This window comes from Plantactinospora soyae (genome assembly GCF_014874095.1).
GTDB classification, from domain to species: Bacteria; Actinomycetota; Actinomycetes; order Mycobacteriales; family Micromonosporaceae; genus Plantactinospora; species Plantactinospora soyae.
Genome location: NZ_JADBEB010000001.1, coordinates 7974261 through 8031931 on the forward strand (window position 1 = coordinate 7974261; position 57671 = coordinate 8031931).

General features: G+C 71.4%; 53 protein-coding genes (2 of these 53 cut by a window edge). 20 read left to right on the plus strand and 33 right to left on the minus strand.

Features of this window, described 5'->3' with window-relative positions:
- A protein-coding gene (locus H4W31_RS35015; RefSeq protein ID WP_225945842.1) for a histone deacetylase crosses the window boundary here: on the plus strand, nucleotides 1-439 show its 3' portion. 344 nt of this gene lie to the left of the window's left edge; the window shows 439 of its 783 coding nt (coding positions 345-783); its start codon lies beyond the left edge, outside the window; the stop codon is at nucleotides 437-439.
- A 19-nt stretch (nucleotides 440-458) separates the two neighbouring features.
- On the opposite strand, the gene H4W31_RS35020 is transcribed toward H4W31_RS35015, so the two are convergent.
- Nucleotides 459-1829 carry a permease prefix domain 1-containing protein gene (locus H4W31_RS35020; protein ID WP_192770518.1) on the minus strand — a complete coding sequence of 457 codons (1371 nt, stop codon included), beginning with the start codon at nucleotides 1827-1829 and terminating at the stop codon, nucleotides 459-461.
- Nucleotides 1826-2197 carry a PadR family transcriptional regulator gene (locus H4W31_RS35025; protein ID WP_192770519.1) on the minus strand — a complete coding sequence of 124 codons (372 nt, stop codon included), beginning with the start codon at nucleotides 2195-2197 and terminating at the stop codon, nucleotides 1826-1828. The genes H4W31_RS35020 and H4W31_RS35025 overlap by 4 nt, the downstream gene beginning before the upstream one ends.
- A gap of 188 nt (nucleotides 2198-2385) precedes the next feature.
- On the opposite strand from H4W31_RS35025, the gene H4W31_RS35030 reads away from it, so the two are divergent.
- Nucleotides 2386-2637 carry a hypothetical protein gene (locus H4W31_RS35030; RefSeq protein ID WP_192770520.1) on the plus strand — a complete coding sequence of 84 codons (252 nt, stop codon included), beginning with the start codon at nucleotides 2386-2388 and terminating at the stop codon, nucleotides 2635-2637.
- The gene (locus H4W31_RS35035; RefSeq protein WP_192770521.1) at nucleotides 2634-2951 is read left to right on the plus strand and encodes a type II toxin-antitoxin system PemK/MazF family toxin; all 318 of its coding nucleotides are present in this window, start codon (nucleotides 2634-2636) and stop codon (nucleotides 2949-2951) included. The genes H4W31_RS35030 and H4W31_RS35035 overlap by 4 nt, the downstream gene beginning before the upstream one ends.
- Nucleotides 2952-3192: 241 nt before the next feature.
- Here H4W31_RS35035 and H4W31_RS35040 read toward each other — a convergent pair whose 3' ends face one another.
- A complete protein-coding gene (locus H4W31_RS35040) occupies nucleotides 3193-4383 on the minus strand; it encodes a glycoside hydrolase family 3 N-terminal domain-containing protein (protein ID WP_318783582.1) in 1191 nt (396 codons plus the stop codon).
- Between the two features lie 216 nt (nucleotides 4384-4599).
- Between H4W31_RS35040 and H4W31_RS35045 the strand changes: the two genes are divergently transcribed.
- The 4 genes from H4W31_RS35045 (at nucleotide 4600) to H4W31_RS35060 (ending at nucleotide 8608) form a co-directional block, all read left to right on the plus strand.
- The gene (locus H4W31_RS35045; protein WP_225947513.1) at nucleotides 4600-5331 is read left to right on the plus strand and encodes an FkbM family methyltransferase; all 732 of its coding nucleotides are present in this window, start codon (nucleotides 4600-4602) and stop codon (nucleotides 5329-5331) included.
- Between the two features lie 183 nt (nucleotides 5332-5514).
- Complete coding sequence (locus H4W31_RS35050) at nucleotides 5515-6612, plus strand: pyridoxal phosphate-dependent aminotransferase (RefSeq protein ID WP_225945843.1); 1098 nt, start codon at nucleotides 5515-5517, stop codon at nucleotides 6610-6612.
- A 128-nt stretch (nucleotides 6613-6740) separates the two neighbouring features.
- On the plus strand, nucleotides 6741-7559 hold the full coding sequence (locus tag H4W31_RS35055; protein ID WP_192770524.1) for a tyrosine-protein phosphatase: 819 nt from the start codon (nucleotides 6741-6743) through the stop codon (nucleotides 7557-7559).
- A 122-nt stretch (nucleotides 7560-7681) separates the two neighbouring features.
- Entirely contained in the window at nucleotides 7682-8608 is a 927-nt protein-coding gene (locus tag H4W31_RS35060) for an acetyltransferase (protein ID WP_192770525.1), read from the plus strand.
- A gap of 45 nt (nucleotides 8609-8653) precedes the next feature.
- On the opposite strand, the gene H4W31_RS35065 is transcribed toward H4W31_RS35060, so the two are convergent.
- Nucleotides 8654-9829 carry a UDP-N-acetylglucosamine--N-acetylmuramyl-(pentapeptide) pyrophosphoryl-undecaprenol N-acetylglucosamine transferase gene (locus H4W31_RS35065; protein ID WP_192770526.1) on the minus strand — a complete coding sequence of 392 codons (1176 nt, stop codon included), beginning with the start codon at nucleotides 9827-9829 and terminating at the stop codon, nucleotides 8654-8656.
- A gap of 212 nt (nucleotides 9830-10041) precedes the next feature.
- On the opposite strand from H4W31_RS35065, the gene H4W31_RS35070 reads away from it, so the two are divergent.
- Entirely contained in the window at nucleotides 10042-11883 is a 1842-nt protein-coding gene (locus tag H4W31_RS35070) for an ABC transporter ATP-binding protein (protein ID WP_192770527.1), read from the plus strand.
- On the opposite strand, the gene H4W31_RS35075 is transcribed toward H4W31_RS35070, so the two are convergent.
- Entirely contained in the window at nucleotides 11808-14903 is a 3096-nt protein-coding gene (locus tag H4W31_RS35075; RefSeq protein WP_192770528.1) for an AfsR/SARP family transcriptional regulator, read from the minus strand. The two genes, H4W31_RS35070 and H4W31_RS35075, sit on opposite strands and share 76 nt — an antisense overlap.
- Nucleotides 14904-15065: 162 nt before the next feature.
- Here H4W31_RS35075 and H4W31_RS35080 point away from each other — a divergent pair, with 162 nt between their 5' ends.
- Together H4W31_RS35080 and H4W31_RS35085 are read left to right on the plus strand one after the other, a co-directional pair.
- Nucleotides 15066-15251 carry a hypothetical protein gene (locus H4W31_RS35080; protein WP_192770529.1) on the plus strand — a complete coding sequence of 62 codons (186 nt, stop codon included), beginning with the start codon at nucleotides 15066-15068 and terminating at the stop codon, nucleotides 15249-15251.
- A 78-nt stretch (nucleotides 15252-15329) separates the two neighbouring features.
- Nucleotides 15330-15911 carry a TlpA family protein disulfide reductase gene (locus tag H4W31_RS35085; RefSeq protein ID WP_192770530.1) on the plus strand — a complete coding sequence of 194 codons (582 nt, stop codon included), beginning with the start codon at nucleotides 15330-15332 and terminating at the stop codon, nucleotides 15909-15911.
- On the opposite strand, the gene H4W31_RS35090 is transcribed toward H4W31_RS35085, so the two are convergent.
- From H4W31_RS35090 to H4W31_RS35110, 5 genes are read right to left on the minus strand one after another with little or no spacing between them, the layout of a single operon-like run.
- Nucleotides 15864-16325 carry a S26 family signal peptidase gene (locus tag H4W31_RS35090; RefSeq protein WP_318783583.1) on the minus strand — a complete coding sequence of 154 codons (462 nt, stop codon included), beginning with the start codon at nucleotides 16323-16325 and terminating at the stop codon, nucleotides 15864-15866. The two genes, H4W31_RS35085 and H4W31_RS35090, sit on opposite strands and share 48 nt — an antisense overlap.
- Nucleotides 16326-16334: 9 nt before the next feature.
- Nucleotides 16335-17066, minus strand: a complete 732-nt coding sequence (locus tag H4W31_RS35095; protein WP_192770531.1) for an amidohydrolase family protein — start codon at nucleotides 17064-17066, stop codon at nucleotides 16335-16337.
- On the minus strand, nucleotides 17063-17830 hold the full coding sequence (locus H4W31_RS44560) for an amidohydrolase family protein (RefSeq protein ID WP_192770532.1): 768 nt from the start codon (nucleotides 17828-17830) through the stop codon (nucleotides 17063-17065). The genes H4W31_RS35095 and H4W31_RS44560 overlap by 4 nt, the downstream gene beginning before the upstream one ends.
- Nucleotides 17827-18723, minus strand: a complete 897-nt coding sequence (locus tag H4W31_RS35105; RefSeq protein ID WP_192770533.1) for a dihydrodipicolinate synthase family protein — start codon at nucleotides 18721-18723, stop codon at nucleotides 17827-17829. The genes H4W31_RS44560 and H4W31_RS35105 overlap by 4 nt, the downstream gene beginning before the upstream one ends.
- 31 nt (nucleotides 18724-18754) lie before the next feature.
- Nucleotides 18755-19933, minus strand: a complete 1179-nt coding sequence (locus tag H4W31_RS35110; RefSeq protein ID WP_192770534.1) for a DegT/DnrJ/EryC1/StrS family aminotransferase — start codon at nucleotides 19931-19933, stop codon at nucleotides 18755-18757.
- A gap of 81 nt (nucleotides 19934-20014) precedes the next feature.
- Between H4W31_RS35110 and H4W31_RS35115 the strand changes: the two genes are divergently transcribed.
- Nucleotides 20015-21241: a hypothetical protein gene (locus tag H4W31_RS35115; RefSeq protein ID WP_192770535.1), complete on the plus strand. Its 1227-nt coding sequence runs from the start codon at nucleotides 20015-20017 to the stop codon at nucleotides 21239-21241.
- A gap of 94 nt (nucleotides 21242-21335) precedes the next feature.
- On the opposite strand, the gene H4W31_RS35120 is transcribed toward H4W31_RS35115, so the two are convergent.
- From H4W31_RS35120 to H4W31_RS35140, 5 genes are all read right to left on the minus strand, one after another.
- Nucleotides 21336-22391, minus strand: coding sequence for a dihydrodipicolinate synthase family protein (locus H4W31_RS35120; RefSeq protein ID WP_318783584.1), 1056 nt, complete (start codon nucleotides 22389-22391; stop codon nucleotides 21336-21338).
- Between the two features lie 8 nt (nucleotides 22392-22399).
- Nucleotides 22400-23407, minus strand: a complete 1008-nt coding sequence (locus tag H4W31_RS35125; RefSeq protein ID WP_225945844.1) for an NAD-dependent epimerase/dehydratase family protein — start codon at nucleotides 23405-23407, stop codon at nucleotides 22400-22402.
- A gap of 125 nt (nucleotides 23408-23532) precedes the next feature.
- A complete protein-coding gene (locus tag H4W31_RS35130) occupies nucleotides 23533-24414 on the minus strand; it encodes a Gfo/Idh/MocA family protein (protein WP_192770537.1) in 882 nt (293 codons plus the stop codon).
- Between the two features lie 79 nt (nucleotides 24415-24493).
- A complete protein-coding gene (locus tag H4W31_RS35135; RefSeq protein WP_192770538.1) occupies nucleotides 24494-25162 on the minus strand; it encodes a response regulator in 669 nt (222 codons plus the stop codon).
- Nucleotides 25159-26481 carry a sensor histidine kinase gene (locus H4W31_RS35140; RefSeq protein WP_318783585.1) on the minus strand — a complete coding sequence of 441 codons (1323 nt, stop codon included), beginning with the start codon at nucleotides 26479-26481 and terminating at the stop codon, nucleotides 25159-25161. The genes H4W31_RS35135 and H4W31_RS35140 overlap by 4 nt, the downstream gene beginning before the upstream one ends.
- Before the next feature lie 218 nt (nucleotides 26482-26699).
- Between H4W31_RS35140 and H4W31_RS35145 the strand changes: the two genes are divergently transcribed.
- A complete protein-coding gene (locus tag H4W31_RS35145; RefSeq protein WP_192770540.1) occupies nucleotides 26700-27392 on the plus strand; it encodes an ABC transporter ATP-binding protein in 693 nt (230 codons plus the stop codon).
- Nucleotides 27389-29779 (plus strand): ABC transporter permease, encoded by a 2391-nt coding sequence (locus H4W31_RS35150; RefSeq protein WP_192770541.1) that lies wholly within the window; start codon nucleotides 27389-27391, stop codon nucleotides 29777-29779. Before H4W31_RS35145 ends, H4W31_RS35150 begins: the two co-directional genes overlap by 4 nt.
- 92 nt (nucleotides 29780-29871) lie before the next feature.
- Here H4W31_RS35150 and H4W31_RS35155 read toward each other — a convergent pair whose 3' ends face one another.
- From H4W31_RS35155 to H4W31_RS35185, 7 genes are all read right to left on the minus strand, one after another.
- The gene (locus H4W31_RS35155) at nucleotides 29872-30930 is read right to left on the minus strand and encodes a hydroxyacid dehydrogenase (RefSeq protein ID WP_192770542.1); all 1059 of its coding nucleotides are present in this window, start codon (nucleotides 30928-30930) and stop codon (nucleotides 29872-29874) included.
- On the minus strand, nucleotides 30927-31826 hold the full coding sequence (locus tag H4W31_RS35160) for a carbohydrate ABC transporter permease (protein WP_318783586.1): 900 nt from the start codon (nucleotides 31824-31826) through the stop codon (nucleotides 30927-30929). Before H4W31_RS35160 ends, H4W31_RS35155 begins: the two co-directional genes overlap by 4 nt.
- Nucleotides 31823-32728 (minus strand): carbohydrate ABC transporter permease, encoded by a 906-nt coding sequence (locus H4W31_RS35165; protein ID WP_192770543.1) that lies wholly within the window; start codon nucleotides 32726-32728, stop codon nucleotides 31823-31825. The genes H4W31_RS35160 and H4W31_RS35165 overlap by 4 nt, the downstream gene beginning before the upstream one ends.
- A 42-nt stretch (nucleotides 32729-32770) precedes the next feature.
- Nucleotides 32771-34012: an ABC transporter substrate-binding protein gene (locus H4W31_RS35170; RefSeq protein ID WP_192770544.1), complete on the minus strand. Its 1242-nt coding sequence runs from the start codon at nucleotides 34010-34012 to the stop codon at nucleotides 32771-32773.
- Nucleotides 34013-34213: 201 nt separating this feature from the next.
- Nucleotides 34214-36505, minus strand: coding sequence for a PQQ-like beta-propeller repeat protein (locus H4W31_RS35175; RefSeq protein WP_192770545.1), 2292 nt, complete (start codon nucleotides 36503-36505; stop codon nucleotides 34214-34216).
- 322 nt (nucleotides 36506-36827) lie between these two features.
- Nucleotides 36828-38861 carry a PQQ-binding-like beta-propeller repeat protein gene (locus H4W31_RS35180; protein ID WP_192770546.1) on the minus strand — a complete coding sequence of 678 codons (2034 nt, stop codon included), beginning with the start codon at nucleotides 38859-38861 and terminating at the stop codon, nucleotides 36828-36830.
- A 227-nt stretch (nucleotides 38862-39088) separates the two neighbouring features.
- Complete coding sequence (locus H4W31_RS35185) at nucleotides 39089-40558, minus strand: pyridoxal phosphate-dependent decarboxylase family protein (RefSeq protein WP_192770547.1); 1470 nt, start codon at nucleotides 40556-40558, stop codon at nucleotides 39089-39091.
- A gap of 101 nt (nucleotides 40559-40659) precedes the next feature.
- On the opposite strand from H4W31_RS35185, the gene H4W31_RS35190 reads away from it, so the two are divergent.
- The gene (locus H4W31_RS35190) at nucleotides 40660-41508 is read left to right on the plus strand and encodes an AraC family transcriptional regulator (protein ID WP_192770548.1); all 849 of its coding nucleotides are present in this window, start codon (nucleotides 40660-40662) and stop codon (nucleotides 41506-41508) included.
- A 103-nt stretch (nucleotides 41509-41611) separates the two neighbouring features.
- On the opposite strand, the gene H4W31_RS44565 is transcribed toward H4W31_RS35190, so the two are convergent.
- A complete protein-coding gene (locus H4W31_RS44565) occupies nucleotides 41612-42166 on the minus strand; it encodes an AAA family ATPase (RefSeq protein WP_192770549.1) in 555 nt (184 codons plus the stop codon).
- 119 nt (nucleotides 42167-42285) lie between these two features.
- Complete coding sequence (locus H4W31_RS44570) at nucleotides 42286-42420, minus strand: hypothetical protein (RefSeq protein ID WP_318783587.1); 135 nt, start codon at nucleotides 42418-42420, stop codon at nucleotides 42286-42288.
- A gap of 131 nt (nucleotides 42421-42551) precedes the next feature.
- Between H4W31_RS44570 and H4W31_RS35200 the strand changes: the two genes are divergently transcribed.
- Nucleotides 42552-42932: a PPOX class F420-dependent oxidoreductase gene (locus tag H4W31_RS35200; RefSeq protein WP_192770550.1), complete on the plus strand. Its 381-nt coding sequence runs from the start codon at nucleotides 42552-42554 to the stop codon at nucleotides 42930-42932.
- A gap of 84 nt (nucleotides 42933-43016) precedes the next feature.
- Nucleotides 43017-43514, plus strand: coding sequence for a DinB family protein (locus tag H4W31_RS35205; protein ID WP_192770551.1), 498 nt, complete (start codon nucleotides 43017-43019; stop codon nucleotides 43512-43514).
- 53 nt (nucleotides 43515-43567) lie between these two features.
- On the opposite strand, the gene H4W31_RS35210 is transcribed toward H4W31_RS35205, so the two are convergent.
- Complete coding sequence (locus H4W31_RS35210; RefSeq protein WP_192770552.1) at nucleotides 43568-44464, minus strand: NAD(P)-dependent oxidoreductase; 897 nt, start codon at nucleotides 44462-44464, stop codon at nucleotides 43568-43570.
- 82 nt (nucleotides 44465-44546) lie between these two features.
- On the opposite strand from H4W31_RS35210, the gene H4W31_RS35215 reads away from it, so the two are divergent.
- Nucleotides 44547-44954, plus strand: coding sequence for a MerR family transcriptional regulator (locus H4W31_RS35215; RefSeq protein WP_192770553.1), 408 nt, complete (start codon nucleotides 44547-44549; stop codon nucleotides 44952-44954).
- Between the two features lie 37 nt (nucleotides 44955-44991).
- Here the strand turns inward: H4W31_RS35215 and H4W31_RS35220 are convergent, their stop codons facing one another.
- Nucleotides 44992-45810, minus strand: coding sequence for a hypothetical protein (locus H4W31_RS35220; protein ID WP_192770554.1), 819 nt, complete (start codon nucleotides 45808-45810; stop codon nucleotides 44992-44994).
- A gap of 53 nt (nucleotides 45811-45863) precedes the next feature.
- Nucleotides 45864-47888: an elongation factor G gene (locus H4W31_RS35225; protein WP_225945846.1), complete on the minus strand. Its 2025-nt coding sequence runs from the start codon at nucleotides 47886-47888 to the stop codon at nucleotides 45864-45866.
- 231 nt (nucleotides 47889-48119) lie between these two features.
- Between H4W31_RS35225 and H4W31_RS35230 the strand changes: the two genes are divergently transcribed.
- On the plus strand, nucleotides 48120-48512 hold the full coding sequence (locus tag H4W31_RS35230; protein WP_192770555.1) for a hypothetical protein: 393 nt from the start codon (nucleotides 48120-48122) through the stop codon (nucleotides 48510-48512).
- 59 nt (nucleotides 48513-48571) lie between these two features.
- On the opposite strand, the gene H4W31_RS35235 is transcribed toward H4W31_RS35230, so the two are convergent.
- The 6 genes from H4W31_RS35235 to H4W31_RS35260 all read right to left on the minus strand — a co-directional run bounded on the left by H4W31_RS35235 (nucleotide 48572) and on the right by H4W31_RS35260 (nucleotide 55031).
- Nucleotides 48572-49090 (minus strand): AAA family ATPase, encoded by a 519-nt coding sequence (locus H4W31_RS35235; protein ID WP_192770556.1) that lies wholly within the window; start codon nucleotides 49088-49090, stop codon nucleotides 48572-48574.
- Between the two features lie 42 nt (nucleotides 49091-49132).
- The gene (locus tag H4W31_RS35240) at nucleotides 49133-50116 is read right to left on the minus strand and encodes an NAD-dependent epimerase/dehydratase family protein (RefSeq protein WP_192770557.1); all 984 of its coding nucleotides are present in this window, start codon (nucleotides 50114-50116) and stop codon (nucleotides 49133-49135) included.
- Complete coding sequence (locus H4W31_RS35245) at nucleotides 50113-52701, minus strand: alpha/beta fold hydrolase (RefSeq protein WP_318783588.1); 2589 nt, start codon at nucleotides 52699-52701, stop codon at nucleotides 50113-50115. The genes H4W31_RS35240 and H4W31_RS35245 overlap by 4 nt, the downstream gene beginning before the upstream one ends.
- The gene (locus tag H4W31_RS35250; protein WP_192770558.1) at nucleotides 52698-53720 is read right to left on the minus strand and encodes a 3-oxoacyl-ACP synthase III; all 1023 of its coding nucleotides are present in this window, start codon (nucleotides 53718-53720) and stop codon (nucleotides 52698-52700) included. Before H4W31_RS35250 ends, H4W31_RS35245 begins: the two co-directional genes overlap by 4 nt.
- Nucleotides 53721-53917: 197 nt before the next feature.
- Nucleotides 53918-54493, minus strand: coding sequence for a helix-turn-helix domain-containing protein (locus H4W31_RS35255; protein WP_318783589.1), 576 nt, complete (start codon nucleotides 54491-54493; stop codon nucleotides 53918-53920).
- Between the two features lie 106 nt (nucleotides 54494-54599).
- On the minus strand, nucleotides 54600-55031 hold the full coding sequence (locus tag H4W31_RS35260; protein ID WP_192770559.1) for an ester cyclase: 432 nt from the start codon (nucleotides 55029-55031) through the stop codon (nucleotides 54600-54602).
- A gap of 179 nt (nucleotides 55032-55210) precedes the next feature.
- On the opposite strand from H4W31_RS35260, the gene sigJ reads away from it, so the two are divergent.
- Together sigJ and H4W31_RS35270 are read left to right on the plus strand one after the other, a co-directional pair.
- Nucleotides 55211-56188: an RNA polymerase sigma factor SigJ gene (sigJ, locus tag H4W31_RS35265; RefSeq protein ID WP_192770560.1), complete on the plus strand. Its 978-nt coding sequence runs from the start codon at nucleotides 55211-55213 to the stop codon at nucleotides 56186-56188.
- Between the two features lie 20 nt (nucleotides 56189-56208).
- Nucleotides 56209-57671, plus strand: the 5' portion of a protein-coding gene (locus H4W31_RS35270) for an MMPL family transporter (protein WP_192770561.1). Its footprint extends 655 nt past the window's final position; only the first 1463 of its 2118 coding nucleotides appear in the window; it begins with the start codon at nucleotides 56209-56211; its stop codon lies off the right edge, out of view.

Here is a 57671-nt window from a genome sequence, read left to right on the forward strand (position 1 = left end):
GGAGATGTACCAGCCGCCTGGCCGGGACCTGGACCTGCTCGAGGAGGCGGTGGCACAGGGACGCGTGTGCCTCGGTCCGGGCCGGTACGAGACGCTGGTCTGCGCCGGCACCCGGGACGGCCATCCGCTGCTGACCTTCACCGCGCCGTGGCACGCGGCCGAGGTCGAATGGGCCCCACCGGCGCCGAGATACCTCGCGATGATCGCGAGCGGCCTGCACGAGGCCCACGGCTGGACCCCGGCGCGGATCACCGGCTATCTCGCGGGTCGGCCCGGGATCGCCGGCCGGTGGCCCTCGGCCGAGGTCGGCGAGGTGGTGCTCCGCGCACTGGACGCGCGGGTTCCCTCGGGCCCCGGGAAACGGGCCGGAAGTGGTCCCGGCGCCGTTTCCCGGTCCCCCGACCGGGCCGACACGGCGGGTGGCTGGCCGTCGGTGTGACGGTGCCCCGGCCAGTGGCTCAGGCGAAGTCGAACACGAGCGGGAAGACGAGGAGGACCGTCCAGGCCCAGGCGGCGTACACGATCATGTAACGGGTCTGCCAACGTTCCAGGCGGGCGAACGGCATGCGACCCCGCACGAAACCGAGGAACAGCCAGGCCGACCACGCCAGGTTGGTGAGCAGGATGATGTTCTCGCCCAACGCTGCGGTCTTGTTCGGGCTGAATCCCCACTCGGTGATCCGGCCGGTGATCGCCACCAGCACCAGGACGTCGATGACCAGGGCGCTGACGACGAGCGCGAGTTGCAGGCGGTCGAAGAGACCGGGCCGGGCCGTGAGGTCACGGGCGGAGATGGCGTACAGCAGCAGGCCCAGCACGATGACGAGCAGCAGGTCGAAGAGGATCAGCGCGTCGCGCTCGACGTCGATGCCGTTGGTGGTCACGATCATGGCGACCAGGAAGGCCAGCATGGCGGCCACGAAGAGCGGCGTGAAGACGCGGGTCAGCACCGGCGCCATGTTCTCGATCACGCTCTGCTTGGCCTCCACCAGCCACGCCGACACGATGACCCCGGCCACGGCGCCGCACGGCAGCAGCCACGATTCGATGAATCCCTCGATGTTGAGGCCGATGGCATGGAAGGTGCCCACGGTGAAGGCGGTGAGTACGCCGCCGCCCAGTCCGAGGAGGACGAAGTAGATCAACCACTCCCCGGTGAACCGGACGAAGTCCATCCGCCGCCGGTCTGAACGCCAGTCACCGCCCACGTAGGCGACGCCGACGACCAACCAGAGCGCGAGCGGCAGGTGGATCGCGGTGAGCACGATGGTCTGCGAGTCGTCGGCGATCGGGTACGCGTTCGCGGCGACCGCGCCGAGGACGAACAGCGACGCGAGCACCCCGATGACGGGCAGGCCGACCCGGCGTTGCCAGGCGAAGTAGGCGGCCAGCGCCGGCAGCGCGAAGAGGCTGAGATTCCGCGCATAGAAGCCGTCGTCGTCCGACATGTCGAGTCCGAACACGTTCGGCGCCTTGATGGCGAGCGCCGCGACGGCCGCGCAGAGCACCATCACCGGCAGTTCCCGACGGGAACGGGCGGCGGTGGGCGCGTCCGGCTCCCTGGGCAGTACGAGCTGCTTCCAGAGCCGCTCGGAATGCTCGCGGGCGAACTCCCGCGACAGATCGTCGAGGCTGCCCATCCGCTTGACCGCGATGAGGAAACCCTCGTCGGCCCGCAGGCCCGCCTCGGTCAGCTCGGTGATCCGGCTGCGGAGGTGGTCCTCCAGCTCCTCGGCATCGGTGTGGTGCAGCTCCCGGCGGCGGTGCATGTAGGCCCGCCACTCGGCGATCTGGCCCTCCAGGTCGTAGTCGTTGCCGGCGGCCGTCATCCCGCCTCCCAGGCCGGTGCCGTGATCGGCTTGATGGACTGGGTCGCGTTCCACACGCCCCGCAGGGCGTCGACGACCGCGGCCCACTGGCGGCGCTGCTCGGCCAGCTCGGCCCGGCCCTGGTCGGTGATCCGGTAGTACTTGCGCCGGCGTCCGCCGGGCGGCGTCTCCCAGGCCGAATCGACGTGCCCGAGCCGCTCCAGACGATGCAGGAGTGGGTAGAGCAGGCCGTCGGTCCACTCCAGCTGCCCGCCCGACAGCTCGTTGACCTGCTTGAGGATCGCGTAGCCGTAGCTCTCCCCCTCGGCCAGGATTCCCAGCACGAGCGGGGTCGCCGAGGCCGCGACGAGGTCTTTGGTGATGTGCATGTCTCCGCCTAACCCTAGAACTCCTATGCATAGTAGTTCTAGGTATTGCGACCGGGCAATCCCGGCCCACCGGGCACCGGATCCGTCCCGCCCGGCGGCGCTCGCCCGGCGGTCAGGTCGGCACCCGGGTAGGCGCCCGGCGGCGATCCGATACCACCGCAAATACCACCGGGCGTACCATCGGCGGTATGGCAGACAAGGTCACGCTGAGTCTGAACCCCGACACGCTCGCCCGGGCCCGCCAGGCGGCGAAGCACGACGGCCTGTCCCTGTCCGCCTGGATCGACCGCGCCGCACGACGGGAAGCCATCCGGGCGGCGGCCCGCCGACACGAGGAGTGGCTGGCGGCCAACCCGGACGTCCGGGACGAACTCGACAGATTCGACCGGTACGCCGACAACGTCGACGCCGGCTGGTCGGACCTGGCGGGAGCGGCGTGAACCGGGGCGAGATCTGGACCATCGGCGACCCCGCTCAGCAGGCCAAGTACCGGGTCATCGTGCTGTCCGGCGACGCGCACAACGACCGGCCGTCGGCAGCGCCGTACTGCGCCCCTATCGTCCGCCAGGCGAACCACACCGATCTGCCACCGTTCGTGATCCCGTTGGCCGAACCGGACCCGATGGCCGGGGTCGTCGTGGTGAACCGGGTACGGCGCATCCCGGCCGCGGTCGCCGTGGAGCGGGTCGGGATGGTGACCGGCGCGAGCATGTCCCGGCTCGGCGCCGCCCTGGCCGACCTGTTCGAACTCTGACCCACCACGGTAGGGCGCGGCGGTCGTTCACCCCGCCCGGGTGATGTCATCGGCACGGGCGGCGGCGACGATGGGAACGGACCCGAACTCATTCGGGCATCCCGACCCTGGAACCCGGTCCGGCTGCCCGGCCGACCACGGTCGGAAGGACGTGCCTTCGGCCGGGGCTCGGTGGATGTCGGCGGCGCCCGGTAGCAGGGGTTGGTACCTCCGCGGACGCGGACGGCGCGGGCCGGAACCGTCAGCGCTTCGGACGGAGGGCGTCGACGCGGGCGACCGACTGGTCGATCCGCGCCTCGGTCAGCCGCCCCTTCCGGACCAGGTTGACGACGTTGTCGACCGTCTCGTCGACGATCTTCGGGTCGTACACCTGCTGGTTCGCGAAGACGAGCACGTCGACACCGGCCTCCAGCGCCATCGCGACCGCCTCGTCGCGGCCGTATTTGCTCGATATCGCGACCGCCTGCATGTCGTCGCTCACGACGGCGCCCTTCCAGCCGAGCCTGCCCCGGAGCAGGTCCGTCACGATCGCCGGGGACAGCGACGCCGGCCGGCTCGGGTCGAGCTGCTTGTTGAGCAGGTGGGCGACCAGGATGGAGTCGGCGTTACCGCCCTCGATCATCCTCTGGAACGGTTCGAGTTCGCTGGTCTGCCAGGTCTTGCTGACGTCGACGACGGCGAAGTCCGTGTTGCCGGTCGCGGTGCCGAGGCCCGGGAAGTGCTTGAGGGCGGTCCTGACTCCGGCGGCGCGGTGGACCTGGACCTCCTCGGTCGCGTTCTTGATCACGACGTCCGGGTTGGCGGAGAAGCTACGCCCGAGCTTGCCGACCGCGGGGTTACCGGGGTTCAGGTTCAGGTCGACGACCGGCGCGTAGTTGAGATTGACGCCGATCGAAGTGAGGCTGTGGGCGATCTGCTGGGCCCAGGTCCGGGTCGTCGGCGTGGAGTTCGCGGCGCCGATCTCGGCCTGGGACCTCGTGGCGGGAAAGCCGTTGCCGGGGTTGAGCCGGCTGACCTGGCCGCCCTCCTGGTCGATCGAGACGAGAAGTCGCCCGGGTGCGGCCTGTCGCAGGCTCTTCACCAGTGCCGTGACCTGCGCCGGCGAGGTGATGTTGCGCGGCGCGTTCGTCTTCAGATCCCGGTCGAAGAGGATGATGCCGCCGAGTCCGTTCCGGACCGCCTTCATGATCCAGTCGTTGCCGGCAAGCTTCTCACCCCGAAAACCGACCACGAGCAGGCTGGCGATCTTGCGTCGTAGCGTGGCCTCCCCACCCGACCGGGACCGGGTCGGGGGCCGGGATGTCGGCGAGCCCGCCGTCTGTGGTGCGGGCGCCTTGGACGTGCCCGCCCCGCAACCGGGCAGGGCCGCCACCACCGCCGTCGCGCCGACGCCGGTCAGCAACAGCCGGCGGGGCAGCCGGGCGTCCTTCACCCGATCCACACTACGGCCGGGCAGCCAGGCGGAGGGAGCAAACCGGCGTCGGCGCAGCCGGGGCCTCGTCGACAAAATCAGCAGGCCGAGGAGACTGCGCGACCCGCCTGGGCGAATCGCGAAATGAACGCTAATCGGCACTGGTACGGTCGTTGCATGCTCTCTCGGGCCCGGGGCATTATTCGATCCCTCCTCATCTACCACTGCCAACCACACATGCATCGACGGGCACTGCGGCTTTACGGTCAATTCCTTGGACCGGGAGAACTCGGATTCGATATCGGCGCCCACGTCGGAAGTCGGGTACGGACCTGGCGGCGACTCGGTGCGCGGGTGGTCGCAGTCGAACCGCAGCCCGACTGTCTACGGATCCTGCGCTGGGCCTTCCGCCAGGACGGGGAGGTCGCGGTCGTGCCCGTCGCTCTCGGGGCGCAGGCCGGGCGGGCAAGAATGGCGTTGTCCACCGCGACTCCGACAGTGTCGACGATGTCGCCGGAGTGGATCGGGTCGGTCGCGACGGATCGTAGTTTCGCCAAGGTGAGGTGGGACCGCGCCCTGGACGTGAACGTCACGACCCTCGACAGCCTCATCGCGGTCCATGGTATGCCGTCATTCTGCAAGATTGACGTTGAGGGTTTCGAGGCCAACGTCCTGGAGGGCCTCAGCCGACCCCTACGCGCGTTGTCCTTCGAATACATTCCCTCGGCACACGAAAGGAGCCTCACCGCTCTCGCCATTGTGGACGAACTTGGTACGGGGGCCGGCGGGTACCGCTACAACTATTCACCGGTTGAAAGCATGCGTTTCGCCAGCGACCGTTGGCTCGACGCCACCGAACTCGTGCGGCTACTCGATTTCTTCCGCCCCTTCGGTCGCTCCGGCGACATCTACGCCCGACTGAGCAGATACCCCAGTGGATACCGCGGTCGAAGCGGCGGCGCGAGCTGAACCTCGACCGCCCGGCGGAAGCCCGGTCCCATCCGAACTGGTTGCACGCAGACCAGTTGTCAAGAATTGGGCCTGGTGGGCACCCCGAGGCCCCTAGACCATCGAGACATGGCCACTGCAACGAAATCCACTCTCGCACGAGGCCCGGAGAACAGGCGCCCCGCACGGTTCCCACCCGCACCCATGTCGGGCCTGGTGGACCGGGCGGTCGCCTACGACCTCGCGGAGAGCACCTGTCCGCCGTTGCGGCTGGGGGAACTCCTCTCCCCGCGGGTCCGCACCCGGCTCGACGAGCTGGAGATCGGTTACGGCACCACCGGGGGCGACGCCGAACTGCGCGCGCTCATCGCCGCCGGGGTCGGTGTCGATCCGGCGGAGGTCCTCGTCACCGCCGGTGGCAGCACGGCGATGTTTCTCCTGGCTCTCGTGCTCTGCCGGCCGGGAGATCACGCCGTCCTCGCGACGCCCTGCTTCCCGCCCGCCCGGACCGTCCTCGAGGCCCTCGACGTCGACATCACCCCGGTCGCCCTGACCTTCGACGCCGGTTACCGCCTCGATGTCGACGCCATCGCGGCAGCGCTCACCCCGACCACCCGGCTCGTGTCGCTGGCGTCGCCGCAGAACCCGTCGGGGATCCGCTTCACCGAGCAGGAGCTGCGGGTACTCGCCGAGCGGATCGACGTCGTCGCGCCGTACGCGGTCCTGCTGGTCGACGAGACCTACCGCGAGACCGGCTACGGCGACGCTCCGGTGCCCCGGTCGACGGCCCGGCTCGCGCCCCGCATCGTGACCTGCTCCTCCCTGTCGAAGTCACACGGTGCCCCAGGACTGCGGATCGGCTGGCTGACCACGACCGACCCGGCGCTGCACGAGGAGCTGCGCGTCGCGAAGTTCAACTCGCTGGTTACCTGCTCGGGCGTGGACGAGCTGCTGGCCGCCGAGGTGCTCCGGCAACAGGAGCGCATTCTCGGGGCACGCCGGGTAGCGCTGACGGCCGCGTTGGAGACGCTCGACCGGTGGGCGGTCACCCAGGCGGATGCGGTGGAGTTTCTCCGTCCGGACGGCGGAGCACTCTGCTGCCTGCGGCTGCGTGCCGACCGCTTCGACCCGGAGGCCGTACGTCGTTTCTACGCCGCCCTCGCGCAGCGGGACACCCGGGTCGCCCCGGGATCGTGGTTCGGCGAGTCCGACCAGGTGTTCCGGCTCGGCTTCGGCCACCTACCGGCTGCGGAATTCGAAACCGCCCTCGACCGGGTGGCGCAGGCCCTGTCCGCGTCCTGACTGCCCACGGCTCCTGCCTGCCACCCCCATGGCGCCGCAGTGGTCCCGCCGATCAGATCGCACCGCGCCGACGTACCGGCATCGGACGGGTGGCCGTGTCGTCGTGGGGTTCCGCTACCCTCGCTCGCGTGGTGATCGAGCGACATCTCGACTGGGCCGGTTGCCTCAACGTCCGCGACCTCGGTGGGCTGCCGACCGGTGACGGCCGGACGACCCCGTGGCGTGCGGTCGTCCGGGCCGACAACCTCGACCGGCTCACCCCGGACGGCTGGGCCGCCCTGCACGACTACGGCATCCGGACCGTGATCGACCTGCGCGAGGACGACGAGCGTTCGACGTCCACCGCACGCCCCGCCGGAATCGACGTGCTGCACGTGCCGCTCGACGACCCGGCCGACACCGACTTCTGGTACCGCTGCATCGACGACGAGACCGACGGAACGCCTCTCTACTACCGGCCCTTCCTCGACCGCAAGCCGGAACGCTGCGTCGCGGCGGTCGCCGCGGTGGCGCGCGCCGGTCCGGGCGGCGTCGTCGTGCACTGCGGCATCGGCCGGGACCGCACCGGCCTGCTGTCGCTGCTCCTGCTGGCACTCGCCGGCGTGACGCCCGACGCGATCGTCGCCGACTACACGCTCAGCGCCGAACGCCTGAAGCCCTACTTCGCGGAGGCACACGCGGTGCACGGCGACGTGGTCACCGCCCGGTTGGTCCGGCGGGGAACCACGGTCGAGGAGGCACTGCACTCCGTACTCGCGGGTCTGGACGTCGAGGCGTACCTGCGCGCGTCCGGGCTCGCCGCCGAGGACCTCCATTCGCTTCGGGCCCGGTTGGCGGCCACCGGACCGGCGGGGACACCGGTAGTTCCGGTCGGGGCTGTCCCGGGGTCGCCGCCGATCCCGCACCCCCGCACACCGGCTGTTGCGACGGACGGGTACGACGAGTAAGTTGCCAGGCACGCCATCGAGCTGGAAGGAGGTCAGAACAATGTCCGATGTTCTGCGCCCCCTCCGCGCACCGGCGTCTCCGCGGATCTGACCGGGGCGCTCGCTGCCCGGAGGATCACCCTATGGCCCATCTGGTCATCCGCCCGCTCGTCGCGGGCGAGGAAAATCTGTTCGAGTCCATGCCCGATCCGCTGCCCCAACTGCGCCAGGTCGGTTACGCCGACGGGATCGCCGGTGGCGGCTACCGACCCGAGAACACCTGGGTCGCCCTCCGGTCCGACCGGGTGGTCGGCCGGGCGGCCTGGCTCCTTCCGCCCGGTTCCGCCGGCGCACCCTGGCTGGAGAGGTTCGACCTGGCCGCCGAGCCCGAGGTGGGTGCCGCACTGCTGCGCGCCGCACACGAGGCCTTCGGCGGTCCCCTGCCGTACCACGCCTCGATGCCGGCGCACTGGCGGCGCCGGCCGGAGGTGCTGGCCGTGGTCGAGGCGCCGATGGCGGCGGCCCGGATCGTCGGACTGGTCGAGCGGGCCGAACGGGTCCGCTGCTCCTGGACGGGCACGCCACTGCCGGCGACCTCCGGGCGGTACACCTTCCGCCCGGCCGCCGACGCATCGGAGATCAACGCCCTGGTCGCCCGGATCGCCGAGCCGGACGTGCTGACCGGAGTGGAGATCGCGCGAGCGGTGGCCGGGGTCGACCTGGCAACCGATCCGTTGGCCTGGCTGGGCGGCCCGGCCGGGAACTGGCGCGTCGCGCTGGACGCCGGGGAGCCGGTCGGCCTGGCCGGTACGGCAGGGGACGCCTGTTATCCGCTCCTGGTCTACCTCGGCCTGCTCGACCAGGCCGTTCGGGGTGAGCTGTTGGCCGACGCGGTCCGGTTGCTGGCCGACGAGGGCGCCCTGGAGGTTATCGCCGACGTGGACGCCCATCGGGTGAGGGTGCTGGCGGAACTGGAACGGACCGGGTTCCGGCAGTTGCGGTGCCGGATCGTCTTCGATCCCGCCGAGGGTCCGGAGTCCGACCCGGCCGCAGGGGCCGAAGAGGCGTAGCTCGTCCGGGTGCGTCCTGGTCCGGCCAGGGCGCACCCGGACCGCTCACGACCCGTACCGCCCGGCCGCGTCGATCAGCGCGGTGGCGACCGCCGCCGCCGCGTCGGGGCGGCCGTGCTGCCACGCCGCGTCAGCCAGTTGCTGGCGCCGGTCGGGGTACTGGAGCAGCGTCACGATCTCCTCCCGCAGGCGCGCGGGGGTGGCGTCGGCGCCGGCGACCATCCTGGCCGCGCCCGCCTCGGCGAGGTGCCGCGCGGTCTGCCGCTGCTCGTCACCCCCGGTGGGGATCAGCGGGATGAAGATGCACGCCTTACCGAGCGCGGTGAGTTCCGCGACGGTGCCGGCGCCACTGCGCGCCACCACGATGTCGGCGGCGGCGAGCACGTCCGGCATGTCCTCGTGTACGTAGTCGACCACCCGGTACCGCTCCCGCAGGTGCCCGGGTAGGCCGTCGGCGAGCTGCCGCATCCGTTCGAAGGAGTACTCGCCGCACTGGTGCAGTACCTGACAACCGGGCAGCAGGTCGGGCAGGATCTCGGCGATCAGATTGTTGACCTGCACGGCACCCTGGGCACCGCCGGTGACGTACACCAGCGGCAGTTGGGGGTCGAAGCGGTAGGCGGCCAGCGCCCGGCCACGGTCGCCGGCCAGGATCTCGGGTCGGACCGGGTTGCCGGTGACCACCGCCCGGCTCTTCGCCCGCTCGGGCAGGTGCTCGACCGAGGATTCGTGACTCAGCAGGACCCGGGTCGCGATCCGGGCGAGGATCCGGTTCGCCAGCCCGACGGTGAGGGTCTGCTCGTGCATCACCAGCGGCCGGCGGGTCGCCCAGGCCGCGATCCCGATCGGGACGGAGACGTACCCACCGGTGGAGAGCACCACGGCGGGCCGGGTACGGAGCACGATCATGACCGCCTGGAGGATGCCGAGCGGGATCCGGAAGGCGTCGGCGACGTTGCGGCCCAACTCGCGCAGATTCGGCGAACGACGCAACTTTCCGGTGACGATCGCCTTGAACGGGATGCCCTCCTGCTTGGCCACCTTGGCCTCGAGCCCCTGGGCGACACCCACCCAGAGCAGTTCCGGTTCGGTTCCGGCCACGGCTAGCCGGGCCCGCAGCGTACGGATCGTGGTCAGCGCCGGATAGGTGTGTCCACCCGTACCGCCGCCGGTGACGACTACGCGGATCTTGCGGAGACGTTCCGCACTGTAGATGACCATGCCCTCTTACCAGTTGTTCGTCCGGATTGGCGATGATCCTCAGCGACTGTGAGAATCCCGTCAAGAATTGATCATCCTCCTGTTCGAAACGTCACCGCCGATCGGCCCCGCCCCGCCGAACCCGTCCGGCGGAAGGCCGACGAGCCCACTCGACCTGCGCATGTACCGCCGCTGTATCCAATCGTGGAGCCGCCGTCCCTAGGTTCACCCTCATGATCGGACTGGCCCGTACGAGACGGGCGATCGGTACGGCCTGGCGGGGCGGCCCGGCCAACCTGGTGTCGTACGTCTCGCTGACGCCTGTCATCGGTGCCCTTCCGGTGCTGATCGCCTGGCTCACCAAGCTCGTCCTCGACGGTCTGGTCGGTCCACCCGGCACCGCGATCCTCGGGGTGGCCGTGGCCCTCGCGGTCGCCGCCATCGCGATGGCCCTCGTGCCGCATCTACAGGAGTACCTGCGGACGGAGGTCGGCCGCCGGGCCGGACTTCTCGCCCTGGACGAGTTGTACGGCGGAACGGAGCGGCTGACCGGGTTACGCCGGCTGGAGGAGCCGACGTTCCAGAACACCATACGACTGGCCGAACAGGCCGGGCGGGACGGACCCAGCCGGTGTGTGGACGGGCTGCTCGGCCTGGTCCAGGCGGCGGTGCTGGTGGTCGGGTTCCTCGGCGCCCTGACCGTGCTCAACCCGGTGCTGGCCGGACTCGTCGCGGCGAGCGGTGCGCCGGCACTGCTCGCGGAGGTCCGGTTGAGCCGGCGGCGGGCCACGATGCTGTGGGAGATCGGCCCCGCCGAGCGGCGGGAGATGTTCTACGCGGGCCTGTTGACGAACCTCTCCGCCGCCAAGGAGGTCCGGCTGCTGCGGCTGGGTCCGGTGTTCCGCCGTCGGATGCTCCGCGAGCTGACCTCGGCCGGTCTCGCCCGACGGGCGCAGAGCCGCCGGGAACTGCGGGTGCAGGGCCTCCTCGCCGGATCCAGCGCAGTGCTCGCCGGCGGCGGCCTGGTCTGGGCCGTGCTCGCCGCCCGGTCCGGCGCGCTGACCGTCGGGGACGTCGCCGTCTTCATCGCCGCCCTGGCCGGCGTGCAGAGCGGGCTCGCCGCCATGGTCGGGCAGATCGCGTCCGTGCACCAGGCGATGCTGCTGCTGGAACACTACGAACAGGTCGTCGACTGCGCGCCGGACCTGCCGCAACCCGATCGGCCGCTGCCGGTGCCGGCCCTGCGGGACGGCATCGAGCTGCGCGACGTCTGGTTCCGCTACGGTCCGGAGCATCCGTGGGTGCTGCGCGGGGTGAACCTGCGTATCCCGAGTGGACAGTCGGTGGCGCTGGTCGGCCACAACGGCGCCGGCAAGACCACCCTGGTCAAGCTGCTCTGCCGGTTCTACGACCCGACCCGGGGCGCCGTCCTCTGGGACGGCGTGGACATCCGGGAACTCGCACTCGGTGAACTGCGGGCCCGCGTCGGGGCCGTCTTCCAGGACTACATGACCTATGACCTGACGGCCGCGGAGAACATCTGGCTCGGCGACGTACCGGTCGACGGGCCCGACGACGTCCGGGCCGAGGACGCGGGCAGGATCGAGGACGCCGCCCGGCGCGCCGGCATCCACGAGACGCTCCGCGACCTACCGAGGGGGTACGGCACCATGCTGTCCCGGACGTTCGAACTCGACGGCGATCCCGAGGACAACGGGGTACTGCTCTCCGGAGGACAGTGGCAGCGGGTGGCGATCGCCCGGGCGGTGCTGCCCCCGGCGCGGGACGTACTCATCCTCGACGAGCCGAGTGCCGGCCTCGACGCCGAGGCGGAGCGGGACATCCACCTGCGGCTCCGGGCGTACCGGGCCGGGCGGACGAGCGTACTGATCTCGCACCGGCTGGGCACGCTGCGGGACGCGGACCTGATCGTCGTACTACGGGGCGGGCAGGTCGCCGAGTCCGGCCGGCACGCCGAGCTGATGGCCGCCGGCGGGGTCTACGCCGATCTGTTCGGCATGCAGGCCGAGGGGTACCTGCCGCTGGGCACGTCGACGTCGACCTCGGTCGGCTGACCAGGGCGGACGAGAAAGGTCTCCAGCACTCCGTCGCGGCGCCGGGGCAGGTGGTCGAGCAGGCCCTGGGCGAGCACCCCGCACTCGCGCGCCCGCGCGTCCCAACCGAGCCGGCCGAGGACCCGGCCGCGCTGACGTACCGCCGCCGCCTCGCCGTAGCTGTCGCCGATCTCGCGTACCAGGGCCAGCGCCTCCTCGACGTCGGGCTGGGCCCGCTGGGCGTCGCCGAGCCGCAGGTGCACCTCGGAGCGGCTCAGCAACGCCTCCCACTCGTCCTCCCGGTTGCCGGTCCGCCGGCACAGCCGTAGCCCCGCCGTCAACGCCGCCAGCCCCTCGCTGTGCCGGCCGAGCTGGCTGTAGGTCCGGCCCAACGCCACCAGGGTGATCGCCTCGCCGGCCGGATCGTCCTGCTCGCGGCGCATGGTCAGGCTCCGGTCCAGGTGCCGCCGGGCGGCCTGGTAGTCGCACCGTTCGAACTCGACCTCGGCCAGGTTGTGCAGTGCGACCGCCAGCCACCCCGGGTAGCCCTCGGCGAGGATCTCGACCGCCGCGCCGATCAGCGCGGCCGCCCCCGACAGGTCGCCGGTCCGGTGGTGGAACCACCCGAGGGCCTGCAGGGCGCGCCCCTCTCCCTCCCGGTCACCCAACCGGCGCCACGTCCGCAGCACCGACTCCAGCTCCGCACGGGCCTGCTCCGGCCGGCCGGCATGCCAGTGCAGGGTGGCGCGCATGATGCGTACCCGGGCCTGTTCGGCCGGATCGTCGACGATCGACGCCGCCTTCTCGGCGACCGCGACCAGCGTGTCGGCCTCGGCCCACCGGCCGCCCTTCTGGAGCCAGCCGGCCACCGGCGGCATCAGTTGCACGCAGAGCCGGGCGAGTTCCGGGCCCGCGTCGAACGCCTGTCCGACCGCCGCCAAGAGGCCGAGAAGCTCCCGCTCCAGCCAGGGCAGCGCGTCGTCGATGGTCTGCAACTGGGCCAGGACCGGCGGGTCGACGGGCCGGTCGGACCGGTGCGGACGCAGCAGTTGTCCAGCCCGGATGGCGGTCGTCAGGTACGCGGTGAGCGCCCGCCGCACCGCGGAGCGCCGGTCCGCCGCCGGGTCGGTCTCCTCGGCCAGTTCCTCGGCGTAGAGCCGGAGCAGGCCGTGGAACCGGAACCGGGTCGGTTCGACCGCCTCCAGCAGGTGCGTCTCGGCGAGTCGGTCGAGCAGGGTCAGCGCACGCCGCTGCGAGGTGCCGATCAGGACCGCCGCGAGCGGGGACGGGATCTCCGGAATCCGCAGCAGAGCCATCAGCCGGAACGCCGCCGCGGCGGCCCGGTCGTCCGGGTTCGGACCGTCGCTGAGTTCGCGGTACGTCTCCCCGAAACTGGACCGGATCGCCAGGTCGTCGGCGCGAAGTTCGTCGAGGCGTACCCGCTCGTTGTCGAGCCGGTCGGAGAGTACGGCCAGCGGCCAGTCCGGCCGGGCCGCCAACCGGGCTCCGGCGATCCGCAGGGCGAGCGGATGGCCGTCGCAGAGCGCGACCAGCCGGGCGGCGGCGACGGGATCCGCCACCGCGCGGTCGTCGCCGGCGAGCAGGTCGAGCAGTTCGACCCCCTCCGCGACGCTGAGCTGCCCCAGCCGGAGCCGGGCGGCCCAGAGCGTGCTCATCGGCCGCCGACAGGTGACGATGACCAGGCAACCGGCGCCGGCCGGCAGCAGTGAGCGGACCTGCTGCACGCCGGCTGCACCGTCCAGGACGACGAGCAGCCGCCGCGTCGCCGTCACCGAGCGGAACAGCGCCGCCGCCTCGGTCAGCTCCGTCGGCACGGCCGCCGCCGGCAGGCCGAGCGCGCGCAGCAGCCGGCCGAGCGCGTGCAACGGGTCGACGCGCGGCAGCCCACCGCCGCCGCCATGGAGTTCGAGGTAGAGCTGACCGTCGGGGAATCGGTCGGCGAGCAGGTGCGCCACCCGTACCGCCAGGGTCGTCTTGCCGATGCCACCCGGCCCGTGCAGCACGATCGTGCGCGGTTGGGGCCGCGCGGTGGCGGCGGCCTCCTGCAGGCGCGCGATCGTCGCCAGTTCCTGGGTACGCCCGACGAACGCGACCGGTTCGGCCGGCAGCTGGCGGGGCGGCTCCGCCGGTTCCCGGCGCGGCCCACGAGCAGCCGGTACGCCAGCCGGAGCGGCCACACCGTCCGGCGCGGCCACGACCACGCCGACCGGGGCAGGTACGCCGACGACGTCGGTCCGGGACGGCGGCTGCGGTGGGGACAGTTCCGGGGCCCGGCGCAGGATCGCCACGTGCAGCCGGGACAGCTCGGCACCGGGTTCGAGTCCCAGTTGGTCGGCGAAGGTCGCCCTGGTCTCGGTGTAGACCCGCAGTGCCGCCGGGGCGTCACCGCAGCGGTACAGCGCCAACATGAGCTGGCGGCGCAGCCGCTCCCGGAAGGGATGGGCGGCGATCAACAGCCGCAGCTCGGCCGGCACGGCGCCGTGCTCGCCGACCGCCAGTCGTGCCTCCATCAGATCCTCGACGATCGTCAGGTACTGCTCGTCGAGCAGGGTGAGCCGGGCCGCGAGGTCGGGACCGGGGCGTACGTCCTCGGCCGGCCGGCCACGCCACAGCCGGAGCGCCGCACGGAACCGGCTGATGGCGGTGCCGAAGTCGCCGTCGGCCAGCGCCGACCGACCCCGCTCGCCACCGACCCTGAAGTGGTGCACGTCCAGTTCCTCGGGGTCGATCCGCAGCAGGTAGCCGGAGGCGTTGGTGAGCAGCCGCTTACCGCCGTCCGGCGTACCGTCCAGGTCGCCGAGCAGTCGACGCAGCCCACTGGCGTAGGTGCGGAGGTTGGCCACCGCCGAGCGGGGTGGCCGCTCCCACAGTTCGGTGACGAGCCGGTCCAGCGAGACCCGCTCGTTGGTCGACAGCAGCAGCATGGCCAGCATCACGCGCGGCTTCTGCGGTCCGATCGGCACACTGCGCCGGCCGTCGTCGATCCGGAGTGGTCCGAGCAGTTGGTACCGGAGACTCACCTGACCCCCGACTGTCTGGTTCGGAGCGTGGAGCACCGTGGACGCCGGCCCGGCGACCCGGACCGCCGATCGAGTGCCAAATATATCGGCGCTGTATGCCGACCTGTAGCAGACCCACCTACCGTGCTCGCAAATGTCGATCAAGATAGAAGGAGGCTTGCCATGACCCGAACTGTGGGGGCGTTGGCGGACCGGCTCCTCTCCGTGGTGCTGCCCCGCACCACGGCCTCGGCCGTCTGCCAGCCGACGTGTACCAACGACCCGATGTGTTGCCGGTTCACCAACACCAGGTTCAAGTACCGGACCTGCAACAGCTCGTGCGTGTGCTGGTGGGGCTCGGACTGCTGAACCACCGTCGGTGATCACGTCGCGGCCGGTTCTCCGGCCGCGACGCCCGGTGCCCCGATCTCGTCAGGAGCGATCAAAGTGCGCATAGTCGTCGCCGCCCTCGTCCTACTCACCGCACTCACCCTGCTGAACCTGCTACTTACCTTCGGCGTCATCCGGCGGTTGCGGCAGTCCCCGATGGCGGCCGGCGGCCCGCCGCACACTCTTGCCGTCGGCGCCCCGGTACCGGAGTTCACCGCCCCGGACGCCGAGGGCGGCACCGTGACGGCCGCCGCGCTGCGCGACGGGGGTGGTCTGGTGATGTTCCTCGCCCCGGACTGTTCCGGCTGCCAGGAGCAGTTGCCGGCGGTCCGGGAGAAGCTCGCCGAAGCGGCCGACGGTGCACTCCGGATCGTCGTGGTGCTCACCCGGCTGCGGCCGTCGGCCGAGCCCGACGCCACGGCCGTCGCGGCGCTCGAAGCGGCGCTGGGCATCGCGCCCGAGCAGGTCATCCTCGTCCGCGAGGAACTCGACGGCCCGGTGCAGTCGGCGTTCCGGGTCGCCGCCTTCCCCGCCTTCTACCTCTTCGACGACACCGGCCGGGTGGTCCACGCCGGCAACGGCGCCGCCGACCTACCGCGGCTGTCCCCGGTCGCGCAGGTCGTGACCGCCGGCCGGTAGCTGCCCGTACCCGGCCGCCCGCAACCGACGGATCACCACCCCCCGCACCAGCTCCGGTGCGAGCGCGCCGAACGATCGCGAGTCGAGACTGTGCCGGGGCGCGTCACCGAGGACGTAGACCTGGCCGTCCGGCAGGGCCGCCACCCGTTTCACCATGAGCTGGGTGGCGGCCTCGGCGTCCCCGGCGGTGATGACGACACCCGACGGGGGCAGGCAGACGACGACCGTGCCGACCCGTACCCGGGGCCGGAAGCCGCGCCGGAGCACCAGCAACTGGTCGCCGTCGGAGTACGTCGGCGTCATGCTGTCGCCGTTGACCGTCACGACGTGCAGCAGGAAGCGGGCGATCAGCAGTCCGACCAGGCCCAGCAGCGTCGCCGCGCCGATCAGTGTCAACAGAGTGTCTCCATCCACGACAGCACGCTACGACAGGTCGAGCCGGAACAACTCGGCGGCATTGCGCCAGGCGACCCGCTCGGCCGTCTCCGCCGGCAGGTTCGCGGCCAGCACCGCCCCGTACGCGGCCGCCGGGTCGATCAGCGTCGAGTCCGTACCGAAGAGCAGACGCCGGGAGTCCACCGCCGACGCGACCGCCGCGAACCGGCCGGCCCGGGTGTGTGAGAAGCACGGCTCCAGCCAGAGCCGGTCGACGGAGTTCGCGGCCCGCACCGCGTCCCGCCAGCCGTCGGCGCCCATGTGCCCGGCGATCGCGCGCAACCCGGGGATGTCGGCGCAGGCCTGGGCGAGGTCCAGCGGGGTGGACCCCCAGGTGTGCACCAGCGCCGGCAGGTCGTGCTCGGCGGCCATCGCCAGCGCCTCCCGGGTCTGCGTCGAGGTGATCGGTGAACCGGTGTAGTCAGTGTGGATCTTCACCCCGACGAAGTTGCCGGTGGGGAGCAGCTCGTGCAGGTCGCGCTCGGCGTCGCCCAGCCGGCGCGGGTTCACCGTGAGGTAGCCGAGCAGCCGGTCGCTGGCCCCCAACAGCCGGGCCATCGCCCGGTTGCCGGCGGCCACGTCGTAGATGACCGCCTCGGTGGCCGACACGACGGTGAGGTCGATGCCGTACCGGTCCATCAACGCGAGGTTGGTGGCGATCTCGCCGACCTCCATGCTGAAGAACCATGGACCCCAGTGGCCGTGCACATCGATGATCACGTGTCGAGTCCCAGGATCCGGCGGGCGTTGCCGCCCGCGACCGCCGCCACGTCCGCCGGGTCGAGGCCGCTGCGGGCCAACCGCAACCGGGGCACCACGGCCTCGTACAACGGGGTACGGGAGCCGTAGAGCAGCCGTCCGGCGCCGAGCTGTGCCGCCACCGTCTCCAGCGCGTCGGGCGAGTTGAGCAACCGGGTCGAGGTGTGGAAGCCGGGTTCGTCCCGCGCCACGACGACGAAGTCGCCCAGGTGGTAGAAGTGCGTGTCGAGGAAGACCACGGTCGCCCCGCGCAGCGGTCGCCAGAACCGGCGTACGTCCCCGCCGGCCAGCACCACCAGTCCGGCCTCGGTCGCCCGACGCGCCACGTGCCGCACCGCCGGGAAGTCGGGCTCGACGTGCTGGTCGTCGGGGAACAGCCGGATCGCCCGGAAGCCCCGCTCGGCGAGCCGGACGACCTCCCGCTCGGCGCCCAACGGGTCACGCAGGTCGACCCCGCCGACCGGTACCACCCCGGGGCCGGCGAGGGCGGCCGTCTCGTCGTTGCCGCTGGGCACGTCGAACAGGGCCGCGCGCAGGCTGGCCACGGCCGCCCGGGTGATGCCGTTGGCAGCGAGGATCGCGGCGACGTCGGCCGGCTCGCCGCTCGGTCCCGGACGGTCGGGGTACCGTCCGACGAGGACGTCGATGTCGAGGCCCACCGGCGGCAGGTCGTCGGCGGTGAACGGGTTCACCGCGGCTGCGGACCGGTCCGTCGGGTGCGTCACCGCGACCCCAGTACCCGCAGTACCCGCTCCCGGTCCGGTTCGGACAGGGCGGGGCCGTACGGGTCGGCCGCGTACTCCGCCGGGATCCGTCCCTCGCTGGCGGCGATCCAGAGCATCCGGCGCACGTACCCCTCCATCGGCTCGGTGAAGGTGACCTCGGCGAGCCGGTCGAGCCGGTCCGAGGCGGCGACGAACGCGGCGTACTCCTTGTCGGCGAAGGCCCGCAGCACCGCGGCGGTGACCGGCACCGCGGCGGCGGCGATGCCGACCAGGGCCGCCTGGGCCCCCCACATCAGCGACGGGCCGAACATCCGGTCCTCACCGGTCACCGCCAGGCGGTCGGCCCGGTGCGCGGCGGCCAGTGCCGCCTGGCAGGCGATCGCGTCGTGCAGTCGGGCGACCTTGAGCCCGGCGACCCCGGGGTGCGCCAGCAGCGCCGCCAGTTCGGGCCCGGGATACGGCCGGAGGTAGAGGTCGAAGGCGAGCATCGGCAGCCCACTTGCCCGCCACACGGTGTCGTGGTGCCCGACCGGATCGCCGGTCACCGGGAACACCAGCACTCCGGCGGCGCCCAGTTCGGCGGCCTGGGCGGCCTCCGCCGCGACGCCGTCGCCGGTCTCGCCGGATCGGCCGCCCACCCCGACCAGGACCGGCACCCCGGTGCGGACCGCCGCGCCGATGATCTCGCCGCGCGTGCGGGAGTCGAGGTACGGGCCGCGCCCGGTGTGTGCCAGCACCGCCAGCGCGTCCGCCCCGTCGGCGACCAGCCCGCGCAGGTACGCCCCGGTGACCGCCGGATCCACCTCGCCGGTCCCGGTGGCCGGGGTGGCCGCCGCCGCGACGAGTCGCCATCGCAGCCGGTCCCGTAGCGCCGCCGCACTCGGGTCGATCATGTTCGCCTCCCACCGTGTTCCGGTCGGCCGCTCACCCGGTCACCGCCGCCCGTACCGCCCGGGCGATCTGGTCGACGTGCGTGTCGGTGTACCGCTCGTTCCAGTCGATCACCAACAGAGTCTGCGTGATCAACCGTTCCGCGTTGGGCCGGGTCCCCCAGCCGAGCGTGGGAAGACGGTCGGCGGGCGGCACCGTCATCGGGTAGCGGGAGCCACCGTAGGTCGGTGCGTCGACCAGGGCGGGGGCGCAGTGCAGGGGTTCGTCGAGATACCCGGCCCGTGCCGGTACGCCCGCCCGGGCCAGCGCGGCGGCGACCTCGTGGTTGGTCAGCGGCGGATCGAGCACAACCGGGAAGAGCCACCACGCGTGCCGGTCCGGATCGGCCGGTACGCGTACGCCGGGCAGGTCCGCCAGCGCGGCGGAGAGTCGACGCGCGGTCCGGCGCCGGTCGGCCAGTACGCCGGGCAGTTTGGTCAACTGGGCACGGGCGACCGCACCGGCCAGTTCGGTCATCCGGTAGTTGAGTCCGAGGCTCTCGTGCCGGCGTACGCCGCCCTCGCGTGGCCAGCCCTTGTCGGCGAAGAGCCGCATCCGCCGGGCCAGTGCCGCGTCGTCGGTGATGGTGAGACCGCCGTCACCGCAGGTGATGTGCTTCCACTGCTGGAGGCTGAAGCAGCCGATGGTGCCGACGGTGCCGGCGAGGCGGTCGTCGGGGTACCGGGTGAGCCAGGCCTGCGCGCAGTCCTCGATCAGCGGAAGACCGGCGGCGTCGGCGACCTCGCGCAGGCCGGTGGCCGGAGCGCCGAAGAGGTGCACTCCGAGGATCGCCCGGGTCCGTGGGCCGATGGCGGCGGCCACCGCGGCCGGGTCCAGGTTGCCGGTGTCGGGATCGACGTCGGCGAACACCGGTACGGCGTTCTGCGCCAGGATCGGTGCGACCGTGCCGAAATCGCTGATCGGGGAGGTGATGATCTCGTCGCCCGGGTCCGGCGCGACTGCGGCCACGGCCAGGTGCAGCGCTGCCGTGCCGGAACTGCACGCGACGGCGTGGGAGACTCCGTGCAGGTCGGCCATCTCCCGTTCGAGGGCGCGGACCTCCCTGCCCCACACCGCGCTGAGCATGCCCGACTGGAGAACCCGGGTGACGGCTTCGACCTCCTCCGTACCGAGGGTCCGGCCGCTGGAGTCGATCATGCTGGGATACGACATCCACCCTCCCGGCTTCGCGGATACCGGACCAGACCGTAATCTGTTGGATGGACGTCACGCAACCTGCATTGGAGGCCGAGTGTGGCCGTCGAGATCGGCATAGTCGGGCCGCACGACCTGGTCGACGACGTCGCCGCTACCTGTGAGGAGCAGCCGGGGGTCGAGGCGCGTCGCTTCGACTACGACCACGAGTCGCAGGCGCCGGCCATCGTCGAGGCACACGGCGGCCAGGTGGCGGCGTGGCTCTTCACCGGAGTCGTCCCCTACGCCCTCGCCCGGGAGGCGGACGTGCTGACCCGTCCGGCGACGTTCGTCGACTACACCGGGGCCACCCTGTTGCAGGCTGCCGTACGCTTGTTACGGGACGGGCACGATCCCAGCCTCATCTCCATCGACACCGTCGCCACTGCGGACGTGACGACGACCTTCGGCGAGGCCGGCCTGCCGGTGGAACGGATCCGTTCGCTGCCGTACCGCAACGGGCTGACCTCCGCCGACCTGATCGCCTTCCACCGTCGCCAGCGCCGTGGCGGTGCCCCGGCGACGGTGGCGGTGACCTGCCTCAGTTCGGTGTTCGAGGTACTGCGCCACGAGATGCCGGCGCTGCGCCTGGCCCCGTCGAACCACTCGGTACGGACCGCGCTGCGGCAACTGCTGTTGCAGGCCAGCAGCCAGGCGCAGGAGGACGCCCAGATCGCCCTCGGCCTGGCCGACGTGCCGGACGGCGACGAGGGGCTGCTCAAGGAGGTCGCGGCGCTCGGCGGAACGCTCGCCCGGTTCACCCGGGGGACCCATCTGATCGTGACGACCCGTGGTCCACTGCACGACGCGACCGCCGGCTTCACCACGCTGCCGATGCTCCGCCGCCTCACCGACCGGCACGACACCGTACACATCGGCTTCGGGCTGGGCCGCAGTGCCGCCGAGGCGGAGAACCTCGCCCGCCGGGCGCTGAGCCGGGCGCGCCGGGTCGGGTCCGCCGCGGCGGTGCTGTCGCTGCGCGGGGAGACCGACATCGTGCTCGAGTCGACCACTGCGGTGCCGCCGCCGCAGGACGTCAACCTCGCCGTCATCGCGCAGCGGGTCGGCCTCTCGGTGCCGACCCTGCTACGGCTGCGCCAGGTGCGCCACGCCGTCGGTACCGCCCCGCTGACCACCCGCGAGGTGGCCGACCAGCTGAACGTGCAACAACGTACCGCCCGTCGGATGCTGCACCGGCTGGAACTCGCCGGCCTGGCCGAGCGGACCGGCAATCTCGCCCTGGGCACCAGCGGGCGGCCACTGACGCTCTACCGCCTGACGCTTTAGCGACGCCCGCCTGAGGCTGTCAGCGAAGCCCGCCCGACGCGGTAGCGAAGCCCGCCCGACGCGGTGACGGCACCGGCCGGTGCGGTGTCGGCCGTCAGGCCAGCCACTCGTCGAGGTGCGCGGCCACGAAGTCGTCGTCGCGCAGGTGCGGATAGGCCCGGTGCACCCGGTCCAGCTCGGCGGCCTGCCCCGGCGACAGTTCCTCCGCCGGGTCCAGGCACCAGCGCCCGGCGAGCAGTCCCTGCCGGCGCAACACCTCCTGGATGCCCGGGATACAGCCGTGGTAGCCGTTGGCGGCGTCGAAGATGGCCGCGTTGGCGTCGGTGAGGTGACCGTCGAGAGTGAGCAGGCGGCGCAACGTCGCGTCGTCACCGGCCCGGGCCCGCCGTGCCTCGTCGAGCAGCGAGACCGCGGTACGGGCCCAGACCGCCCACTGCCCGAGCAGGCCACCGACGAACTCCACCTCGACCGGCCGGCCGTCGGAGATGATCCGGTGCGGCGCGACCAGGTCGGCCAGGATGTGGTCGTCGTTGCCGGTGTAGAGCGCGAGGTCGCCGTCGCGGCCGGCGGCGCAGACCCCGTGCAGCACGTCCAGGGTGCGGTACCGGTCGAACGGGGCGACCTTGATCCCCACCACCGAGTCGAGTCCGGACAGTCGGGTCCAGAAGTCTCGCGAGAGGTCCCGCCCACCCACCGCCGGTTGCAGGTAGAACCCGACCACCGGCAGCACCTCCCCGACGGCTCGGGCGCGGTCGACCAGGCCGTCCTCGTCGAGGCTCGGATCCGGGGAGAGCAGCACCATGTGGTAGCCCAGCGAGGCGGCGAGTTCGGCCTCGGCGACCGCCTGTGCCGTGGGCCCGCAGGCCCCCGCCACGAGGACGGCGTCGGAGCCGGCGGCGGTCTCCGCCGCCAGCTCCAGCACCGGCGCCAGCAGCCCGACCTTCGGATCGTGGATCGCGAACTGGGTGGTGTGCACGCCCACCGCGATCCCGCCCGCACCGGCGGCGAGGTAGTAGCGGGTCAGCGCCCGCTGCCGGCGCTCGTCCAGACGCCGCCGCTCGTCCAGGGCGAGCGGATGTGCGGGGATCACGCAGCCGCGCCGGAACCGGGTCAGGGCGGCGGTGTGCCGAGGGCTCGGGGCAGTCAGCACGGGCTCTCCTAGAACTTGCCGTCGCGGCGCTGGAATCCGGTCGGTTTGCCGAGCAGCGGCAGCCCGTCGGCGACCCAGCCGGCCGTCAGTTCGACGAGTTCGCCGAGCGAGGTGTCCGGGTAGCCGAAGAGCCGGTGACAGAGCGCGGCATTGGACAGCAGGGCGGTGGGCGCCTCGGTTCCGGTGAAGATCGGCTCCCGGCCCAACCGCTCGCCGAGCGCGGCCGCGACCTGGCGGACCGAGACGAGTTCCGGTCCGGTCAGGTTCAGTACGAACGGCGGCGTGGCCGCGTGGTGCAACGCCCGCAGCGTGACCTCGTTGGCGTACCCCTGCCAGACGATGTTGGCGTGTCCCATCGTCACGTCGATCGGCTCCCCCGACAGGACGGCGCGGGCGAGGTCGACGAGGACGCCGTAGCGCATCTCGACGGCGTAGTTGAGCCGGATCAGGGCCAGGGCCGTGTCGCCGTGCTGTGCGAAGTGGGTGAAGACGCGCTCGCGGCCGAGGCAGGACATGGCGTACTCGCCGACCGGCGCGACGGGGGTCTGCTCGACGCAGCCACCGGAGGCGACCGGCACCAGCGGATAGACGTTCCCGGTGCTGAGCGCGACCAGGCGTGCCCCGGCGAAGCGCTGTGCCACCCGGCCGGGCAGGTAGGTGTTGGTGGCCCAGGTCGCGTGCTCCCGGCCCGAGGTGCCGAACTTGGACCCGACCAGGAAGACGACGTTCGCGGCCTGCGGCAGTGCGGCCAGGGCGGCGTCGTCGGTGATGTCCGCCTCGACCACGTCGGCGCCCTCGCCGCGCAGCGCGTCGGCCAGCCCCGGCTCGGAGAAGCGGGAGACCGCGATGACCCGGGCGCCGGTGCCGGCGGCCGCGACGCCACGCAGCGCCAACCGGACCAGGCTCGGCCCGAGCTTGCCGCCGGCGCCGAGGACCAGGAGGTCGCCGTCGAGTTTGCGCAGATCGTCCACGAGCACGTCGCGTGGCCGCGACAGTCGTTCTTCGAGCTCCGCCAACGATCGCATTCGATGCAACCCCCTCCGATTAACGGCCCTGACCGTAACCGTGGGCGGGAGAGGTCGTCAAGGTCCGGGCCGGCGACCGCGGCTCGCGCCGGGGCCCGGTGAACCGGGGCCGCTGGTCAGTGGCGGGCGCGGGCCGAGGCCAGTACGCCGAGTACCGCCCGGGTCTGCGCCCACGGAACCGGGCTCGCCGCCCCGCCGACCATCCCGAGGAACGCCTCGATGGTGGCCCGGTAGCCGAGTTCGTCCTCGCCGCCCCGCAGCGCGACGCGCCGCTCCCCCGTGGACGTGTGGACCGTGACCTCGTACGCCTCGCCCTCGCTGACCCCGAGCACCTCGACGGTGCCGGGCACGCCGTCGGACCACTGGAGGGTCAGCAGACCGGTGTCCTCGGAGCGCAGGGTGTCGTAGCGGCGGGTGGCGGTCGCCCCGCCGACCAGCCGGACGGCCGGCCCCAGCAGTGCGACGAGGAGTTCCACCCCGTGCAGGCCCATCATCACCAGTGTTCCGCCGCCGATGGTGGGATCGTCCTGCCACGGGTTGTAGCCGGTGGCCCAGAGGCCGACGTCGTGCCGCACCGTCGCGCGTACCGCCAGCACCTCCTCGCGCGGTACGGCGAACCCGGCGAAGTCCGGCGCGAAGCGGAGCACCGAGGTGGACAGGACCAGCTCGGGTGCCGTCGAGACGACCTGGCCGAGCTGGTCCAGCTGTTCCACAGTGGCGGCGGCCGGCTTGTTGACGAAACAGGGCAGTCCCCGGTCGAGCACCTGCGCGAGCGCCCCCGGCACCCGCGGCGGCGGTACGGTCAGCACCACCCCGTCCGGCCGAGTGTCCAGCAGCGCGGCGAGGTCCGGCGCCACGGTGGCGGCCGGGTGCTCGTCCAGGAACCGGGCGAGCCGCTGCGGGTCCGGCTCCCAGACCACCAGGTCGGCGTGCCGGCTCAGGGTCCGGGCGTCGGCGTAAGGGTGACTGGTGGCCAGCCCGGCGATCGAGATGCGCATGACCGCAGAGGCTACTCATGGCTGCTGTGGCCACGCCACCGCTGGTCAACGAGGTGCACGGGCCGGGAAAGCGGTTGTCTCACACCCCGCTCGGGGTGACCAGTCCGGTCTCGTAGGCGACGACGACGGCCTGGACCCGGTCGCGGAGTCCCAGCTTGGCGAGGATCCGGGCGACATGGGTCTTGACGGTCGCCTCGGACAGGTGGAGATGGGCGGCGAGTTCGGCGTTGCTCAGGCCCTGGGACAACAGGCGCAGCACCTCGAGTTCGCGTGGGGTCAACGCGGACAGGTCGCGGTGGATCGCGGCGGTGTCCGCGCTGCGGCTGGCGAACCTCTCGACCAGGCGCCGGGTGATGGCGGGCGCCAGCAGCGCGTCGCCGCTGCGGACCATGCGGACGGCGGCGACCAGGTGTTCGGGGGTGACGTCCTTGAGCAGGAAGCCGCTGGCACCGGCGCTGAGCGCCGCGTAGACGTAGTGGTCGAGGTCGAAAGTGGTCAGGATGATCACGCGAGGTTCACCGCTGGCACCGGTGAGGATGCGCCGGGTCGCCTCCAGCCCGTCCATCTCCGGCATCCGGACATCCATCAGGACGACGTCGGGCAGCGTACGCCGGACCGCGTCGACCGCCTCGGCACCGTTGGTCGCCTCCGCGACCACGTCGATGGCATCGGCGGTCAGGATCATCCGGAAGCCGGTACGGACCAGCGCCTGGTCGTCGGCGACGACGACGCGGAGTGGACCGGTCATGGCGCCTCCAGCGGGATCTCTGCGGTGACCCGGTAACCCTCGGTGAGGCGTCGCCCGGTGTGCAGGGTACCGCCGTAGACCGCCAGGCGCTCCCGCAGGCCGATCAGGCCGTGACCGTTGCCGTTCGCGGCGGAGGCGCTCGGCCCGCCGCCGGTGTCGCTGACCTCGACCCGGAGCTGCTCGGGGTGGTACTCCAGCAGCACCGTGGCGGTCGCGCCGGCGGCGTGTTTGACCGTGTTCGTCAACGCCTCCTGCACCACCCGGTACGCGGTCAGCTCGACGCCCGGCAGCAGGGGACGGGGTTGGCCGGCCACGGTCAACTCGACCGGTGTCCCGGTGTCGCGTACCCGCTGCACCAGTGCGCCCAGCCGGTCGAGGCCCGGCTGTGGCGTCAGACCGGTCGTGGCGGCCGGGTCGGGGCCGTCGCTGTCCATGGTGAGCAGCCCCATCACGTGCCGCAGCTCGGCCATCGCCGCCCGGCCGCCGGCCTCGACGGCGAGCAGCGCCTCCCGGGCCTGCTCGGGGCTGGCCGGCATGACCTTGCGGGCGGCCCCGGCCTGGATGACCATGACGCTGACGTTGTGCGTCACCACGTCGTGCAGTTCGCGGGCGATCCGGGCACGTTCGTGCTCGGCGGCGCGGCGCAGCGCCTCGGCCTGCTCACGTTCCAGCGCCGAGAGCCGTGCCCGGTCCGCGTCGGCGCGCCGTTTCCACCCCCGCAGGCCGTTCGCGGCGACCGCGATCGGGATCAGGATCAGGAACGGGACGGCATTCTCCGGAACGGTGGGCACCGCCGGTTCCCGGATCTGGGTGTAGAGGTACGCCGCGACCGGCAGGCTGGCCAACGCCGGCAGCCGGTAGGGGCTGTAGACGGCGGCCGTGTACGCGGCGATGACGCAGGCGTAGAAGGAGACCCGCAGCGCGGCGTTGTAGTCGCTGGCCAAGGGGGCGGTGGCGATGACGATCCAGAGCATCGCGAGCGGCACCCGGCGGCGGAACACCAGCGGCAGCACCACCACCAGGAGCATGACGACCGTCCAGCCGACCTCGTAGTCCTCGATCGGCAGAAACGGTTCGGCCCTCGACGGGACCTTCCGGTGCTGATCCTCGTTCATCCGGAAGACCGATCGGTGTTCCACGCTCCGGCGTTCCGTGCCGCCGCCGTCGTTCCCCTCCAGGATCGCGGCGAGGACCAGGCTCAGCGCCAGGATCGCGTCGAACACCTGGCCCCGCCGCGAGAGCGGTGGCAGCGGCCCGGACGGGCGCAGCAGCAGCCCGAGCCCGGCCCGTAGCCGGCCGACCACCGCCACCTTCGTCACCGGTCCATTCTCGCCAACCTCCCCGGTCGGCGACATCCGCCGAGCCGATTACCCCGGCTACCTCCGTCGACTACCTCGCAGGGATGACGCCCGCCCGGGTCATCCCCAGCTGGTACGCGATCTGCCTCCGGCGACCGACGCGCGCGCTCCCCGGACGGATCTAACTTCGGCGGGCCAGACGTGCCGACTGACGCGTACGAAGCCGAGGGAGATCCACCATGACCGTGCCGGTGATCGAGTTGACCGCCGTGAGCCGCAGGTACGACGAGGGACCGCCAGCGCTGGACGGCGTCTCCATCACGATCGCCGCCGGGGAGGCCGTCGCGATTCTCGGGCCCTCCGGCAGCGGCAAGTCCACCCTGCTGAACCTGGTGGCCGGGCTGGACCGGCCGAGCAGCGGCACGGTGACCGTCGACGGTGTCCGCGTCGACGCGTTGGGGGAGGCCGCCTCCGCACGCTACCGGCGGGCGAAGATCGGCATGGTGTTCCAGTTCTTCAACCTCCTCGACGACCTGACCGTCGCCGACAACGTCATGCTGCCGGCGCAGCTGGCCGGAACGGCCCGGGGCGCGGCACAACGCCGCGCGACGGAACTGCTCGGCACGCTCGGCATCGACCGGCACGCCACCGCCTATCCGGGCCGGCTGTCCGGCGGTGAGCGGCAGCGCGTCGCGGTGGCCAGAGCGCTGATGAACCGGCCGGCGCTGCTGCTGGCCGACGAACCGACCGGCGCGTTGGACACCGCCTCCGGCGTGGAGGTCCGGCAACTGCTCAACGACCTGCACGCCGAGGGCCAGACCATCGTCCTGGTCACCCACGATCTGGCCCTGGCGCGGTCGTGCGCTACCCGCACCGTCCAGCTTGTCGACGGCCGGGTCGCCGCCGACACCTCGGTGGAGCCGGTCCGATGAGTGCGCTGGGCGGGGTGGTCCGCTCCGGTGTGCGACGACGCCGGGTGCAGACCGTCGTGATCGGGCTGGTCGTGATGATCGCGGTGAGCGCGGCCGTACTCGGTGGGTCGCTGATGGTCGTCTCCAACGCACCGTTCGACCGGGCCTTCACCCAGCAGCACGGCGCGCACCTGACCGCGCAGTTCGACGCGACCAGAACCACCGCGGCGCAACTGTCGGCGTCGGCGGACGCGGCCGGCGTCAGCGCGGCCGCCGGCCCGTTCCCGACCACGGCCATCAGCCCGGTCAGTGATCGCATCCGACCCCAACGCTCGATCACGGTGGTCGGGCGGGCCGATCCGGGCGGGCCCGTCGACGCCGTCACGCTGACCGGCGGGCGGTGGGTGACCGGCCCCGGCGAGATCGTGCTGCACACCGACGGCCGGCTTCCGAAGGGCCTCCAGCCGAAGGTCGGTGACGTGCTGCGGCTGGCGGACCTGCCCGGCAGCCCCACCCTGACGGTGGTCGGGGTGGCCCGGTCGGTCAGCGAGACGGCCGGCGGCTGGGTCCTTCCCGCACAGATCGCGGCGCTGACGGTGCCGGGCACGCCCGGCGCCTACCAGATGCTGTACCGGTTCGCCGAGGCCGACAGCAGCAGCCAGGTCGACACCGGCCGCGCCACGGTGGCGGCGAGCGTGCCCGCCGGAGCGTTGACCGGAGCGCGGTCCTGGCTCGTCACCAGGACCAACAGTGCCGGGAGCACCCTGCTGTTCATCCCGTTCCTCATCGCGTTCGGGGTGCTGGGCGTACTCATGGCGGTCCTGATCATCGGCAACGTCATCGCCGGTGCGGTCAGCACCGGTACGCACCGGATCGGCATCCTCAAGGCCCTCGGCTTCACCCCGAACCAGGTCGTCCGGGCGTACACGGTCCAGGCGCTGATCCCCGCCGTGGCCGGCGCCGTGCTCGGGGTGCTCGCCGGCAACGTCCTGGTCATCCCGATCCTGGCCCAGACCAACGAGGTCTACGGCACGACCGACTCCGGCGTGGCCCCATCGGTCAACATCGTCGTACTGGCCGGGGCGCTGGCGCTGGTCGCGGCGACCGGATGGGCGTCGGCGTCACGCGCCGGCCGGCTGCGTACGGTCGACGTGCTCGCGGTCGGGCGTACCCCGCGCCCCGGCCGGGGCCAGTGGGCGGCCCGGCTGACCGCCCGACTCCCCCTGCCCCGACCGGTGACCCTCGGCCTGGCCCATCCGTTCGCCCGTGCCCTGAGGTCGGCCACGATCGTGGCGGCGATCGCGTTCGGTGCCGCCGCCGCGACCTTCGCCGTCGGCCTGAGCGCCTCCCTGAACCAGATCCAGGACACGGAGAGCCATGGCGACGTCGTCGTCCAACCGGGCGGCGCGGCGATGTCCGGACCACCGCCCGGTGGTGGACCGCCCGGGGGTGGACCCAGGATCGCCCCGGGGCGGCCGCCATCGGTGCCGGACCCCGTGGCCGTCGCCAAGGCGATCACCGCACAGGCCGGCACCAGGGGATGGACCGGCATCGCCGAGACGGAGACGACCACCGGCGGCCTCACCACCGCCCTCGACACCCTCGCCTTCACCGGCGACAACTCCTCGCACGGCTACGAGATCATCTCCGGCAGATGGTTCACCGGGCCCGGCGAGATCGTCGTGGCCAAGCCGTTCCTGACCGCCACCCACGCCCAGGTCGGTGACACCATCGCGGTGACCAGCCACGGCGCGCAGATCACCGTCCGGATCGTCGGCGAGGTCTTCAACATCCAGAGCAGGGGAATGCAGATCCTCACCGCCGCCGCGACGCTCGCGGCCGCCGAACCGGACCTGCGGGCCCAGACCTACGACATCGTCCTTGCGCCCGGCACCGACCCGGACGCCTACGTCAAGACGCTGAACACCGCGCTGGCCTCGGCGGGGGCCACCGCACGGATAGCCGAGGACGAAACCCAGGAGGCCGTGATCATCATCAACGCACTGGCCACCCTCCTGACGCTGATGCTCGTCGCCGTCGCCGCGCTGGGCGTACTCAACATGGTCGTCCTGGAGACCCGCGAACGCGTGCACGACCTCGGCGTACACAAGGCCCTGGGGATGACCCCACGGCAGACCATCACGATGGTCATCGCATCGGTCGTCGTGACGGGGCTGATCGGTGGCGCCATCGGCACGCCCATCGGCGTACTGATGCAGCGGGTGATCCTCGGCGAGATGGGCCGGATCACCGGCTTCGACCTGCCCGCCTCGGTCACCGACGTCTACCACCCCGCCGAACTGGCGCTGTTCGGCCTATGCGGCGTCCTCATCGCCGTCCTCGGCGCGCTGCTGCCCGCCGGCTGGGCCGCCCGCACCCGCACGGCCACCGCGCTACGCACCGAATAGGACGGCGGCGGACCGTCGCCATGCCGGGGTGCCGTCCACGACGCTCGTGGACGGCACCCCGGCGACCCCGCCACCGCCGGGAACGCGGGCGCTCAACCCAGCCGGGCCAGATCCTGCGACAGCACCTCGTGCCGCAGCGGTTCGCCGGCCAGGAACCGCCGCAGCTCCGCGAGGACGATCTCGCCGGCCCGGCGGCGCGATCCGACCGTCCCGGCGGCCTCGTGCGGGGTCAGCAGGACGTTCGGCAACCGGCGCAGCGGATGGTCGACGGGCAGCGGCTCCTCGTCGAAGACATCCAGCGCGGCGTCGATCCGTCCCGAACGCAACGCGGCCAACAGCGCGTCGCCGGCCACCAGCGCCGACCGGGCGGTGTTGACCAGCAGACCGCCGTCGGGCATCAGCGCGAGCTCCCGGGCGCCGATCATGCCGGTGGTGCCCGGCAGCACCGGCGCGTGCAGGGACACCACGGTCGAGCCGGCGAGCAGTTCGTCGAGGCTCACCCGGCGGACACCGAGGGCGTCGGCGTCCGCGCCGGTCAGGAACGGGTCGCAGACGACCACGTGCCCGCCCAACGCCCGGACCAGTCCGACGTACGCCCGTCCGGTGCGCGACGCGCCCACCACCCCGACCACGCTGCCGCGCAACTCCCGCCGGGGCGGCGCGGCCTTCGCGGTCGCCCACTCGACGCCGGTACGCAGGGCGTGGTCGAACCGGTGCACCCGATGCAGCAGGGCCAGGGTCAGCCCGAGCGCCTGCTCCCCCACCGCGTACGCCATCGCGTCGCCGGCCTGCGTCACCCGTACCCGCCGGGCGAAGGAGGCCGGTGTGGCGTACGGCCGGACGGAGGCGCCCGTGTGGGCGAGCAGCCGGAGCCGGGGCGCGGCGGCGAGCACCGGCGCCGACAGCGGCGCGCAGCCCCACGAGGTGACCACGATCGCGGCGTCCCGGAGCAGGGTCGCCAGGACGGTCGGGTCGGCGAGATCGGCTCTGTCCGGCGGCAGGCGGAGCGGGCCGAGGGAGGTCAGCTCCTTCCAGAGGGTTCCAGGGAAGAACAGCGACCGCAGTGCCGGCGGCGCGGCCACGGCGATCGTGCGCGCCGCGCCGGCCGCTGGTCCGCCGTGATCCGACTGCCCCGCGTTGGCCTGGCTCACCCCTTGATTCCCGAGCTGGCGACCCCCTCGGTGAAGTACCGCTGGCCGACCAGGTACGCCATGAAGATCGGCACGAACGCGATGACCGAGCCGGCGAGGAGCATGTTGAGCGGCACGTTCTCCTGTTGCAGCGAGGCGATTCCGGTGGTCAGGGTACGCATGTCGGTGCTCTGCCCGACGATGAGCGGCCACAGGAAGTCGTTCCAGTGCCACAGGAACACGAAGACCCCGAGGGTGGCGAGGATCGGCTTGATCAGTGGCAGCACGATCGACACGTACACCCGCCACTCCGAGCAGCCGTCGAGCCGGGCCGCCTCGAACAGCGAGTCGGGCAGCGACGCGATGAACTGCCGCATCAGGAACACCGCCTGCGCGTTGGCCAGGGTCGGCAGGATCAGGCCCCAGTAGGTGTCGACGCCGCCCAGCTCGGAGATGATGATGAACGTCGGGATCATCGTGACGTGGTACGGCACCATCAGCATCGCGAGGAACGACCAGAACATCGTCTCCTTGCCCGGGAAGCGCTTCTTGGCGAACGCGTACCCGGCCAGCGACGACAGCAGCAGCACCCCGACCACGGAGACCACCGAGTAGACCAGGGTGTTCCACACCCAGCGCAGCACGCTCTTGGCGCCGAACACCGCGTCGTACGCCTCGGCGGAGAACGGCCACGGCAGCAGGCTGTCGGGGAAGGTGACCGGTCCGGTCGGCTTGAACGACAGCACGACCATCGCGTAGAAGGGGAAGAGCGTGATCGCCGCCCCGATCACCAGCAGCACTGCCCGGATCAGCTGCCAGGACCGGCTGGCCCGGTGGGGCCGGTAGGGCCGCCGGCGGTGTTCCGGCGGAAGCGGCGGGGTGGGCGCGGCGGCCGGCGGCACCAGGGTTTCGGTCACTTTTCCCTCCCCAGGGTCAGGCGCTGGATCAGCGCCACGACCACGGTCATCACGAACAACGCGACTCCGATCGCGCTGGCGTAGCCGAGGTCGAAGTACCGGAAGCCCTGGTCGTAGAGCATGTAGACGAGGGTGTAGCTGGCGCGTACCGGGCCGCCGCCGGTCATCACGTAGACCGTGTCGAAGACCTGGAACGAGACTGTCGTCTCGATGATGGCCACGAAGAACAGCGCGGGTCGCAACTGCGGCAGGGTCACGTACCGGAACCGCTGCCAGGCGGACGCACCGTCGGTACGCGCCGCCTCCTCCAGTTCGGCCGGGATCTCCTGGAGCCGGGCGAGCAGGATCAGCATCCCGTACCCGAACCGGGACCACACCGAGACGAACACGAGCGCCGGGATCACCAGGACGCTGTCGGCCAGCCACGACCCCGCCGGCAGACCGAGGCCGGCCATCAGGCTCGACCACGGTCCGCCCTCGGCGAACACCCAGGTGAAGACCACTCCGGCCAGGACGAGGCTGGTCACGACCGGCAGGAAGAAGATCGACCGGAAGATCTTCGCGCCGCGGAACGCGCGCCGGGTCAGCAGCGCCATGCCCAGCGAGGCGAGCATCGACAGCGGTACGGAGAGCAGGGTGAAGACCACCGTCACCCGTACCGCCGACCAGAAGGTCGGATCGTCCACGAGCCGGCGGAAGTTCTCCAGCCCGACCCAGCCGGTGTCCCCGCCGATGGTGTAGTCGGTGAAGCCGAGCACCACCCCGGCGATCGCGGGCCCGAACCGGAACACGACGAAGAGCGCCAGGCACGGCAGGATGAAGAGCAGCGCCGTTCCCGCCTCCCGCGCCGAGGGACGGCGCAGGCGACGAGCACGACGGCCGGGCAGCACGACCATCTCCATCACCTTTCCTCGCGGTTCGGGGTCGGACCGTCCTTAGGAGGACTAGCCGAGCAGCGGGTCGGCCGCCTTGGCCGCGTCGCTCAGCGCCTGGTCCACCGACTTCTTGCCGAGCAGGGCCGCCTGGATCTCCGGAGCGAGTACGCCCATCACGTCCCGGGCCTTCTCGTGCAGCGGCCCGACGGTGGTCATGCCGACGTACTTCTCCTGCTCGCCGAGGACGGGGTCCCCGGCGTACAGCGTGCCGGCGGACTTCTTCGCGGCGAAGAAGCCTGAGCTGGTGTCGTACTTCTTGGCGACGTCGGCGGCGGAGACGAACGCGATCCACTTGCCCGCGGCCTCCTTGTCCGCGGCGTTCCTCAGCATGGCGAGCGAGCCGACGGTGCCGTACCCGATCTGCCTGGCCTCGGTCATCGGCGGCAGGACCTTGATGTTCTCCTTGCCCCAGAAGCTCTCCACCTGCTGCGGCTCCATGTGCCAGACGCAGGCCACCTTGTTCTGGGCGATCCGGGTCTGCTCGACCGGCGGCACCGTGGTGAGCATGCTCTTGTCCAGGAATCCGCCGTCGACGAGTTGCTTGACGAAGGTGAGTGCCTTCCGGCCGGCGTCGCTGTCGAACGCCGCAGACTTGCCGTCCGGGCTGAACACCTCGCCGCCGGCCTGCCAGAGCAGCGGATAGAAGGTCTGGTTGAGGGTGTTCTTCACGTCCCCGGCGTAGGCGGTCATGTCGTAGCCCTTGGCCTTGAACGCCGGTGCCATCCCGAGCATGTCGTTCCAGGTCGCGGGGTACGTCGTCTGGCCGACGGCGTCGAAGACCTTCTTGTTGCAGATCGTCGTCACGGCGCTGGTCAGGACGGGTGCGCCCATCATCTTGCCGTCGATGGTGACGGAGGTGACGACGTTGTCGAGGTAGTCGCCGCGCGCGGCGTCGTCCAGGTACGCGTCGACCGGCTCGATGTTGCGGGCGTACTTGGGAAGCTGGTCGGGGATGAGGTAGACGACGTCGGGTCCCTTGTTGCCGGCGATCGCGGTGGCCAGGGCCTGGTCGCGGTTCGCCCACGGGAAGATCTCCGTCTTCACCTCGATGTCGGGGTGCTGCGCCTTGAAGGCGGCGACGGTCTCGTCCCAGAAGGCCCGGTGTTTCGCCTCGTCGGCGATGACCGGGTACATCCACATGGTGACGGTCTTCTTGTCCGAGTCCCCGGAGCCGGACCCTCCACAGGCGGTCGCCGCGAGCACGGCGGCGAGCGCCACCGCAACGGCTGACAGGCTCTTCCGAACACGCATCCCGCATCCTCCCAGGTGAGCTTGGTTCGAAGTAGGTTAACTTACGGTCCGGGCCGATACTAGATACACGAAGATCAAATATGGCGTCGTCAGGCTTTCCGCGACCGACCTCCTTATCGGACCGCGCCGTAACCGCCGTACGCCGGGTCCGGGTCGGACAGCGGCTCGTCCGTCCCGGGCCCGGCGCCCCCGTCGTGGCGGCTACCCGCCGATGCCGGACCGGGCCGCCGCCACCAGAATCGCGCCCATCTCCGCCGGGGTGAGCACCTTGGCCCCGACGAGCTGCCCGGTGACCGTGACGACGTGGACCAGGAAGGCGGCCCGACTGCCCCAGTTCGCCTCGTCCCGGATCAGGTCGTTGACCGTGCAGCCGTCGGCGCCGTACCGGTTGCGGACCCGGGAGTCGACGTCGCCGGTCAGCACCGTCGCCCGCAGGTCCGACTCGGGGCAGCCGTCCGCCTCCGGTACGTAGCGCAGCAGGTTCGAGCCGTACTGCACCGCCCCGTTGGCGGCCTTGACCCCGTTGCGGAACCACAGGTTGCCCTGCCCGTCCTGGGTGAGCCGGTACGTCTGCGCGTCGCGGACCACCGTGACCGCCTTGGAGAGCGGGTCGATCCGGAGCAGGTACCCGTCGAGCGAGGCGTAGACGTGCTCGTCGGCCGGGTTCACGAACAGTTCGTCGTGCGCCCCGGTGTAGCTCCCCGGCACGTCCCGACGATGCACGGTGGCGCCGGTCGCCGGATCGAGCACGAACAGTTCACCGTCGGCCAGGCCCCAGACCATGCCGTCCGGTCCGAGGGCGACCGAGCTGATCGCGAACGCGCCCGGCACCGGGGTGTACTCCGTGATCTTCTCGCCGGTCGCCAGGTCGGCAGTGAAGAGCTTCGCCTCGGTCGCCCTCGGCTCGGTGCCCCCGCCGGCACCGATCGTGCTGCCGGCCCAGAGCCGGTCACCGATCACCGCCAGAGCGATGACGGCCTGGTCGGGGATGATGTTCCGGTGGGTGGTCCGGATGCCGGTGGCGACGTCGTAGACGGTGAGCGCACCACCCCAGAGCCCGTAGTCCGGGGTACTGCCGACGTAGACCTTCGAGCCGGCCGAGGCGAACGCGATCGGGCGGTTCTGCCCGTCCGGCTGCATCCGGAACAGCTCACGCGGATTGGTGCTGAGCTGGTACGGCCGCGCCGGGTCGTACTCCAGCACCCCGCCGTACGGGTACACGCCCTGGTACATCAGCCCGTCGTGCCAGCCGAAGCCGTCGGTCTGGCCGACCCGCCCGACGTTGGTCGCCACTCCGGTCGCCGGATCGAGCACCGCCATGTTGCCGTTGATGTAGAGGTTCGTGTAGACCCGGCCGTCCGGGCCGGCGGTGATGTTGTTGATGTCCAGGGCCTGCGGCGGGAACGGCAACCGGTACCGCTCGTTCGCCCCGGTCGCCAGGTCGTACCAGAGCGCCTGACCCGAGTAGTTGCCGATCGTGGCGTACAGCCGGCCGGCCACGAAACCGAATCCGATCCCCGCCCCGCCGCCGGCCACCGGTGCACCGGCGCCGTCCGGGGCGGGACCGTAGGTGTCGGTCGGCAGGTCGTAGCGCCAGAGCCCGTTGCCGGAGGTGAAGTAGACCGACCGGCCGTCCGGGGCGAGCGGGGAGGTGCCGCGCGAGTTCATCGTGAACCCGTCGGCCAGGACCGCTCCGGAGTCGGGGTCGAGCACGAGGGCCTGCTGCTGGCTCCGCTTGACGAAGAGCTTGCCGCCGACCAGGTTGATGTCGTACGGATAACTGGCGTCGCCGCGCAGCGGCTCCGGCCAGATGTCCCGCTTCTCCCCCGTCGTCAGGTCGAGTCGGACGAGGTGGCCATGGCTCCCGATCGCCGCCCACAACACGTTCCGGTCGGCGTCGACGGCGGTGTCCACGACGTACTGCTCGCCGGGGTACATCGCGCCGTAGTCGCGGAACCCCTCCGTCGGGGAGTACGAGAAGACGTGCGCGTCCGGATAGGTGCCGCCGTAGATCCGGCCGTCCGTGCCGGGCCGGAGGCCGTACAGCAGGCCCTGCCCGGCGACCGGCGCGCCCAGGTCGGTGGTGACCCGGGTACGGGGGTCGTAGGAGTAGACGTGCGCGTTGGGGTAGCTGCCGGCGTACACGATCCCGTCGCTGGCCTGGGTGACGCCCCAGGCCCCCGAGGACTCGTGCAGGTACGCGGTGTCGAGCAGTTCACGGGTCACCGGATCGGTCACGCTGAGCACGCCCGGCGATCCCATCTGGACGGCGTAGGCGACCGGACGGTCGCCGGCCCCGGTGCCATAGTGGGTCTCGAAGACCGTCAGGGCGCTCTGCTGCACCCCGAAGTCGGTGACGGTGCCGGGGTCGACCCTGGTGGGCGCGACTGCGGCGGTGCCGGGACCGGCATGGACGGGACCGGCGGGCAGTACGGCGGCGGTGATCGCCAGGGCGACGGTGGCGGGCAGGACGATTCGACGCGACAACGACACGAGTTGCCTCCCTCGTTCCGGCAGGTGCCGGAGACCCTATTACGGACGCGGCCGAAACTCCATAGTCGAGGGTGAATCGCTCCGAAGTTGCCAGCGCGTCTCCGGCTCGTGGATCAACCCATGCCGCTCCGGAGGCGAATTGAGCCCGGACCGAAACCAGCTACGTCCGACGGCTCCGGCGCGGCCCCGCACCTGCGCCCGGGTGCTGGACGAGATGGCCGCCGACGGCCGCACCCGGCGCGCGACCCCACGACGCAGCAGCGACGGACCAGCGGCCCCCGGGTAGGGGCCACCGGTCCGTCGCCGGTGATCCGTGCCGTGCTCAGCCCGAGACGGTCACCCGGTACAACTGCGGCCCGTCGCCGAGCACCAGCCGCCCGTCCGGGTGCACCGCGAGGAACTCGGCCGGCTGGTCCAGCAACTGGGTCGGGGCGCCGGTCGCGACGTCCACCCGGAACAGCAGGCGGTTGCCGACCAGCGCGTACAGCACGTTGGCGGTGGCGTCGTAGCCGAGCCGGCCCCGGCTGTCCGACACGCCCGGGGCGAGCTGGATGCGCTGGACCACCGACCGGGACGCCACGTCGACGGCGAAGAGCTGCCCGCCGGCCAGCCCCCACAGCAGCCCCGACCGGTCCAGGGTGAGCGCCGGAACGGCCTTCGCACCGGGCACCGGAACGAACTCGAACGCCTTGCCGTCGGTGGCGGTGTCCCAGCCGAACAACCGGGCCTCGGTCTGGGTCGGCGCCGGCACGCTGTACCCACCGTCAATCGAGGTACCGCCCACGATCAGGCCGCCGGCGTACGCCAGGCTCACGATCGACGAGTCGGTGACCACCGGCCGGTGCACGGTCGACGCCCCGGTCGCCTTGTCGACGATGGCGAGCGCGCCGCCGAGCGTCGTGTTCGGCATCGTGCCGTAGGCGACCTTGTCCCCGGCATCGGTCAACGCCCGCGCCCGCACCTGGTCGGCGGACTTCAGGTCGAGCAGCTTCACCGGGTTCTCCGGGGTGCCGGGCAGCTGGGGCGAGTACTCCGAGCTGTTCCACGGCTGGCCCGGGTCGTACCGGTACAGCCGCGAGTCGGGGTACGCACCCAGGTAGACCTGACCCTCGGTCTCCAGCACGCTCTCCACCTGGGCGAAACGCTGGAAGTCCGACGCGCCGGTGTCGATGTCGACCCGGGCGAGGCCGCCGTTGAGGTAGCCACCGGCGTACACCGTGCCGGACGCGCCGATGTGCAGCGCCGCGAGCGGGATCGGCTCGCCGGGCACGTCCGTACGCAACACCTCCGACCGGCCGGTCTGCGGGTTGTACCGGAACATGTCGCCGCGCCAGAGCAGCCCGACCAGGGTGCGCCCCGGCCACTTCCGGTCGCCGAGCTTGACCCAGCCGATGCCCCGGTTGTTGACCACCCGGCCGGGGAAGGCCAGCCCGGTATCGGTGAATTTTCGGGTCCTGGGGTGGTATCCGACGAGCTTTCCGGCCCGGGTGAAGTAGACCAGTCCACCCGGTCCGGGCTCGGCGACGTCCAGTCCGGCCACGTCGGGGATCAGGTCGGTCCACCTGCGACGCTTGACGTCGTACACCCCGAGGTCGCCGTTGATGGCCGAGCCGAACCGGGCGTACAGCCGGCCGTCGTGGACGTTGAGGTCGTACACCGTGACGCCGACGCCGTCGCCGAGTTCGGCGGGTAGTGGCAGCTCCCGGCGCTTGCCGGTGGCCTTGTCGATCTCGATGAGGTGGCCGTCGGGCTGGGTGCCGGCGTAGATCTTGCCACCACCGACCGCGAGGCTGCGGACGTACTGCACCCCGGGCAGCACCTGCCCGTAGTTCCGGGTGGTGCCGGTCGCGGGATCGAAGGAGAAGACCATCGCGCCGGGGAACGTGCCACCGTAGACGACGCCGCGCTCGTCGACGGCGAGCCGCCAGATGTACGTTTCGGTCGGCAGCGGCCGGCCGAGGTTCTCGATCGGACTGTTCGGCCCCGGCTTGCGCCGGTACAGGTCCCCGGTGTTGTACGCGCCGACGTACACGGTGCCGTCCGGGGCGGCGGCGACCGCGTAGGAGCCGGGGGCACCGGTGAGGTCCTGGGTGGACACCGTTCGACCGGTCGCCGGATCGATCGCCACCAGCCGGGCCGGCTCGCCGGACACCGCCGACCAGAGCACCGGCCGGCCGGCCGGGCCCGGCGCGACGGTCCCGCCGATCAGCAGGACGTCGCGCAGCGGAATGCCGAGGGGGTCGACGGTGACGGCCGGGGCCTGCGACGTCGCCGCCCCAGCGGCCGGTACGCCGGAGATGGTCAGCGCCACCGCGAGCACGGTGAGCAGGCCGATGACTCTACGAGTGCTGCGCATGGGCGCCTACTTTCCTGGCATGGGCCGTCGGTCGAGTAACGGGGGGAACCGTAATTGGCCGGTACCAAAAGAGAACTGCCACATCTGGTCGTCGCCGAGCCGCGCCCGGGTTGGTTTGGCCCGTCAACAGCCCCGGGCCAGCACCACCAACCAGCACCACGATCCCAATTACGGCCACGGCCGTAACCAGACTAGGTGGACGCCCTACCGACGTCAACGGCCCGCCGTCAGGTAAGGAAGGGCCCCTTCCTATCGTTTTCTGTAGAAGAAGGGCCCCTTCCTAACAACTCGGCCGCGGCGGTGCGGAACGCGTCGAGAGCGCGGGTGATGTCGCTGTCGCTCGTCTGCCAGTTGGTCACCGACAGGCGGATGGCCCGTCGACCGTCGAGCGTCGTCCCGCTCAGCCACGCCTCGCCGCTGTCGATCACCCGACGCAGGACCGCGTCGGTCGACCGGTCGTCGTCGAACCGGAAGAGCACCTGGTTGATCACGACCTCGTTCAGCACCTCGCAACCGGGCACGGTGGCCAGGCCGGCGGCGAACCTTCGGGCATGGGCGCAGCTCCGCTCCAGCAGTTCCGCCACGCCCTCCCGGCCCAGGGACCGTAGCGCCGCGTAGACGGCGAACCCCCGGGCCCGTCGGGAGAAGGCCGGCGTCCAGTCCATGGCGTCCCGTGGTTGCCCCGGGCCGCCCTGCACCAGGTATTCGGCGGTGGCGGTCATCGCGGCCCGATGCGAGTCCGGGTGGGCGCAGAAGGCCAGGCCCGAGTCGTACGGGACGTTCAGCCACTTGTGCGCGTCGAAGGCCCACGAGTCGGCCCGCTCGACACCCCGGACCAGGTGGCGCAACGCCGGACTGGCGGCGGTCCACAGGCCGTACGCCCCGTCGACGTGCAGCCACGCGCCGGTGCCGGCCACGGCGTCGGCGATGTCGTCGAGGTCGTCGAAGGCGCCGGTGTTGACCTCGCCGGCCTGGGCACAGACGATCGTCGGCGGGCCGGCGGTGGCGAGTTCGTCCCGGAGTCGGGACACCTCCATCCGGCCGGAACCGTCGACCGGCAGGACCCGCAGGGACACCCTTCCGATGCCGAGGAACCGCAGGGCACGGTCGACGCTCACGTGCCGCCGCGCCCCGACGACGACCCGGATGGACGGCGCTCCGCTCAGGCCCAGTTCCTCGACGTTCCAGTCGACCGCGCGCAGGACGTGGTGCCGGGCCGTGGCCAGGCAGGTGAGGTGGGCCGTCTGGCAACCGGTGACGAAGGCGAACGACGCGTCCACCGGCAGCCCGAGCAGCGCGGCGAGCCAGCCGCCGGTCACCTCTTCGACGACGGAGGCGGCCGGACCGCACGCGTAGAAGCCGGGACACTGGTCCCAGACGGAGGTGAGCCAGTCGGCCGCGACGGCGGCCGGAAGACCTCCGCCGATCACGAAGCCGAAATAGCGGCCGGAGGGTATCGCGACCAGCCCCGGTTCGGCCGCCCGCGCCAGATCCTCCACCACCATCAGCGGATCGGCGGGACCGACCGGGAGCGGGCCACCGAGCCGGTACCGCAGTTCGTCGAGGTCCGCCGAGGCGGCCACCGGCCGCCGGTCGAGCGACCGGAGCCACTGCGCCGCGAGCTCCGCCGTACGGGCGAAAAGATCGGCGGGTACGTCGGTCGCCGAACGGGATGTGCCACGGAGATTCCTTTGCACGGGTGCCCCCTCCACACTGGCTGGTGGTTTCCGACGGGGACCCTAGAACGGGCCCGGAGCGCCAGTCTTGGACGGGATTGCGCCGGCCTAGGCTTGATCCCGTGGCGAGCGCCTCCGAGAACCGACCGGACGCCGACCGTGCCCGGATGTGGTGGGCGGCAGACCTGGGTGGCCTGGAGCTTCTCCGGGCCACCCTCAGCGAGTTCACCTTCCGCCCGCACGCGCACGAGGAGTTCTTCATCGCCCTCACCGAGGAAGGGATCGCCACGCCCACCTACCGGGGGGACACGCACGTCATCGGCCCCGGCGACCTGATCGCGCTCAATCCGGAGGAGGCGCACGCCGGCGGCTCCCCCACGGAGAGTTCCTGGACGTACCGGGCCCTGTATCCCGGCCCGGACCTCATGCGCAGGATCGCGGCGGAGTTCCCCGGATACCGGCGCCGTGGGCCGGAGTTCGGCGGCGACGTCGTACGGGACCCGAAGGTTGCCGCCCGGCTTCGCCGGTTCCACCAGCTCTCGGAGCCGCCCGACTCGAGCGTGCTGGAACGGGAGACACAGCTCGTCGAAGCCCTCGTGCTACTGGTTGCCCGCCACGCGGTACCCCCGCAGACGCCCAGGCCACCCGGCCAGGAACGCCGGGCGGTCCGGCTGAGCAAGGAATACCTGCGGGAGCACCTCGACGAGAACGTGACGCTGGAGGCGCTGGCCAGGAACGCCGGCCTCAGTGCCTTCCACCTGTGCCGCGTGTTCCGGGCGGCGGTGGGGATGACGCCGCACGCGTACCAGACGCAGTCCCGGGTACGGCACGCCAAGTCCCTGCTCAGGGCGGGGCTGCCGATCACCGAGGTCGCCGCCCAGGCGGGGTTCTACGACCAGGCGCACCTGAACCGGCACTTCAAGCGGGTGGTCGGCCTTCCGCCCGGCCGGTACGTCAGGGACGCCACCTGACGACGCCCGGCACCACCTGACGCTCAGGGGCGGCGCGGCCTGACGCTCAGGGCGGCGCAGCCTGACGCTCAGGGCGGCGCGGCCGTGTTCCCGGCTGACGCGCTCAGGGCGGCACTGCCGCGCTTCCGGCCTGAGCCGGCGGTGGCGTGGTCGCGTCGATCCGGCGGACGAGATCGAGGACGTCCACCGGCCGGTCCGTCCGCACTCTCAGCGTGTGGCCGAGGCCGAGCGGCTCGGCTCTCCGGCTCCATTCGGGCCACGACTCCGCGAGACGTCGCTCGTCCTCGTGGATCGCGTGTCGACGGCGCAGCGCGCAGCGGTGCCGAGCCAGTTCGGCTGGCACATCGCACCAGATCTCGACAACCGTGCGAGCGCCGCAGCGACGCAGGCCGGCTTCGGCGAAGGAGAGATCCCGTGGCGTGAACCACCACGACTCGAGCAACACCCTGCCGGGTACCCCCTCGGCGAGAGTCCACATCATCTCCGACGTCGCACGGCCGATGACGGTCGAGGAGACTCCGGACACCGCCGCCGCTATGGCCTCCTTGATGGCGTCCTTGGCGACGAGTGGTACCGAGAGCGCCGGCGCCAACTCCGCGGCAAGGGTGGTCTTGCCCGAGCCGGGAAGACCGTTCACCAGGATGACGTGGTCGGCCACCTGACGATGATGCACAGGCGGTCGGGCCGTCCCGACGGCGCCCCCGGATACAAGACCCGCACCGGTACGCCGTGCGCGGCGGATCCGCGCACGGCGTGCCGGGCCCCGGCCCGTGGGAATCAGGGGTTGGAGGTCGCGGTGAGCGCGTATCCGCCGTACTGCGGGCAGGTGCCCCGCGCGGTGATCCCACCCACCGGAAGGTTGCGGATCTCGACGAAGCCACCCGAGCAGGCGACCCCGAACCCACTGGACACCGACTGGACCGCCGCTGAACGCCCACGGCGGCCGGTCGTCGTCGAATGCGCCGAAGTTCTCCGGCGCGCGGACCACGACCGAACCACCATCGTCGGGGCGGCATCGCATGCCGCGTCGATAGGCTCGGCCAATGACCGTTGTAGAAGAGATTGGCCGCAGCAAGTACGTCAGCCTCACCACCTACCGCAGAAACGGCACCGGGGTCGCCACGCCGGTCTGGCACGTACTGAACGGCGACGAACTGTTCGTCGTGACCGATGCCGGTGCGTGGAAGGTCAAGCGGATCCGCAACAACCGCCAGGTCGTGGTTACGGTCTGCGATTTCCGTGGCAAGATCGCCCCGGGTGCTCCGAGCGCGCAGGGCACCGCCCGACTCCTTGACGAGACGGAAACGGAATTCGGACGACGGCTCCTGGCTCGGAAGTACGTCCTGTCCCGGATAGGAAACTGGCTCACCCGCACCCTGCGCATGCGGCGTTCTCCGTTGATCGGAATCGCCGTACGATTCTGAGCCGCGCGGCCACGCCCGGTTGCTGGCGAAACCTGCCCTTGTATCCTGGTTGCTCCCGAGCGATCACCTTGAAATGCTTCGCGGATGTCCTCATTTCCGGCGACGTTCGCCGAAGACGTCATCGGCCAGCCGGCCCAGCCCCAGTTCGAGGCGTTCCTCGACGAGCACCGCCGCGCGCTCGACGACTGCCTGGACGGGCTGACCGAGGAGCAGGCACGCCGCTCGCTGGTACCCTCCCGGACCACGCTGCTGGGCCTGGTGAAGCACGCGACCTTCGTGGAGAAGGTCTGGTTCGACGAAGCCGTCACCCGCCGCCCACGCGCCGAGATCGGCATCCCCGCGACGCCGGACGAGTCGTTCGTCCTCGACGACGAGGACACGATCGCCACCATCCAACGCGCACACCGTGAGGCGTGTGAGGCGGCGCGCCGCGCGACGTCGTCGCTGGGGCTGGACGACCTGCTCCTCGGTAACCGGCGCGGTCCGCTCCCACTGCGTTGGGTGTACCTCCACGTGCTGCGCGAGCTGGCCCAGCACTGCGGGCACGCGGACATCCTGCGCGAACAACTGCTGAGCGAATAGCGGGGCATCCCGACTTCCCACGAGCGACGCCCGTGGGTCGAACGGCGTGATGGTCATCCGCGTGCTTCCGAGGGCCTACGGAACTGCTCGATCATCGCCGCGTAGCCGCTGCCGCCATGCCCGTCGGTGACGGCCTGGTCGGTCAGGGCCTTGATGTGCCTCGGCAGGTCGGCGTTCACGCCCAGGAACTCGCTCTCGTGGACGAGGTGCGCCATCGCGCCCAGGTGCGTGTCGATGGTGGAATCGTCGGCCGGGTAGGCGCCCTCGTCGATCTGCCGCGCGTAGCCGGGGACCCAGTCGGTCACGGTTCTGATCACCGTGTTCGCGATCGGGGCGAATGTCGTGGCGTCCACACCGGCCGTGCCGGCCAGGGCGGCGCCCTGGAGGAAGCCGTTCAGCACGCTCCACATCACGCCCAGCAGCGCCACGTCGTACAGCGACGACAGGCCGTGGTCGGCACCGAGGTACGTGCCCGCGCCGAGGCTGCGCAGGGTCGACTCGTACGAGTCGAAGGCCGCCTGCGGGCCGCTGTAGAGGATGACGGCGTCCGCCGTGCCGATGGCCTGCGGAATGGCCATGATCGCGCCGTCGAGATAGGTGCCGCCCAGCGGCGCCGCCCGCTGCGCGGTCTCGCGGGCCACCCGCGACGTGCCCGAGGTCAGGTTCACCAGGACCCGACCGTCGAGGACTCCGCCCAGCGGATCGAGGAGTTCGTGCATCGCTTCGTAGTTCGAGACGCAGACGACCACGAGCGGACTGGCCGCCACGGCATCTCCCACCGAGCCGGCGAGCGTCGCCCCCTGCGCGACGAGATCTTCGGCCTTCGCCGCCGTACGGTTCCACACCGTCGTGGGGTGCCCGGCGCGCAGGAACGCCCCGGCCAGCGCCTGACCCATCAGGCCCAGGCCGATAACCGTCACCGGGGTGTGGCCAGCATCGTGATTCCGCATCGTGTGCTCCATGGAGTCGGGTTGAGGGTGCTGGCAGAATCATCAACGTTCACACCGGTATGAAGGTCAAGGAGGAAACGGCGTGCTGATCGGGGAGTTGAGCCGGCGGTCCGGCGTCCACGCGCACCAGTTGCGGTACTACGAGGCACAGGGCCTGCTCGAGCCCGACCGGGGCACCAGCGGCTACCGCCAGTACGCCGCCGACGCCATCCTGACCGTGACCCAGATCAGAAAGCTGCTCGAAGCCGGGCTGTCGACCCAGGAGATCGGGTTCCTGCTGCCCTGCGCGAACGGCGCGGTCCCCGAGTTCGAGCCCTGCCCCGAACTCCTGGACGCCCTCCGGGCCCGCCTGCACGGGCTGGACGAACGCATCGACACCCTCACCCGCTCCCGGCGGGCCCTGCACGACTACATCGACGCCACCGAGCGGCGCGAGTCCGTGCACTATCCGAGATGCGACTCCACCGCCCCGGGCCCGACACCGCAGTGATTGCCCACGGCGGGCGGTGCGGCCCGTACGCCCGCCGTCACCAGGCTGACCAGCGCCATCGGTCGACGTCGGCCCATCCCACCTCCAGGGCGGCGGCGAGGTGACCGCCGAACGCGACGGTTCCCTCGTGGGAGGCGTACGCGATCCAGCTGAGCGTGTCGTCGCTCCACACACCCTCGGCGCCGGCGTAGCGGGGCGCGAACGTCTCCACGTCGACGAGAACGTCGGCGCCGTCCTCGGACAGCTCGGTGACCCGGCCTCCGCCCAGCCGCCGTAGCGCGGCGCGGGCCTCGGCGAGTCCCCGCTCATCCCACATCGACGCGTCGGCCAGCACGAGCACGTCCGGCGGGGTCGGATCGGCGAGCATCGGATGCCACGACCGGTCCACCAGGCCCCACCGACGCCGCAGCCGTTCCTGCCGTTCGGTCGACTCCGCCGGAGTCAACCGGCGCCGGTACGGCAACGGTTCCACCCGAAGATCGCCGGCGGTCACCCAACCCTGCAACGCCGACCGGAACAGCCGACGCTCCTCGGCCACCACCTCGACTTCCGCCGCGACTTCCGCCGCCTCGGACGCGCTCCGGGTGGACGGTGACCCCGCCGTGTCGCCCGCCTCGGCCAGCACGTCCACCAGGTCGGACGGCTCGGGCAGGCAATCCGGATCAAGTCGCTCCACCTGCGCCAGGATCGCCGCGACGACGTGGTACCGGGGAACGATCCGCCCGGCCTCGGAGCGGTACCGGTACCCGTCCTCGGCCGGCCCCTGAACCGGCGTCGCCGCGTAACGACGGGTCAACTCGTCGTAGCGCTCCATCAGGTAGCGACGTGCCGCCACCTGCAGGGTCGTCGAGTCCACGCCACAGACTCCCATGATCTTGTCAACCCTGTCCCCGCCGGCCGGTCGGCGGCTCAACCCCGGGCCCCCTGCCGGGTCAGGGACAACAGGTACCGCTCACGGTTCCGCGGGTCCACCGTCGTCCTCGGCCGGCCGGTGAACTCGCCCCGGACCGGTCGGTAGCCGTCGAGGGTGGACTCGACAACCCCCTCGCCCGCGGTCAACCCGGGAAGTCGGCGTTGCAGGTCCGGTACCCGCGCCGCCGGTGCGACGGCCTCGATGGTGGTCAGATCGCCCCGGAGCGACTGATGCTTGACCGCCGCGCCGATCCGACCCAGGGCCGTCAGGACGGCGCTGATCGACCAGACCGGGATTTCGAGACTCATCCGGAGCATCGGCTCGCAGACCACGGTTCCGGCCTCCTCGACTGCCCGCATCAGCACGAGCGGCGTGAGATTGCGGAAGTCGGCCGGCGTACTGAGCGGGCCACGCGTGGACGGCGGACCGTCGGCCAGGCTGTAGCTACAGTCGATCATCGTGATGACGCAGTCGGTGACCTGCCAACCGAACCGGCCCTCGCACAGGGTTCGGCGCACGTACCGGGCCATGTGCTCGGTGAAGGTGTCGGCGTTCCTGTAGACGTACATCGGCATCGCCTGCGGCTCGACCCGCATCCGGAACTCGATCCCCGAGTCCGGCGGCCCCGGCTCGACCCGCAGGCCGATGGTGGCCTGGAACGGGTTGGACTCGGTGTTGAGGATCTCAACCGCCTCGCCGCGACCGACCGGGCGCTCGACACAGATGATCGTCGTCTCGCGGAACGTGACGTCGATGCCGAAGTCCGTCGCCAACGTCGCCCCGATGACCTCCTTCTGGACCTCGCCGTAGAGCGAGACGGAGATCTCCCGGCCGGTGTCGTCCGACCGGACGTTGATCAGCGGATCCTGCTCGGCCAGCCGGGCCAGTGCACCGCGCAACGCGCCGCCATCACCCGGCCGTACGGGCACGACCACGGTCTCCATCGTCGGCGGCGCGAAGTGCTGCAGGTCCCCGCTCGGGGGTGGCTGGCCGATGGTGTCACCGATCCGCACCCCGTTCAGGCCCCAGAGCCGGCCGATCTCGCCCGCGACGAGGTGCGGGCGCCGGACCCAGCCGCCGTGCTCCGGAACACTGATGCCGGTGGCCTTCGCCTCGGCATCGCCGCTGGTGGCGGTCCCGAGCCGCAGCCGTTGCCGGATCTGCACCGTGCCGCCGAACATCCGGACGTAGGCGACCTTCTCGCCGGCCGATCCACGATCGATCTTGAAGACCCGACCCGACATCTCGGCCTCCGGGTCGCCGGCCTCGGCGGGCAGCAGTTCGGCCAGGCCGGTCATCAGCGCGGGTACGCCCTCTCCGGTGGTCGCCGCTCCGAAGAAGACCGGATGCAGCAACGACCGCCGGCTCTGGGCGGCAAGTTCCCCGCGTAGCCGTCCGTCCGTGACCGCCGACTCGTCCTCGACGTACGCGGCCAGCAGCGAGTCGTCCCGCTCGGCGAGTACCTCGGTCAGTGCCGCCCGGAAGGTCGGGTCGTCGAATCCGTACGGCCGGAACCGCGCGGCGCGGGTGCCGGGGCCGTCGACCGTACCCATCGGGATGATCGCGCCCGGAAGGCGTCGCCTGATTGCCTCTATCACCCGTCCGACGTCGGCGCCGCCACGGTCGATCTTGTTGACGAACAGCAGCGTCGGTATCCGCAACCGCCGTAGCGCGCGCATCAGGACGCGGGTCTGCGGCTGGACGCCCTCGACGGCCGAGATCACCAGAACGGCGCCGTCGAGCAGGCTCAACACCCGCTCCACCTCGGCGATGAAGTCCGGATGCCCCGGTGTGTCGATCAGGTTGACCGTCGCGCCGGCGATCTCGAACGACACGACGGCAGACTTGATGGTGATCCCACGCTGACGCTCCAGCGCCAGCGTGTCGGTCCGGGTCGTGCCGGCATCGACCGTGCCGACGGTGTCGATGACCCCGGCCGCGTACAGCAGCCGTTCGGTCAGTGTCGTCTTACCGGCGTCGACATGCGCCAGGATCCCTAGGTTCAGCGTTTTCCGCGGCAACCGCCACACTCCTCGAAGAAATCGACAATTCCTGTTCGATGGAGGTGCTTGCCGCTCGCATGTCGTCTCCCTGCTCGATCCGTGGCTGAACGTTCGGCCCGAGTCAACCACGACCTGGATACCCGGACGACCGAGTTAACCCAGACGACCGGGGTCAACTTCCGCTGCCCGGCTGACGGGCCGGCGGATACCCTGGGCCGGTCGGGTGGACGGACCTCGGGACGGTGAGCGATGGCGCGAAGGAGCCCGCAGGCGAAGAAGGCGCTGAGCTACGCCAGGGACCGGCGCAACGACTACGGCGAGAACGCCAAGAGTTCCCGCAGGAACATCCGGCGGAACAAGCGCGTGCCGCACCGCGCCGACCGGCACCGCGAGCAGCAGCTGCTCGCCGCCGCGACCGGCCCCGTCGCCGGAACCGAGGCGGCCGAGCAGGTCGAGATGAGGCTGCTGGCCAAGAAGTCCATGTGGATGATTAAGCGGTGGCGGAAGTGGCGGGACACCCCGTTGGCAGAGATCGTCGCGAAGAGGCTACGGCGACGTGCCCGGCTCGGCATGGACGAACCGGCTTCGGGGCAGGCCCGGCTCGAACGCATCCGTCGCCGCACCCGAAAGCCCGCCGCCTGACGGCGCGACGTCCACGTCAATGCTGCCACCCGTGGCGGTTTCCGCAGGGTGGGCAGATCTCAACTCTTGACGGCCTCTGCGATCTCCAGGGCCGCCTGGACGGGCGTGAGGTGCGTGGTGTCGACGACCTCGGCCTCACCGTGCAGCCACAGGCGGGCCGCTTCGGCGTAAGCCTCAAGGTATTTGAGCCGGAACGGGGAGGGAACGGGAGAGGCACCCGCGATGCGCCTGCGGAGGGTGTCCTGGTCCGCATGAAGGACGAAGTGCCGCACCGGGATGGCGTGCTGGGCGAGGCCCCCGCTGATCTCGCGCCAGTACTGCTCGACCAGGACAGTCATAGGCATCACCAGAGTGCCGCCGGTGTAGTCGAGTACACGGCGCGCGGTCTCGACTACGAGCGGCCGCCACGGCGGCCAGTGTTGGAAGTTGTCCGTCCCGGGCAGCCCGGGCGTGATGTCCATGAGTGTCTCGCCGACCTTCTCGGCGTCGAACACCCGTGAATTCGGGATCAGTTGTTGCACGTGCGCACTGGTCGTTGTCTTGCCTGCGCCGTGGGTGCCATTGAGCCATACGATCACGGGCTCCGATGCTACGACCCCACCGAGGGCAGGCCTGCCTCATCACCCATCCGACCCGTACGCGGTGGCCAGCCGGGCGAAGCCCTCGTCCAGGGTCACCGCCGGTGACCAGCGCAGTGCCTCCCGGGTCCGGCGCTGATCGAACCAGTGCGCGGTGGACAACTGCTCGGCCAGGAACCGGGTCATCGGCGGCTCTTCCGTCCGTCCCAGCGCCGACCAGACCCGCTCCACGGCGGCGCCTCCGGTCTTCGCCACCGCCACCGGCACCCGGAGCCTCGGCGGCGGCGGCGCCCCGGCGGCGCCGCAGATCCGCTCGACCAGCTCGGCCACCATTCGCGGCTCGCCGTTGCTGACCACAAAGGCCCGCCCGTGTACGTCGACCTCGGCCGCCCGGTCGAGCGCGGCGACGATGGCATCCGCGGCGTTGCTGACGTACGTCGTGTCGATCAGGGCGGTACCCCGGCCGACGAGTGCGAGCCGGCCGGACCGCGCCCGCTCGACGATCCGGGCCACCAACTGGGTGTCGCCCGGTCCCCAGACCAGATGGGGGCGGATCGCGACGACGGCGAAGTCGGACGAGTCGGCGGCCAACGCGAGCAGTTCGGCCGAGGCCTTGCTGCGGGCGTAGTTGCCCCGGGCGTGGTCCGGATCGGCCTGGTCGGCACCGACGCCGACCAGGCCGGCGCCGTGGTGGGCGACCGACGGCGAGGAGACCTGGACGAAGCGCGTGACGCCGGCAGCTCGGGCGGCGTCGAGGAGGATGGCCGTGCCGTCGATGTTGGTCCGCTGGAACTGTGGCCACGGACCGGTCATCGACACCTTCGCGGCCAGGTGGACCACCGCGTCGACTCCGTCGACCGCCACCGAAACGGCCGCCGGATCGGTGATGTCGCCACGCCGCTCGTCGACCCCGGCCAGGTCGGCGGGCCGGCGCTGCAGCACGCGGACCTGGTCGCCCCGCAGCGTCAACACGCTCGCGACGGCACCGCCGAGCATGCCACTGGCGCCGGTGACGAGAACCTTCACAGTTTCCCGAGCCCTCCGCCCGCGAGGACCCGTTCCGCCCACCGACCCAGCCGGGTACGGTCGATCTTCGAGTTGTGCCGGATGTCGGTGGGTAGGTCCGGTACGACCAGTACGGCCGCGACCGGTAACCCGGTCACCTCGCGTACGTCGTCGGCCAGTTTCCGGTCCGCTGGCCCAGCGCGGCGTACCGGGGGTCGGGTCTCGGCGACGACCACGAGCTGCGTCACGCCGCGCGGGCCCACCCCGACCGCGGCGGCCCGGGCGACCTGCGGCAACGACTCCACCCGCTGCTCGATCCCGACCGGGGTGAGTACGCCGTCCGAGGTGCTCAGTACGTGGGCCAGTCGACCCTGCACCCACAGCCGGCCGTCCGGATCCAGGTAGCCGACATCGCCGGTACGGTGCCAGCCCGGGTTGCGGGAGCTGACGCGTTCGGTGAGCCAGAGGGCGTCGTACCGATCCTTGACGTGCCCGGCCCGGACCATGATCTCCCCGGTCACCCCGGCGGCGGCACCGGGCTGCTCGGCGGGCGTACCCGTCGGGTCCAGCGCGGCGATCGCCACCTTCACCCCGGGGATCGGCCGACCGACACACACGCCGTCCCCCGACCCGGCGTCGACGATCTCGTCGAGGGTGACGTCGGTGACCGGCAGAACCTCGGTCATCCCGTACGGGGTGTGTGGCTGCGCCTTGGGCATCAGCGCCCGCGCCTGCGCCAGCAGTACGGCGGGAACCGGTGCACCGGCACTGAGCAGCAGCTCGACCCCCTCCAGAGCGGCACGCTGCCGGTCGTCCAGCGCGTCACCGGTCTCCACCACGTTGCGCAACGCCGCCGGTGCGGCGAACACCGCCGACGCGTCGATCGCGGCCGTCGCCTCGGCGAGGGCGGCGGCGGTCAACGTGCGTGGCGCGGTCACCTTCATGTCCGGGATCACCGACGTGGCGCCGAGCGCCGGCCCGAACAACGCGAACGGTGCGAACGCCGCCACGATCCCGGTGTCGGAGTCGAGGCCGAAACTGGAGAGTGCGTCCCGCATCGCGGCGAGCTGCCGGTGGGTGTAGACGGCGCCCTTCGCCGGGCCGGTGGAGCCGGAGGTGAAGAGCACGGCCGCGTCGTCGTCCGGGCCGGGAGCGGACGGCAGCTCCGGGTGGCCCGCGCCGATCCGGGCGAGCCGACCCAGGGTCGACGCGCCGAGTACGGCCGCGCCCGGTCCGGCGCCGAATCGTCGCCCGGGCCAGCGCAGCGCCCGGGCGACGGCGAGTCCCCGGCCGACTGCGATGAGGTGGGCGGGGTCGGCGGCGCGCAGCGCCCGGTTCATGCCGGCCAGTCCCAGCCCCGGATCCGCCACGACGATGACCGCGCCGATGCGCAGGCAGGCGTAGACGGCGGCGGTCAGGTCGGCGCCGGGCGGCACCAGCAGCGCCACCCGGTCGCCACGGCGTACCCCGGAGGCGGCCAGTCCCGCGGCGATCTCCCGGATCCGCCGCCACAGCAGCGCCCAGCTGACCTGCCGGCCCCCGTGGGCCAGCTCGACCAGCGCGACCGACCGGTCGTCGGAGCGGTCCGCCAGTGCCGCCCAGAGTGGACGCCACGGCTCGGTGGGTTCCGGCGACGGCGACGGCGACGGCGTCAGCTTCGGGGCCGGCCGATCCAGGTCGGCCAGCCATCGTACGACCGCGCCGGGCACGTCGGCGTCCTCGGCGAGCAGGTGCCCCGCCCCCTCGAACCGGTGCAGCTTCGCGTGCGGCAACCGGGTTCGCAGGTCCCGCAGGTGTACGGCGCCGAAGACCGGATCACGCGGCCCCCACAGCAGAAGTGTCGGCACCTCCGCCAGCCTGCTCAGTCCCTGGGCGACCTCGGTCAGCGCCGGCCAGCTCGGGTGCTCCGGGGTGAGCGGGATGTCCGCCACGAACCCGCCGATCGCCGCCCGGCGGTCCGGAGTCCGGTACGGGGCGAGATAGCCGGCCCGGACCTGCTCCGGCAGCGGCGGATTCGCCAGCGCGAGGGTGGCTCGCAGGAAGGTCGGGCTCGACACGGTCACCGCCGGCAGGATGCCGGGCAGCCGGGCCAGCCTGATCAGCGTGGGCGCCGACGATCCGGGCGGCTGGTGTACCGCTGTGTTGGTCAGTACCACGCCGCGGAGCTGGTCGGGATGCCGCAGGGCCCAGCCCAGCGAGATGACACCGCCCCAGTCGTGTCCGACCGTGATCACCGGTCCGGTCAGGCCCAGCGCGTCGGTCACCGTGCCGAGGTCGTCGATCCGCTGCGCCAGCGGGCGTACTGTGCCGGTCCGCTCCGAGAACCCCATGTCCAGGTGGTCGACGGCGACCACCCGCCACGGCGGCGCGTCGGGCCGGCTGAATCGGGCCAGCAGGTGCCGCCACAGGTACGACCAGGTGGGGTTGCCGTGCACGCACAGCAGCGTGCCGACGTACCCGCTCGGGCGTTCGGGGTCCGTGACAGCCGTGTCCAGGACGTGCCAGGTGCGCTCCACGCCCTGGCTGTCCACTGCGGTGACCCGGCGGGACCAGGCGGGATCCAGACCGGGCAGCTCGGCCGGAAGCAGGCTCTCGTCGCCGCTCACCACACGATCTCCAGGGCGCAGGTGTTCAGGCCGGAGCCGACTCCCATGCAGAGCACCCGGTCGCCGGAGCTGAGTGAGCCGGCGCTGTGTGCCAGGGTCAGCGGCAACGAGGCCGGTCCGACGTTGCCCAGCATCGGGAACGTCGCCGGAACGCGGCGCGGGTCGAGGCCGAGCCGGTCGACGACGCCCCGGGTGTGCGCGACGGAGACCTGGTGCATCACGTACAGGTCCATGTCCTGCCAGTCCCAGGGGCCGACGTGTGCCCAGGTCGCCTCGGCCAACTCCAGGCCCGCGTCGAGAAGGCCCTTGGCATCGGTACGCATCCTCGTGCTGTCCCCCACGCAGAGCTCGTGGTGCTGGGTCGCGGCCCGGCTCACCCCACCGACCAGTCGGTGGCCCTCGGTGTGGGTGTCCGCGGCGGCCAGCACCATCGCGGCCGCGCCGGAGCCGAGGGTCAGCGTGGCGAACTGGTCCCGGACGTCCCTGCGGGTGGCGTCCGGACGACGCAGCCGGTCGATCGTCGCCTGCTGGGCCTCCCGGGAACACTCGCCCGCCACCACCAGCGCATAGCGGATCTGTCCGGCATCGATCATGTTCGCGGCGACCTGGATCCCGTTGACGAATCCGAGGCAGGCGTTGGCGATGTCGAAGTTCAACGCCGACTGCGGCAGCTCCAGCGAGTGGTGGATGGCGACCGCCGTCGACGGCTCCAGGTGCGCCCGGGACACCGACGTGTTGATCAGCAGCCCCACCTCGCGCGCGTCGACACCGGCCTCGGACAACGCCTTCGCCCCGGCCACCGCCGCCGCGTCGGCGAAGCCGAAGCCCTCCGGCCACCAACGTCGCTCCTGGACACCGGCGATCCGCTGGAGCATCCCCCGGCGCAACCGCAGCCGATCGAGCGTGTCGCTCAGCTCCTCGTCGATCTGTTCAGAGGTCACGACGACCGGCGCCTCCAGAGCCGCCACCGACAGCACCACCGTGTTGGTGTAGCGATAGGCAGCATTGCCGTCCGTCATCCAGCCTCCGTCCGTCGCTTCGTGTCCCGGGGCTCGAAGTTATCCACTCAAGCCCCTCATCCACCAATGATCGATCGGCTCGGCGGTGAGCATCACGCGGTTATGGGGGCGTACGCACCCTGTGCTCGACGTCGAGTAGCCAGGCAACGACCGCAGGTAGCCGCTCGCCGTTGCCGACGGCGAACTCGCCGAACCACTCAGGCGTCCCGGATGTGGATCCGCTCGCCCTGCGGACTGAAGAGGACGAGAATCTCGACCGGGTCGTGGCCGGCACTGGCCATGCCGTGCGGTGTCCGGGTGTCGAACTCGGCGGCCTCGCCGGGAACGAGGGTGGTGAGGTCGGATCCGATTTTGAGCTGAAGTGTCCCGCTGAGCACGTACATCCACTCGTAACCGCCGTGCGCGCCCTGTTTGATCGGGGTGCTCGGGTTCCGGCCGGGCAGGACCATCTTGAACGCCTGTACGGGGGCGGCCTGTCCGGTCAGCGGGATGTGGACCATGCCGTGGCGTCGTACCGGACGGGGATGGATTCGCGGATCTCCGGAGGGTGGGGCGCCGACCAGGTCGTCGAGGGGCACCCGGTAGACCCGCGCGAGTGGGATCAGCAGGTCGAGCGAGGGGCGCCGCAGCCCGGACTCCAGGCGCGACAGGGTGCTGACCGAGATTCCCGTCTGCTCGGCGACGTCGGCAAGCTTGAGGTTGCGCCCCTTCCGCGCCTCGCGCAGGCGGGGACCGACCGCCTCGAGCAGCGGTTCCAGTTCCTGATCCGGCACCAGCCCCACACTCCCCGACCTCACCCGTTTGCGCTTTCCGCAAGCGTACTTGCATCGGGCCGCTGCGGGTGCGGACGGTGGCCGACCGGCGGTGGCCGGGGCTCGGCTAGGTGGTAATCACGCCGAGCTGGTTCAGCTGGGAGAAGACGTTGACGACCCCCCAGATCTCGGCGATTCGGCCGTCGACGAAGCGGTAGAGAAAGATCTCGTCGTAGACGACTGACCTGCCGGTCGGCGGAAGACCCAGGTACTCACCCCGATGGGTCCCGGTGACCGTGTTCCTGCTGACGACCCTGTCCCCCTCCTCGACCAGATCCTCGACCGTGACGCGGAGGTCGGGGTACGCGCGGAGGAGCACCGGCCACACCTGCTTGAGCGCCTGCGCCCCGGTCGCGCCGGTCGGCACCGGTGCGTGGAACAACACGTCGGGGTCGACGATCTCGTCGATGGTCTGCCAGATGAGTTCCACGCCGCCGCCGATGGCGTCATGAAGGCGCCTTACCGTCGCCTTGTTGCCTGTGCCCTGGACCGTTGCCACCTGGCTTCTCCTCCGGGTCGAGTTTGTCCGCGCACTACGACGACGCGGCCCCTCGGAATGTGAGGCGGCCCGCCCGGTGCGGCAGCCGGCGGTGGAGATGCGGGTCACATCTCAGGCTGGATGTCACACTCCCGGCGCCTGTCGCGCTCTCAGGATGCGACCGCGACAGGAGGCCCACCATGTCCGACATCCCGCCCGACTTCCCGTCACCCTCGTTAGAAGGCAGCTCCCAGAAGGCGGCGGTAGCCACGGCGCCGGACACCGCGACGCAGGTGTTCGCCGATCACCGGGAGCTGTTGTTCTCCATCGTCTACAACATGCTCGGCAGCGTCGCCGACACCGAGGACGTGCTGCAGGAGACATGGCTGCCGTGGGCGAACAGGAACCAGGCACCGACGGTGGAGCGGGTCGAGAACCCACGCGCCTACCTGGTACGGGTCGCGGTGAACCGGGCGCTCGCCCACCGGGCCACCGTCAGCCGTCGCCGGGAGACGTACGTCGGGCCATGGCTGCCTGAACCGCTCGTCGGCCCCCTCGTCGACACTCCGATCACCGGCGATGCCGCCGATGCGGCCGTACGCGCCGAGTCGGTGTCGATGGCGCTGCTGGTGGTGCTGGAAACCCTCACGCCACTGGAACGCGCGGTCTTCGTCCTGCACGAGGTGTTCGGCTACGCCCACACCGAGATCGCGGACATCCTCGGCCGCAGCCCCTCGGCGGTACGCCAGCTCGCCCACCGCGCCCGCGAGCACGTCCAGGCCCGACGTCCCCGCTTCCAGGCCGACCCGCGCGTCCGCCAGCAGGTGACCGAACGGTTCCTGGCCGCCGCGCTCGGCGGTGACCTGGACGCCCTCCTGCAGCTCCTGGCACCGGAGGTGACCCTGTGGAGTGACGGCGGAGGCAGGACCCACGCAGGCGGAGGTCTACGGCCGGTGCACGGTCGGGACAAGGTCGCCCGCCTCCTCCTCGGTATCGCGGCCCGCTTCGGCAAGGCCCTCGACGTGGTCTACCGCAGCGTCAACGGCGACCCGTCGGCGCTGCTGTTCGCCGACGACACCCCGTACGCCGTCATCGTCCTCGACCTCACTCCGGACGGCGGCCAGGTGCGTGGCATCTACTCCGTGGCCAATCCCGACAAGCTCTCCCACGTCAACTGAACAGTGAGTGAGGAATCGCCATGCTGCGAAAACTGATGACCCTGCCCAGCGGCAGGATCGCGAAGTGGGCCATCCTGGCCTGCTGGCTGGCCCTGCTGATCCCGGCCTTTCTGCTGGCCGGCAAGCTCGGCGACGTAGAGAAGAACGACAATTCCGCGTGGCTGCCCAGCAACGCGGAGGCGACCAAGGTCATCGAACAGGCCAAGAAGTTCCAGCCCGCCGAGACCCTGCCCGCGATCGTGATCTACGACCGGCCCGAGGGCGTCACTCCTGCCGACATGGCCAAGGCCCAGGCCGACGTCGAGGCGTTCAAGGGCATCGACAAGGTCGTGGGACAGCCGCACGGCCCGGTGCAGGCCCAGGACGGCAGGGCCATCCAGACCGTGGTCCAGATCGACGACGGTAACGAGGGCTGGGACGGGGCCCACGCGGTCGTCGAAGCGATGACCGAGATCGGCGAAGAGAACGCCGACGGTCTCGGGTTCCACGTCACCGGACCGGCCGGCTACGCGTCCGACTCCATCACGGCCTTCGGTGGCGGAGGCGCCCTGGGCATGATCACCGCGCTGGTGGTGGTCGTCATCCTGCTGTTCACCTATCGCAGCCCGTTACTGCCACTGCTACCCCTGCTGACCGCGGGCGGCGCCCTGGTGATGGCGGAAGCGGTGATCTACCTGCTGGCGAAGAACGCCGGGCTCACCGTCAACACGCAGACCAGCCTCATCCTGACCGTACTGGTGTTCGGCGCCGCCACGGACTACGCGTTGCTGCTCATCTCGCGGTACCGGGAGGAGTTGCGGCGGCACGAGGACCGGCACGAGGCGATGGCGGAGGCCCTGTACCGCTCCAGTCCCGCGATCATCGCCAGCGCCGCGACCGTCGCCGTCAGCCTGCTGGTGCTGCTGCTGGCCACCCTCAACTCCACAAAGGGGCTCGGCCCGGCCTGTGCTGTCGGCATCCTCGTCGGGCTGCTCGCCATGGTCACCCTGATGCCGGCCCTGCTGGTCATCTGCGGCCGCTGGATCTTCTGGCCGGCGAGGCCGTCGTACGGCTCGGTCGCAACGGCCAGGGACAGCATCTGGACGCGGATCGGCACCGCCGTCGCCCGACGGCCGCGGATCGTCTGGATCGGTACCGCGCTCGCCCTCGCTGTGATGGCGATCGGGGTGGTGGGGCTCAAGGCCGACGGGATCCCGAGCAAGGGCCAGTTCACCAACGAGTCGCAGGCGGTCGTCGGCGAGGAGATCCAGGCCCGGCACTTTCCGGCCGGTTCGGGTGACCCGATCTATGTCGTCGCCAAGGCTGCCTCGGCGGAGCAGGTCAGAAGCGTGCTGTCCGGCGTGCCGGGGATCGCCGACGTCGCGCCGCCGATGATCAAAGATGGTGAGGCCTTCGTCCTCGGAACGCTCAGGGACGCCCCCGGCAGCAAGGCCGCGATGCGCACCGTCGAGCGGGCCAGAACCGAGGTCCACCGGATCGAGGA

Coding starts and splice junctions, on each gene's coding strand:
- H4W31_RS35060 (WP_192770525.1), top strand. CDS start 7,682: ATGGCCCATCTGGTCATCCGCCCGCTCGTCGCGGGCGAGGAAAATCTG.
- H4W31_RS35110 (WP_192770534.1), bottom strand. CDS start 19,933: ATGTCGTATCCCAGCATGATCGACTCCAGCGGCCGGACCCTCGGTACG.
- H4W31_RS35070 (WP_192770527.1), top strand. CDS start 10,042: ATGATCGGACTGGCCCGTACGAGACGGGCGATCGGTACGGCCTGGCGG.
- H4W31_RS35200 (WP_192770550.1), top strand. CDS start 42,552: ATGACCGTTGTAGAAGAGATTGGCCGCAGCAAGTACGTCAGCCTCACC.
- H4W31_RS35130 (WP_192770537.1), bottom strand. CDS start 24,414: ATGCGCATCTCGATCGCCGGGCTGGCCACCAGTCACCCTTACGCCGAC.
- H4W31_RS35205 (WP_192770551.1), top strand. CDS start 43,017: ATGTCCTCATTTCCGGCGACGTTCGCCGAAGACGTCATCGGCCAGCCG.
- H4W31_RS35030 (WP_192770520.1), top strand. CDS start 2,386: ATGGCAGACAAGGTCACGCTGAGTCTGAACCCCGACACGCTCGCCCGG.
- sigJ (WP_192770560.1), top strand. CDS start 55,211: ATGTCCGACATCCCGCCCGACTTCCCGTCACCCTCGTTAGAAGGCAGC.
- H4W31_RS35165 (WP_192770543.1), bottom strand. CDS start 32,728: ATGGAGATGGTCGTGCTGCCCGGCCGTCGTGCTCGTCGCCTGCGCCGT.
- H4W31_RS35020 (WP_192770518.1), bottom strand. CDS start 1,829: ATGACGGCCGCCGGCAACGACTACGACCTGGAGGGCCAGATCGCCGAG.
- H4W31_RS35105 (WP_192770533.1), bottom strand. CDS start 18,723: ATGATCGACCCGAGTGCGGCGGCGCTACGGGACCGGCTGCGATGGCGA.
- H4W31_RS35050 (WP_225945843.1), top strand. CDS start 5,515: ATGTCGGGCCTGGTGGACCGGGCGGTCGCCTACGACCTCGCGGAGAGC.
- H4W31_RS35210 (WP_192770552.1), bottom strand. CDS start 44,464: ATGCGGAATCACGATGCTGGCCACACCCCGGTGACGGTTATCGGCCTG.
- H4W31_RS35145 (WP_192770540.1), top strand. CDS start 26,700: ATGACCGTGCCGGTGATCGAGTTGACCGCCGTGAGCCGCAGGTACGAC.
- H4W31_RS35135 (WP_192770538.1), bottom strand. CDS start 25,162: ATGACCGGTCCACTCCGCGTCGTCGTCGCCGACGACCAGGCGCTGGTC.
- H4W31_RS35080 (WP_192770529.1), top strand. CDS start 15,066: ATGACCCGAACTGTGGGGGCGTTGGCGGACCGGCTCCTCTCCGTGGTG.
- H4W31_RS35170 (WP_192770544.1), bottom strand. CDS start 34,012: ATGCGTGTTCGGAAGAGCCTGTCAGCCGTTGCGGTGGCGCTCGCCGCC.
- H4W31_RS35250 (WP_192770558.1), bottom strand. CDS start 53,720: ATGACGGACGGCAATGCTGCCTATCGCTACACCAACACGGTGGTGCTG.
- H4W31_RS35025 (WP_192770519.1), bottom strand. CDS start 2,197: ATGCACATCACCAAAGACCTCGTCGCGGCCTCGGCGACCCCGCTCGTG.
- H4W31_RS35180 (WP_192770546.1), bottom strand. CDS start 38,861: ATGCGCAGCACTCGTAGAGTCATCGGCCTGCTCACCGTGCTCGCGGTG.
- H4W31_RS35065 (WP_192770526.1), bottom strand. CDS start 9,829: ATGGTCATCTACAGTGCGGAACGTCTCCGCAAGATCCGCGTAGTCGTC.
- H4W31_RS35045 (WP_225947513.1), top strand. CDS start 4,600: ATGCATCGACGGGCACTGCGGCTTTACGGTCAATTCCTTGGACCGGGA.
- H4W31_RS35230 (WP_192770555.1), top strand. CDS start 48,120: ATGGCGCGAAGGAGCCCGCAGGCGAAGAAGGCGCTGAGCTACGCCAGG.
- H4W31_RS35150 (WP_192770541.1), top strand. CDS start 27,389: ATGAGTGCGCTGGGCGGGGTGGTCCGCTCCGGTGTGCGACGACGCCGG.